Annotated in this window: 50 protein-coding genes (2 of these 50 cut by a window edge); 30 read left to right on the forward strand and 20 right to left on the reverse strand. The window is 44.3% G+C overall.

The genetic code is table 11. The annotated features are described in order from the left end of the window. Positions 1-254, forward strand: the 3' end of a protein-coding gene (gene prlC / locus AND4_RS10030; RefSeq protein ID WP_009842847.1) for an oligopeptidase A. Its footprint begins 1789 nt before the window's first position; the window shows 254 of its 2043 coding nt (coding positions 1790-2043); its start codon lies beyond the left edge, outside the window; it ends in the stop codon at positions 252-254. 83 nt (positions 255-337) lie between these two features. On the opposite strand, the gene asnC is transcribed toward prlC, so the two are convergent. Beyond that, entirely contained in the window at positions 338-802 is a 465-nt protein-coding gene (gene asnC, locus AND4_RS10035; protein WP_009842848.1) for a transcriptional regulator AsnC, read from the reverse strand. A 114-nt stretch (positions 803-916) separates the two neighbouring features. On the opposite strand from asnC, the gene AND4_RS10040 reads away from it, so the two are divergent. From AND4_RS10040 to AND4_RS10050, 3 genes are all read left to right on the forward strand, one after another. Then, positions 917-4081: an EAL domain-containing protein gene (locus AND4_RS10040; RefSeq protein WP_009842849.1), complete on the forward strand. Its 3165-nt coding sequence runs from the start codon at positions 917-919 to the stop codon at positions 4079-4081. A 64-nt stretch (positions 4082-4145) separates the two neighbouring features. After that, positions 4146-4925: a class I SAM-dependent methyltransferase gene (locus AND4_RS10045; protein WP_009842850.1), complete on the forward strand. Its 780-nt coding sequence runs from the start codon at positions 4146-4148 to the stop codon at positions 4923-4925. A 207-nt stretch (positions 4926-5132) separates the two neighbouring features. Next, positions 5133-5732: a hypothetical protein gene (locus AND4_RS10050; RefSeq protein WP_009842851.1), complete on the forward strand. Its 600-nt coding sequence runs from the start codon at positions 5133-5135 to the stop codon at positions 5730-5732. 67 nt (positions 5733-5799) lie between these two features. Here the strand turns inward: AND4_RS10050 and AND4_RS10055 are convergent, their stop codons facing one another. Then, the gene (locus tag AND4_RS10055) at positions 5800-6678 is read right to left on the reverse strand and encodes a carboxylate/amino acid/amine transporter (protein WP_009842852.1); all 879 of its coding nucleotides are present in this window, start codon (positions 6676-6678) and stop codon (positions 5800-5802) included. Between the two features lie 70 nt (positions 6679-6748). Beyond that, entirely contained in the window at positions 6749-7174 is a 426-nt protein-coding gene (gene uspA / locus AND4_RS10060; protein WP_009842853.1) for a universal stress protein UspA, read from the reverse strand. 219 nt (positions 7175-7393) lie between these two features. Between uspA and ftnA the strand changes: the two genes are divergently transcribed. The 3 genes from ftnA to AND4_RS10075 all read left to right on the forward strand — a co-directional run bounded on the left by ftnA (position 7394) and on the right by AND4_RS10075 (position 9677). Beyond that, positions 7394-7921: a non-heme ferritin gene (ftnA, locus tag AND4_RS10065; RefSeq protein WP_009842854.1), complete on the forward strand. Its 528-nt coding sequence runs from the start codon at positions 7394-7396 to the stop codon at positions 7919-7921. 84 nt (positions 7922-8005) lie between these two features. Next, positions 8006-8329 (forward strand): universal stress protein UspB, encoded by a 324-nt coding sequence (uspB, locus tag AND4_RS10070; RefSeq protein ID WP_009842855.1) that lies wholly within the window; start codon positions 8006-8008, stop codon positions 8327-8329. Positions 8330-8483: 154 nt separating this feature from the next. Further along, complete coding sequence (locus AND4_RS10075; protein ID WP_009842856.1) at positions 8484-9677, forward strand: NAD(P)/FAD-dependent oxidoreductase; 1194 nt, start codon at positions 8484-8486, stop codon at positions 9675-9677. Between the two features lie 216 nt (positions 9678-9893). On the opposite strand, the gene AND4_RS10080 is transcribed toward AND4_RS10075, so the two are convergent. The 7 genes from AND4_RS10080 to AND4_RS10110 all read right to left on the reverse strand — a co-directional run bounded on the left by AND4_RS10080 (position 9894) and on the right by AND4_RS10110 (position 16456). Next, positions 9894-10148, reverse strand: coding sequence for a hypothetical protein (locus AND4_RS10080; protein WP_009842857.1), 255 nt, complete (start codon positions 10146-10148; stop codon positions 9894-9896). 322 nt (positions 10149-10470) lie between these two features. After that, on the reverse strand, positions 10471-11355 hold the full coding sequence (locus AND4_RS10085; RefSeq protein WP_009842858.1) for a hypothetical protein: 885 nt from the start codon (positions 11353-11355) through the stop codon (positions 10471-10473). A 557-nt stretch (positions 11356-11912) separates the two neighbouring features. Continuing rightward, positions 11913-13097, reverse strand: a complete 1185-nt coding sequence (locus tag AND4_RS10090; protein ID WP_009842859.1) for a sugar efflux transporter — start codon at positions 13095-13097, stop codon at positions 11913-11915. Between the two features lie 20 nt (positions 13098-13117). Next, positions 13118-13711 (reverse strand): hypothetical protein, encoded by a 594-nt coding sequence (locus AND4_RS10095; protein ID WP_043991600.1) that lies wholly within the window; start codon positions 13709-13711, stop codon positions 13118-13120. Positions 13712-13753: 42 nt separating this feature from the next. Further along, positions 13754-13987 carry a phosphopantetheine-binding protein gene (locus AND4_RS10100; RefSeq protein ID WP_009842861.1) on the reverse strand — a complete coding sequence of 78 codons (234 nt, stop codon included), beginning with the start codon at positions 13985-13987 and terminating at the stop codon, positions 13754-13756. Beyond that, positions 13987-14943: a 3-oxoacyl-[acyl-carrier-protein] synthase III C-terminal domain-containing protein gene (locus tag AND4_RS10105; protein WP_009842862.1), complete on the reverse strand. Its 957-nt coding sequence runs from the start codon at positions 14941-14943 to the stop codon at positions 13987-13989. Before AND4_RS10105 ends, AND4_RS10100 begins: the two co-directional genes overlap by 1 nt. 1 nt (position 14944) lies before the next feature. Continuing rightward, complete coding sequence (locus AND4_RS10110; protein ID WP_009842863.1) at positions 14945-16456, reverse strand: amino acid adenylation domain-containing protein; 1512 nt, start codon at positions 16454-16456, stop codon at positions 14945-14947. Between the two features lie 249 nt (positions 16457-16705). Between AND4_RS10110 and AND4_RS10115 the strand changes: the two genes are divergently transcribed. From AND4_RS10115 to AND4_RS10145, 7 genes are read left to right on the forward strand one after another with little or no spacing between them, the layout of a single operon-like run. Then, positions 16706-17755 (forward strand): hypothetical protein, encoded by a 1050-nt coding sequence (locus AND4_RS10115; RefSeq protein WP_144017050.1) that lies wholly within the window; start codon positions 16706-16708, stop codon positions 17753-17755. An 8-nt stretch (positions 17756-17763) separates the two neighbouring features. Next, positions 17764-18006 carry a phosphopantetheine-binding protein gene (locus tag AND4_RS10120; RefSeq protein WP_009842865.1) on the forward strand — a complete coding sequence of 81 codons (243 nt, stop codon included), beginning with the start codon at positions 17764-17766 and terminating at the stop codon, positions 18004-18006. 15 nt (positions 18007-18021) lie between these two features. Beyond that, on the forward strand, positions 18022-19188 hold the full coding sequence (locus tag AND4_RS10125) for an acyl-CoA dehydrogenase family protein (protein WP_009842866.1): 1167 nt from the start codon (positions 18022-18024) through the stop codon (positions 19186-19188). Then, a complete protein-coding gene (locus AND4_RS10130; RefSeq protein ID WP_009842867.1) occupies positions 19181-21367 on the forward strand; it encodes a polyketide synthase in 2187 nt (728 codons plus the stop codon). The genes AND4_RS10125 and AND4_RS10130 overlap by 8 nt, the downstream gene beginning before the upstream one ends. Positions 21368-21378: 11 nt before the next feature. Beyond that, positions 21379-22929, forward strand: coding sequence for an amino acid adenylation domain-containing protein (locus AND4_RS10135; protein ID WP_009842868.1), 1551 nt, complete (start codon positions 21379-21381; stop codon positions 22927-22929). 15 nt (positions 22930-22944) lie between these two features. Next, positions 22945-24561, forward strand: coding sequence for a hypothetical protein (locus AND4_RS10140; protein WP_144017051.1), 1617 nt, complete (start codon positions 22945-22947; stop codon positions 24559-24561). Further along, the gene (locus AND4_RS10145) at positions 24558-25304 is read left to right on the forward strand and encodes an alpha/beta hydrolase (protein WP_009842870.1); all 747 of its coding nucleotides are present in this window, start codon (positions 24558-24560) and stop codon (positions 25302-25304) included. Before AND4_RS10140 ends, AND4_RS10145 begins: the two co-directional genes overlap by 4 nt. A 106-nt stretch (positions 25305-25410) precedes the next feature. Here AND4_RS10145 and AND4_RS10150 read toward each other — a convergent pair whose 3' ends face one another. Next, positions 25411-27858 (reverse strand): GGDEF and EAL domain-containing protein, encoded by a 2448-nt coding sequence (locus AND4_RS10150; protein ID WP_009842871.1) that lies wholly within the window; start codon positions 27856-27858, stop codon positions 25411-25413. A 196-nt stretch (positions 27859-28054) separates the two neighbouring features. Then, on the reverse strand, positions 28055-28963 hold the full coding sequence (locus tag AND4_RS10155) for a DMT family transporter (protein ID WP_043991603.1): 909 nt from the start codon (positions 28961-28963) through the stop codon (positions 28055-28057). Positions 28964-29131: 168 nt separating this feature from the next. Here AND4_RS10155 and rmuC point away from each other — a divergent pair, with 168 nt between their 5' ends. The 7 genes from rmuC to tatC all read left to right on the forward strand — a co-directional run bounded on the left by rmuC (position 29132) and on the right by tatC (position 35313). Continuing rightward, positions 29132-30664 carry a DNA recombination protein RmuC gene (gene rmuC / locus AND4_RS10160; protein WP_009842873.1) on the forward strand — a complete coding sequence of 511 codons (1533 nt, stop codon included), beginning with the start codon at positions 29132-29134 and terminating at the stop codon, positions 30662-30664. Between the two features lie 78 nt (positions 30665-30742). Next, positions 30743-31522: a bifunctional demethylmenaquinone methyltransferase/2-methoxy-6-polyprenyl-1,4-benzoquinol methylase UbiE gene (gene ubiE / locus AND4_RS10165; protein WP_009842874.1), complete on the forward strand. Its 780-nt coding sequence runs from the start codon at positions 30743-30745 to the stop codon at positions 31520-31522. Between the two features lie 11 nt (positions 31523-31533). Then, positions 31534-32169, forward strand: coding sequence for an SCP2 domain-containing protein (locus AND4_RS10170; RefSeq protein ID WP_009842875.1), 636 nt, complete (start codon positions 31534-31536; stop codon positions 32167-32169). After that, positions 32166-33800, forward strand: coding sequence for a ubiquinone biosynthesis regulatory protein kinase UbiB (gene ubiB / locus AND4_RS10175; protein WP_009842876.1), 1635 nt, complete (start codon positions 32166-32168; stop codon positions 33798-33800). The genes AND4_RS10170 and ubiB overlap by 4 nt, the downstream gene beginning before the upstream one ends. A 47-nt stretch (positions 33801-33847) precedes the next feature. Beyond that, entirely contained in the window at positions 33848-34096 is a 249-nt protein-coding gene (gene tatA, locus AND4_RS10180; RefSeq protein ID WP_009842877.1) for a Sec-independent protein translocase subunit TatA, read from the forward strand. Positions 34097-34099: 3 nt separating this feature from the next. Next, complete coding sequence (tatB, locus tag AND4_RS10185; RefSeq protein WP_009842878.1) at positions 34100-34498, forward strand: Sec-independent protein translocase protein TatB; 399 nt, start codon at positions 34100-34102, stop codon at positions 34496-34498. Between the two features lie 68 nt (positions 34499-34566). Continuing rightward, the gene (tatC, locus tag AND4_RS10190) at positions 34567-35313 is read left to right on the forward strand and encodes a twin-arginine translocase subunit TatC (RefSeq protein ID WP_009842879.1); all 747 of its coding nucleotides are present in this window, start codon (positions 34567-34569) and stop codon (positions 35311-35313) included. Between the two features lie 317 nt (positions 35314-35630). Here tatC and AND4_RS10195 read toward each other — a convergent pair whose 3' ends face one another. Then, positions 35631-36395 carry a TatD family hydrolase gene (locus AND4_RS10195; protein ID WP_009842880.1) on the reverse strand — a complete coding sequence of 255 codons (765 nt, stop codon included), beginning with the start codon at positions 36393-36395 and terminating at the stop codon, positions 35631-35633. Between the two features lie 186 nt (positions 36396-36581). Between AND4_RS10195 and hemB the strand changes: the two genes are divergently transcribed. From hemB to polA, 3 genes are all read left to right on the forward strand, one after another. Then, entirely contained in the window at positions 36582-37643 is a 1062-nt protein-coding gene (gene hemB / locus AND4_RS10200; RefSeq protein ID WP_009842882.1) for a porphobilinogen synthase, read from the forward strand. A 124-nt stretch (positions 37644-37767) separates the two neighbouring features. Then, positions 37768-38202, forward strand: a complete 435-nt coding sequence (locus tag AND4_RS10205) for a GNAT family N-acetyltransferase (protein ID WP_009842883.1) — start codon at positions 37768-37770, stop codon at positions 38200-38202. A 618-nt stretch (positions 38203-38820) separates the two neighbouring features. Next, a complete protein-coding gene (polA, locus tag AND4_RS10210) occupies positions 38821-41613 on the forward strand; it encodes a DNA polymerase I (protein ID WP_009842884.1) in 2793 nt (930 codons plus the stop codon). A 746-nt stretch (positions 41614-42359) separates the two neighbouring features. Here the strand turns inward: polA and yihA are convergent. Next, positions 42360-43019, reverse strand: coding sequence for a ribosome biogenesis GTP-binding protein YihA/YsxC (gene yihA / locus AND4_RS10215; protein WP_043991604.1), 660 nt, complete (start codon positions 43017-43019; stop codon positions 42360-42362). A gap of 159 nt (positions 43020-43178) precedes the next feature. Here yihA and AND4_RS10220 point away from each other — a divergent pair, with 159 nt between their 5' ends. The 5 genes from AND4_RS10220 (at position 43179) to hemN (ending at position 47821) form a co-directional block, all read left to right on the forward strand. Further along, entirely contained in the window at positions 43179-43796 is a 618-nt protein-coding gene (locus tag AND4_RS10220; RefSeq protein WP_009842887.1) for a c-type cytochrome, read from the forward strand. Between the two features lie 774 nt (positions 43797-44570). Beyond that, the gene (locus AND4_RS10225; protein WP_009842889.1) at positions 44571-45209 is read left to right on the forward strand and encodes a class I SAM-dependent methyltransferase; all 639 of its coding nucleotides are present in this window, start codon (positions 44571-44573) and stop codon (positions 45207-45209) included. Continuing rightward, positions 45209-45751 (forward strand): Der GTPase-activating protein YihI, encoded by a 543-nt coding sequence (yihI, locus tag AND4_RS10230; RefSeq protein WP_009842890.1) that lies wholly within the window; start codon positions 45209-45211, stop codon positions 45749-45751. The genes AND4_RS10225 and yihI overlap by 1 nt, the downstream gene beginning before the upstream one ends. Positions 45752-45758: 7 nt before the next feature. Further along, positions 45759-46247 carry a DUF2489 domain-containing protein gene (locus AND4_RS10235; protein WP_009842891.1) on the forward strand — a complete coding sequence of 163 codons (489 nt, stop codon included), beginning with the start codon at positions 45759-45761 and terminating at the stop codon, positions 46245-46247. A 182-nt stretch (positions 46248-46429) separates the two neighbouring features. Next, positions 46430-47821: an oxygen-independent coproporphyrinogen III oxidase gene (gene hemN / locus AND4_RS10240; RefSeq protein ID WP_009842892.1), complete on the forward strand. Its 1392-nt coding sequence runs from the start codon at positions 46430-46432 to the stop codon at positions 47819-47821. Between the two features lie 68 nt (positions 47822-47889). Here hemN and add read toward each other — a convergent pair whose 3' ends face one another. From add to glnA, 6 genes are all read right to left on the reverse strand, one after another. Then, positions 47890-48894, reverse strand: a complete 1005-nt coding sequence (gene add / locus AND4_RS10245) for an adenosine deaminase (protein WP_009842893.1) — start codon at positions 48892-48894, stop codon at positions 47890-47892. Positions 48895-49045: 151 nt separating this feature from the next. Then, entirely contained in the window at positions 49046-51592 is a 2547-nt protein-coding gene (locus tag AND4_RS10250; RefSeq protein ID WP_009842894.1) for an EAL domain-containing protein, read from the reverse strand. 102 nt (positions 51593-51694) lie between these two features. After that, on the reverse strand, positions 51695-53098 hold the full coding sequence (gene glnG, locus AND4_RS10255; RefSeq protein ID WP_009842895.1) for a nitrogen regulation protein NR(I): 1404 nt from the start codon (positions 53096-53098) through the stop codon (positions 51695-51697). Between the two features lie 59 nt (positions 53099-53157). Continuing rightward, a complete protein-coding gene (gene glnL / locus AND4_RS10260; protein ID WP_009842896.1) occupies positions 53158-54204 on the reverse strand; it encodes a nitrogen regulation protein NR(II) in 1047 nt (348 codons plus the stop codon). A 116-nt stretch (positions 54205-54320) separates the two neighbouring features. Then, the gene (locus tag AND4_RS10265) at positions 54321-54914 is read right to left on the reverse strand and encodes a DUF4124 domain-containing protein (RefSeq protein WP_009842897.1); all 594 of its coding nucleotides are present in this window, start codon (positions 54912-54914) and stop codon (positions 54321-54323) included. Positions 54915-55099: 185 nt separating this feature from the next. Further along, complete coding sequence (gene glnA, locus AND4_RS10270; RefSeq protein WP_009842898.1) at positions 55100-56509, reverse strand: glutamate--ammonia ligase; 1410 nt, start codon at positions 56507-56509, stop codon at positions 55100-55102. Positions 56510-57039: 530 nt separating this feature from the next. On the opposite strand from glnA, the gene typA reads away from it, so the two are divergent. Next, a protein-coding gene (typA, locus tag AND4_RS10275) for a translational GTPase TypA (protein ID WP_009842899.1) crosses the window boundary here: on the forward strand, positions 57040-57671 show its start. 1198 nt of this gene lie beyond the right edge of the window; the window shows 632 of its 1830 coding nt (coding positions 1-632); its start codon is at positions 57040-57042; its stop codon lies beyond the right edge, outside the window.

Here is a 57671-nt window from a genome sequence, read left to right on the forward strand (position 1 = left end):
ACAGTTTTGGTCACATCTTTGCTGGTGGTTACAGCGCAGGCTATTACAGTTACCTTTGGGCGGAAGTATTGTCTTCCGATGCATTCTCTCGTTTTGAAGAAGAGGGCATCTTTAACAAAGAAACCGGCCTAAGTTTCTTGAACAACATTCTAGAGATGGGTGGCAGTGAAGAACCAATGGCGCTATTTAAGCGCTTCCGTGGTCGTGAGCCAGAGATCGATGCGCTACTGCGCCATTCTGGTATCGCCGCATAATCTCGATTGATAATGAAAATGGGCAGCCAAGTGGCTGCCCATTTTTTATTCTGAGATTGGTTTTTATTCGTTGATTCATAGCGTTATGGGTTTACACTACGATTGATTGGATTTTGCAAAGAGATCAGTGTCTCGGTGGATTGCACTTCGTCGATCGCTTGAAGCTTATCAATCAAGACAAATTGCAGCTCTTCAATCGACTTGCACATTAATTTGACAAATATGTTATACGCGCCTGTGGTGTAGTAGGCTTCCACTACTTCATCCAGGGCATTGAGCTTTTCTAGTGCTGAATGATAGTCGCGAGCGGCATTGAGGTTGATGCCAATAAAACAACACACGTCATATCCTAGCTTTTTGGTGTTGACGATGACCTCTGTACCTTCGATGATGTCTGCGGCTTTCATTTTCTCGATACGAACGTGGATGGTTGCAGGGCTAACATGAAATTGTTTTGCCATTTCTGCGTAAGGTTTACGTGCGTCCGCCATCAAGGTTTTGAGAATAGCGCGATCGAGATCGTCGAGTTTTGGCAGGCTCGCATTCATACAATTATTTCCGTTGGGTATGAGGTTTGACTTTCATTTTATACTCACAGCGGACAGGATTCACAAGGTTTACGCAGGGATAATCGCGAGGTAGTTCTGAATCATGGAGTTGATGTGCCACTTTTTCTGTTTTTTATAGCGCTTATTTTCAGTACGTTTGCAACGGCGCAAGAGCAAAAAGTCCTTGTTGTTCACTCTTATCATCAAGGCTTTTTCTGGACTGATTCTATTCAGCGCGGGTTCGCTCAGCAACTTAAAGGGCGCCCGCTTGATATTCGTGTTTTGTATCTTGACTCTAAGCGCAGTCAGAGTCAGCAATTTTTCAGTCAACTTGAATCTCTTTATCGCACCAAACTGAGTGAAGAGCATTTCGATGCAATCGTCGTCAGCGATAACAATGCACTTGCGTTAATGAAGCGTTTGTCAGACGCTCTACAAGATACCCCTGTTATTTTCAGCGGTATCAACCATTATGACCCCTCTATGCTTGAGGGGCTCAGAGCCACTGGTGTGATTGAAGATGCAGACTTGTTCGCTAATCTTGCGCTTATCGAGCGATTACATCCTAAGCATAAGCAGGTTCTTGTTGTCAGTGACTATTCGGTGACGGGAACGGCACTTCGCGGCCAGATCGAAAGCTTTCTCAATCAAAACCCCACATATCGCGACAAAGTTCACCACTTTGTGCCAGATAGCCTTGAAACGCTGAAGCAAAAAGTGTCAGAAATGAGCATTGATGATGTGGTGCTGTTTTGGACTTACTATCGAGATATCCACGGCAACGTTGCGACCGATCAAGACTGGCGTGATATCAACCAAGCTTCCAATGCGCCTGTATTTATGGTGCACGACGTTGAACTTGGGCATGGTGCGGTCGGTGGTGTTATTCAAAGTGGCTACCGGCAAGGCGCCGAAGCAGCGAAGTTGCTGGAGAAAGTGTTGGAAGACCCGATGCAAGCCTTACCTGCGGTGGTGAGTACAGAGTCGGACATTAAACTTGATTACCAATCAGTTGTTCGCTGGGGCTTAGGGGCAGAGCAAGAAGCGTCATCGGTGTTCTACAATAAACCAGCAGAGTTTGCAGAGCGTTACGCACGGGAAATCAGTCTTTTTGGTAGCATTTTAGTCGTAATGGCTTGCACTATTTTGCTGCTCAGTTACTACCTGCAGCGCATTCGTCGCAGCGAAAGCATCGCCCGTGAGAGCCAGGCGATGTTAGAGTCGGTGTTTGATCAGAGTATGCAGTACATGGGGATTCTCGATCAGCATGGCTTGCTCAAATCAGGTAATGATCGTCTGCAATCTCTATTTAATCGTCAGAATATGAGTGTCGTCCGCCCACTTTGGCATCATAAACACTGGAGCGAGGAAGCACGGCAGTTACTCGCCAACTATTTCCACTCCAGCCATCGCCAAGTCGCTACCTTTGAGGCCGAAATCTGGAGTAAGGAACACGGCGCCATGGTATTGGAGGTGTCCCTTAAACCCTTTTCTCAACAAGTGGCGAACCAAGATCAGTATCTGTTTGAGGCGCGCGATATCACCAGCCGTAAAGCAATGGAAGATAAACTTTACCAACGTGAAGCGAGCCTACGTAATTACTACGAGCAGCAACCCGTGATGATGGTAACACTCGATAATAATAACCGTGTACAAGAGGTGAACCGCTTTGCGCAGCAGCTTTTGGGTTATCAGCCACTGGATATGTTGGGGCAGCATTTATCTTCATTCTATTGTGATGAAAAAGCACTCTATCCTCGCCAAGTCTTGTTGCAGCCGCAGCAAGTGATGCACGGTGTTTGGCGCCGTGAAATTGAATATCGCCATGCTGATGGACAGAGTGTGTGGGTGCGTGAAAATATTCGCCCTTTAAGAGATTCTGACCAACTGTTGATCGTTGGCGAAGACATTACCGAGACTAAGAAGCTCGCCAAGCAGCTTGAATATCAAGCGTGCTATGATTTACTGACCGACACCTACAACCGAAACTATTTCGAGTTAGAACTCCAAACGGCACTGCGAGAAGTGGAAAGCCATCGACGTGTGCACGCGATGCTGTACCTCGATCTTGACCAGCTCAAAGTGCTGAACGATACCGTTGGGCATGATGCGGGTGATGCGGCGATCCAATTTTGTGCCAGCATGTTAGAGGAGGTACTGCCAGACAATTCTGTGCTGGCACGCATGGGCGGTGATGAATTTGCGGTGTTGTTGAAAGACTGCGATGAGCACTGCGCACTTAATGTTGCCAAGCAGATCATTACTACCTTAGGTGAGCAAATTTTCCGCTGGGAAGATACACAGCTTTTCATGAGTTGCTCGGTGGGCATCCGTATTATTGACCACACGGCAGAAACGCCACAAATGGTGCATGCTCAAGCGGACTCAGCCTGCCATGCCGCGAAAGAGCAGGGGCGTAACCGTTTTAACTTATTCAGCTTGGATAACGAAGAGTTGCAGCACCGCCAATTAGAGATGCAAAGCGTCAATCTGGTGCATGAAGCGCTATCGAGTAAACGTCTTGAATTGTTTGCCCAGCGTATTTTGAATTTGAGTGGCGGTGGCTCGCCATTGTGTTTTGAGATTTTGGTGCGTATTCGTGATGCTCAAGGTCACTATTTGTCACCGGGTGTCTTTATGCCAGCCAGTGAGCGCTACAACATCGCTCACTGGATTGATAAACAAGTGATTACCCAGACCCTTGAGTGGTTTGAAGCACGTCCTGAAGTGGTGAGAAAGCTCGGTCGCTGCGCGATTAACTTGTCTGGTCAGTCGATGGGGAATCAAGAGTTTATTGATTTCCTTCTAGCGCGTTTGCAGTTGTCTGTGATTCCTTGTGAGAAGATCTGTTTAGAAATCACTGAAACGGCGGCGATGAGCAATATAGATCAAGCGCTCGATTTCTTTACTCGAGTCCGTGCTCTCGGTTGTTTGGTTGCATTGGATGATTTTGGTTCAGGTTTGTCTTCTTTCGGCTATTTGAAACGACTTCCAGTTGATATCGTAAAAATCGATGGTCTTTTCGTGCGAGATATCAACGTCAACGAGATGGATCGCGTGATGGTGCGTTCAATCAACGATTTAGCCAAGCAAATGGGCAAAATTACCGTGGCAGAATTTGTTGAGAATGACCAAGTTAGAGCCTGTTTGGTTGAGCTTGGTGTCGATTATGGGCAAGGTTATGGCATTGGGCATCCTAAGCCTCTCGCTGAGCTTGTCGACGAACTTCTACAATCTGAGACCACGTACCGGAAGTTGTCTAACTTCTCCTTAACCTAGCAATGAGTGGTGGGTTAGGTATACACTCAGCGCCAGTTAAGCCGATTTTTACTGGAGCCTCCTTTTGCAATTGCAATTGATTTGTGAAGACCTATCTCAACAGTCTCACCTTGATGAACTCGCTGCACGTTGGCAGCTCTCTCACACTGAAGACAGTGACTTTGCTTTAGTCCTAACGACAGAGCGACTTGAGCTGCGCAAAGTGGATGAACCCAAACTGGGTGCAATCTTTGTTGATTTGATTGGTGGTGCAGTTGGACATCGTCGCAAGTTTGGCGGGGGCAAGGGGCAGGCTATCGCGAAAGCGGCCGGTTTGAACAAAGGCGTAACTCCAACCGTACTGGATGGCACGGCAGGTTTGGGGCGTGATGCGTTTGTGTTGGCGTCGCTGGGCTGTCAGGTCCAAATGGTTGAGCGTCACCCAGTGGTCGCCGCACTGTTGGATGATGGCTTGGCCCGCGCAAAACACGATCCAGACATCGGAACTTGGGTATCAGAGCGTATGTCTTTGATTCATGCTTCTAGCCATGATGCGCTGGAGCATCTAGCGCAAGACAAAGATTTCGTCCAGCCCGATGTGGTTTACCTCGATCCTATGTACCCACACCCGGAAAACAAAAAGAAATCGGCATTAGTGAAGAAAGAGATGCGCGTCTTCCAATCTTTGGTTGGAGCGGATCTTGATGCTGATGGTTTATTGGCTCCTGCGATGACCTTGGCGAGTAAGCGTGTGGTGGTTAAGCGCCCTGATTATGCGAATTGGCTCGATGAGAAAAAGCCAAGCATGGCAATCGAAACCAAAAAAAACCGTTTTGATGTCTATGTGAAGGCGTCAATGGTGTGACCCGACTAAACGCCTGACGACACTACACTTCTTCCCACAGCGCTTGGTTTAGCGCTGTGTTTGTATCTGGCGTACGAGTCGCTTATTGATACTTTTCTCTTGATCATTCGGCACGCGGACTGTATATCTAACTAAGAATTATTATTATTCACTTTGTGTGATCTTGTAGAGTAAGACAGTCGAGAATTGGGAAGCTGGAGTAGTAGCATGGCGAAACGATTATGTAAGATGAGCCGCAAACAGATTGCTGAGAGTTTGGGCGATATTCACCGCTTAGTTGTCGAGCCTAAGTTTGTTTGTCGCTCTTGTGCCCGTTCTTCTGCCTCCAAAGACACCTTGTGTAAGCCTGCTGCGATTCCTCCTCAAAAATGCCAAGATAAGCCGCTCTCTGAGCAGCAAGCTTGTGGTTTATTGGCGGAAGCTTTACCAACTTCACCGCGCAATCGAGAGGCATCAATCATCATGGCTCCTGAACAAGGCGCAGAGAAAACTGCCATCGTGAAGCGTGTGGTGGAACGAGCGAAAGAGAAGAAGCTGGCCGCGAAAGTGGCGGCTGTGACCTCTGCTACCAAGTTTGAGGCACCTGTTATGTTTGATTTGTCAGACAAGAAAGCGTTGAAGAAGGCCAAAAAAGCGGTTAAGAAATACTACAAACAGCAAAAGAAATTACTCAAATTAGCCAAAAATCAGCAAAAATTACTAAAACAACAACGTAAGCTTGAAGCGCGTAATGCCAAAATTGAGATACTGCTACCAATGCCGCCTAATGCATCGACAAGTTCAAGCTCGCAAGCCAAAGTGCACTAATCTATTTTTATCTAATCAAAAAACGCTTTCCATTTGGAGAGCGTTTTTTTTCAGGAGCCTCATTTGGCTACTTGTTGGCGTATTTCTTTTCTACACGCTTCTTTACCCAAGTCTGGTTAATCCAAAGCGATAGCATGATGATCGCACCGCCAATAGCTAATCGCATCACATCGACGTCGCGGTTCCAAATCAATATATTCACAACCAAACCAGCAGGGATAAGAGCATTGTTCATGACGGCGAGAGCGCCAGCGTTGACCATGGTCGCGCCCTTGTTCCAAGCGAAGTAACCCAGGCCAGAGGCGATCAAACCAAGGTAAGTCAGAATGCCCCACTGCGTCGCTGTCGTTGGCAACTTGTCTAGGTTACCCATTAGAGCAAAAGCGACGGTTGCCACACACAATGCGCCCAAGTAGAAGTAACCAAACACGGTATGCTGCGGCAGGTCCATCGGTTCGGTTTCCATGATGTATTTATAGCCCACCTGACCGATGGCAAAACATAAGTTCGCCCCTTGTACCACCAAAAAGCCCATCAAGAAATGTTCATTGATGTCAGCAAACTTAATCCAGGCTGCACCTAATACCGCAATTGCCGCTGTGACGAAATACCAAGGCGAGAAACGACCTTTTAATAAGTCATAAATCAAGGTCACATAAATAGGGGTAAAGACGGTGAACAGTAGAACTTCTGGTACAGAGAGGAGTAAGAAAGACTGGTAATAGAAGCAATACATTAAACCGAGTTGGAAACCGCCAACGACCATCAATTTCGCGATCAGCAACTTGCTTACGCCACGAAACTTTAAAAAAGGAATAAAAACTAGGCTCGCCAGCGCCACGCGCATAAAAACAGAGAACCAAGAATCAACCTGACCAGCAAGATAAACGCCAATCAGGCTAAATGAGAATGCCCAAAGTAGGGTAACTGCGGATAGATAAGGCATGGATGAGAATCTTTATCAACAACAAAGGTGCCCGCAGTCTAACTAAGTTTTCCGGTCGAGCCAACGCAAATCAGTCTTTTAGCGGTACGACCAGCATATCGACGGGTGAGCAGTTAATCAGCTGACGTGTTGAAGAGAGAATTTTACTCCAGAAATCTTGGTGATGACCACAAACCACCAAATCAATGTTGTAGTTCTGAATGGTATCACATAGCTCGTTACTCAAATCACCGCTACCGACTAATGTATGTGTGATTGGGTACTCCGCGAAGTCTTCAAAATTTGCTAGTTGTGTACGAGACGCTTCCATCGCTTGGTGCTGTGCCTCTGCCATATTGATATCGATCAGCCCAGTATAAAGTTCGGCGTAATTCACATCGATATGGATGAAAGAGACTTTCGAATCCAGAGGTTTAGCCAGTGACACGGCCCTTTTAATCAATACTTTACTGTCGTCTGAGAGGTCGACGGCCACAAGTATGTGTCTATAACTCATGTTGCTATCTCCATGCTAAAGTCATAGTCTCAGATTAGCACTAAGTCAGAGAGAATTTTGCTGAAGTGATCTCATATCAATATCGTAGGTACAAAGTCTTAAATCAGTAAACATGGTACAATTAGGTTATACCCAAGTGACTTTGAACAGTCGCCCTCGCTAAATCCACCCATCTTGAGGTTATTTGGGTATAACGAATACACAGAAATAGGAGCTAACATGCTGTCTCAAACTATGGTTGAACAATTGAATGAGCAAATTAACCTAGAATTTTTCTCATCCAATCTATACTTACAGATGAGTGCTTGGTGTGAAGACAAAGGTTTCGAAGGTGCCGCTGAATTTTTACGCGCCCACGCCGTAGAAGAAATGGAGCACATGCAACGACTATTCACTTACGTGAGTGAAACAGGTTCAATGCCTATTTTAGGGGCAATTGAAGCACCAAAGCACAGTTTTGCGAGCCTGGGCGATGTTTTCCGTGAAACTTACGAACATGAGCAAATGATCACGGAAAAAATCAACAAACTGGCCCATGGTGCATTCACCAGTCAAGATTACTCAACGTTTAACTTTCTACAATGGTACGTGGCTGAACAACACGAAGAAGAAAAGTTGTTTAAAGGGATTTTAGATAAGATCGAGCTAGTCGGTGAGGACGGTAAAGCATTGTTCTTCATTGATAAAGATCTAGCACAAATGGCGAAAGAAGGTTCATCTTCAATCATGGATGCTCCGTCTGCATAGCGTATCTTGCGTTAAGTAGCGGGTAAGAGACGAAGCAAGTCGTCTTTTTCTTTTGAGCGTCATTGAAGATGTAGGGAGGAAAAGATGATCAGTGGAGACACAATCTTATTTGCGCTAATGGTAGTAACGGCAGTCAATATGGTCCGTTACTTCACCGCTCTTCGTTCTCTGATTTATATCATGCGTGAGGCACATCCTTTGCTTTATCAGCAAGTGGACGGCAATGGATTTTTTACCACCCATGGCAACGTCTCCAAACAGGTACGTTTGTACCATTACATTAAGAGCAAAGAGTATCATCATCATCACGATGAGATATTTACTGGCAAGTGTGAGAGGGTGCGCGAGTTATTCATTTTGTCGATCGCTCTTCTCGGTGTGACCCTACTTGCAGCCTTTATTCTATAACTTCGAAAATAATGTTTGGAATTTAAGCGCTTTTCCCGCCCGACATTTGTCGTTAGAATAGCGTCTGCAGAGAGCAAGGATGTGCAATACGCACATCCTTTTTTATTTTTGGATTTTGGATAAACCAATCTAGATAAGTTATTGAGCATTACCCATGAGTAAGAATTTTGATGTTGTTGTAATCGGCGCAGGTGCGGCAGGTTTGATGTGTGCTGCTGAAGCAGGTAAACGCGGCCGCCGTGTACTCGTGCTGGATCATGCGAAAAAACCAGGGCGTAAAATCCTTATCTCAGGTGGTGGGCGTTGCAATTTCACTAACTACGACGTCTCTGCAAGCAACTATTTATGCCAAAATCCGCATTTCGTGAAATCGGCATTGTCGCAGTACACCAACTGGGACTTTATCTCTATGGTCAGCAAGCATGGCATCGAGTTTGAAGAGCGCGATCATGGGCAGCTATTCTGTGTTGATGCGTTTACCGCCAAAGACATCGTTAAGATGCTGCTAGCAGAATGCGAAATGCCAAACATCCAACAGCGTTACCAATGTGACGTGCACTCGATCGAGAAGACTGACGATGGTTACCGCCTGCACGCTGGTACTGAAAACATCGAATGTGAATCTTTGGTGGTGGCAACGGGTGGCCTGTCGATGCCTAAATTGGGCGCAACGCCATTTGGCTACAAGGTTGCCGAGCAGTTTGAACTTCCGGTGATCACCACGACAGCTGGTTTGGTACCATTTACTCTGCATAAAGAAGACAAAGAAGATTTTGCTGAGCTATCGGGCATTGCGATCCCGGCAGAAATCACCGCGCAAGACGGCACTATTTTCAAAGAGGCATTACTGTTCACTCACCGTGGCTTATCGGGTCCATCAGTACTGCAGATTTCTTCGTTCTGGAAAGCGGGTCAGAAGGTGACGATAAACCTCGTGCCAAATGACGACATCGCAGCGCTGCTGGAGCGTAGCCGTGAGAAGCACCCAAATCAATCCCTAAAGAACACACTGGCCAAAGTGCTACCGAAGCGTTTGGTGGAAGTACTGATTGAACGTAAAGAGCTGGCAGATAAGCCACTTAAGCAGTTCAGCCAAAAAGAAATGGCAACCATCGTTGAGCGCCTAGAAAATTGGGCAGTTGCACCTAACGGGACTGAGGGTTATCGCACCGCAGAAGTTACCCTAGGTGGCGTAGATACCGATCACCTTTCTTCAAAAACGATGGAATGTAAAAACATCAAAGGCTTGTACTTCATTGGTGAAGTGATGGACGTCACTGGTTGGCTAGGTGGTTACAACTTCCAATGGTGTTGGTCGAGCGGTTTTGTGGCGGGTCAGTGGGTGTAATTGTGTCGAGCCACCTGAGTTTGTATATGGTTGCTTAAAAGTACTCGATCTCCGACGCTGTCATGTATGGTGCCAAGCCATAAATTCAGTCTAAGCAATTACCACGTTCAGTTTTATTATAGAAACGACATTGAGCTTTGTTGGGCACCATGACTGAAAATAAAGAGCAGAAATGACAGGGTTAATATCCAGAGATGGGTAAAGCGTTTTTTGACCCTAATTTGCCAGCTCTTTAACCTTGTCTTTATTTTGCTTATAGGCGGGCCTGTCTCCATCAAACGACACTAACCTCACTTCAAGCAAAGCGCCGAAATAATGTAAGGTTATAAGAGGCTCCTGCATCTCTGATTTTTGCTTACCTAAGCTCTCCAAAACTTCGGCCATAAAGTCTTTAACAGGTTGATCTGCTACAGCTAAATACTGCTCTAGGAGGTTGTTATTCATTTTTCTCGCTATTTCTATCACTTTCATCACTTATCGTCCTATAAAATAAAAAGACGAAATATAATGAAAATTATCAAAAATCAAATAGACACTAATAATTATCAATACTTGTATCGGCACTGTAATGAGTAAAGAAAGATTAGTTCTACGCTTTGAGTTTATCGATATATTGTTCGAAAACTCAGTATTTTTTTTGTTTATATACTAACAATATAGAATGTATATTCTTTGTTCCATTTGTTTGGTGATTTGAAATTTATATAACCAAGGATACCGCTGAAAAATTCGCAAGTCAAAATACTGCGTCTTTTAAGTTATATATTTCCACTTTACGTTCAAATGTCTCATTTTACATGTATATTTCTGATAGATTTATAAGTACCTGTACAATGCTATTCTTATGTTTTGGTGGCAGTTGACGAAGTGCTTCAACAATAAGTGAATCTCTAACGTGCTGAAATTTTCGAAGTTGATGAAATTGAGGAAATTGTTGCATCTCACTTGTGAATGAAACATGAGAGTCAAGTTGGAAGCCGAGCTTGATTCGAAAACCTATTGCTACCGAAAAGTCTCTAACTTTGTTAACGTCTTCAAACGTCAGATATTGATAGTCTGATAAGCCTAATACACGAGCCATCATTTCAATTGGAATATGATTCTCTAGCCGAAATCGTTTCACGGTAATGGCAGCAGAGCGATAATAATCGATAGCAAACTCATTAATATCCAAAGTGCTTGGCGGGAGTAACTCTTCATACGATGTTGGTAAATCAATCGTAGATAATAGCTGTGCATGATAGTCCTGAAATTGTTGACTTTTCTCCTCACTCATCAGGTTCATCACCATTTGCAGGTAAAGGTCAAATTGTTTGGTAGGTAGGCGACCAACACAATAGAGGGCTTTTATTGCATCCTGATCCATGCCTCGGTAATGCTCTCTCGCTTTCAATGCGAAGTAGAAGCTTGTCATTGGCACCATCATTATCCAAGACAAAGCAGCAACGACATGAATCGGGCGTATAGACTGGTAGCTCTGTTGCATATATCGTTTCAACGTTGCTCCTTTTAAACCACTTGTTCTTTGTTCCAAGTCTTTAAAAGTAAGGCCTTGAGCTCGACGAACAAAAGACAAAGATATGGCCATATCGGTATCAATCGAAGCAAGTTTTGAATCTAACATCTGGATACGTTCTTCAGGGACTTCTAGTATCTTTTTACTAATAACTTCTTTCATATGATCATCCACATTACTAATCGCTTTCAGACGGTTGTTTCCCGTTCTAACCTCGAAACTTGAATAAGCTTTCAATTTAGATGAAACAACAAAAATACTAAAAAGAAAATGAATATAGTGTCATTATTTCACTTCGTTGGCTCCAGTAGAGTGTATTTTCCATGGCAATGACATTCTTGTATACGTGTTATTTACCAAATGCTAAACAAACTCAATATGTTCACGTAAAAGAATACAGTGAACAACTTGTTTAATTGTTTATTGATTCATTTCGATAATTGCAAAGCAGTTTGGCTGGTTTTGATGACTTATTACTTAATAATAAGTGAGGAGATCGAATTACATCATCTACCAGGTTTAAACTCGCGGATGATAGGGTGAAAGGAGTTTGCTTCATTGGTGAAGTCGAAATAGAGACGCATCAGCAGGCCGATGAAACGCAAATGTATCAGAGTTTCATCGGCCTGCCTTGTTGAAGTGGTATTCGAACTGAGGCTGCTAAAGAGAATATGACAGCCATATCCGTTATCGCCACGAACAGATAACAACAGTTTTAATTAAGCTGCTCTGATTGAATCTTGAACCGACTTGTTTAACACATACAACATAAGAGGCAAAGCAAATAAGATAGAGGCCAATGAGGCGAATAAGGCCGTCTGGAAATCAAAGTATTGGGCAATGAAACCAGCGATAGATGTGCCGAACATCATCCCAATCCTCATCATATTGGTGTAATAGGCTGACGCGAAGCCGCCTTTCTTCGGGAAAGCATCCTGAATAATAGTGATGCCCAACCCCACAAATACCCCATAGAACAACCCATTAAAAACTTGAAGTAAGAGCAGCAGTTGAATGGAGGTAACAAAGGGCATGAATCCGTAATAGACCATGGCGCAAAGGAGGCCAAACACCATAATTTGGCCTTTGCCATACCTCTCAGACAGCTTTGCCGCATATAACATGACAGGAATTTCGAACAGCGCGGTGAGACCTAATAAAAAGCCGGGGAAATACAAAGGTATGTTCAGCTCTTGAGTTAGGTACAACGGCATTGCGGTCAGATAAACATGGTTTGCTAAATTTCCTAAAAAGATAACAAGGCCAAGAAGAAAGGCGATCATGGTTACAGGCGACTTCTGTCTATCCGATGTTAATGAAGCCTGAGTGGTTTGATTAAACGAAGGAAGATATTTTGCTGTTATGATGATAACTAAAATAGACAAGACAAAAGCGATGTAAAAGTTGGTCTGATAGCCCCAAGTATCAGCGACAACAAATGCGAGTGCAGGGCCGATAATCCATACGACGGACACCCCAGATCGCATTTGAGTGTTAAGGCTCGTTATGTTTTTGCCTGCTTGATCTGCGTATCGTTTAATCATCGATAGGATTAATGGGATACAAGCATTTCCGGGTCCCATAAGAATAATGCCTACCATGAGTGCTTGCCATGGCTCAGTGATAAAAGAAAAGCAGACTGCGGAAACAAGGATACATACCATAGAGGTTAAGAATAGCCATCGATCGTTCACCCCCCTATCTGATAACGAACCAAACCATTGACTAAACATCATGCCTGATAGTGCGAAACTGACGCTATAATACGCAATAAAAGAGGGACTTGCGCCAATGTCACCTACCAAAAAAACGCTCATTATAGGTAGAATAAATGCATAGGCAGTTGCCGTTAAGCTATTTACTACAAATAACTTTCCAGAAACACCGCTAAGTAAGCTTTTCATTTTTGATTCCTCATCAAAAATTATTTCGGGAGAATAGAGGTCAGCTTCTCAGATGATAGCTTTGCTTTACTCAATAAAAATACAGGCCAAGCGCCTGAGTAGGGACTGTTATAAAGGTAGAAATTGTCAATGTGTATAAAGTGGTTGGGGTACAGGGAGCGACGAATAATCTCAGCCCCGACTTTGAAAGAATAATCGGTCACATACTGCCCGTCATGATCGCGTTTTGTGCTGTGTATCTGTACCACGAGCGATTGTGTCGAGTCAGGACAATAAAAACTGACTTGCGATCCTTCACGGCATTGATGATAAATGGTCGGCCATTGCTCAATATTTTCTTTAACAAAGAAACAGATACCATCGGGAATAGTGAAGTTAAAAGAACCTTGAGAAAAATAGAGGTTTTTCCTGAGGATAGAGCCCTGTGGAAACTGGTAGTTAACCTGGATGGTATCGCCAAATAATTCTATGTTTATGATGGGTTCTGGTAAGTCCCAACATATTTTTTGCGTTTTGCTTTCATAGCTTAAAACTAAGTCGCTATCGCACTGTGTTAACTCTAATTTCCCAACGACGGGGTGAGTTATGGAGAAGTTTTTCGCATAGTATCTCATATATTAAATAACTGGTGAAAAAGCATTCACCAGTTCCTTGTATTAAGCGTTCTCTAAAAGTGCCTTTTTTTCATTGAGGAGTGACAAAGTATCATTGAAAGTTGATATGACATTAAATTCTTCCCATTCCAGGCGAATCTTCATTTCTTTATAAATTTGTTCAGATATATCAATAACTTTTATTGAGTCCAAGCCTAGTTCAAAAACGGTCATGTCACGATCAATATTGTCCAACTGAGACACATCCATCCATATTGCTAATAAACGTTCTTCCATTATTTTTCCTTTTTTACTGTAAACAGGGCGCTGCCCCAAAAATACAAGCCGGTACTGATGACGCCGACTTTTTGACCTTCATGATTGATGTCACTTTTATTCATATAATCGTTGAGATTTATTAAGGTGTCACAAGTGTACGCGTGGCCAAATCTTTGGATATTCTCTTTGAATATAAGAGATTCATTGATATTTATAGCGGTAGCAATTTGACGAAGAGCGCTATAGCTGAAGTTGTGGCATATGACTTGGTTAATATCATTAACAGTGACCTTGTTTTCCGTCAACATCTGCCCAAATACGGAAGATATGCCAGTTAAATATCGGTCATGAATACTCTTATCCAAGCTATTGTCGTTAGGGTTGATCATATCGGCATCGGTCAAGTGTGTTTTGATGTTTTGTCCGCTGACGGTCAGCGGTAACCCTAGATCACTCCGAGTTGACAATACACAAGATGCCGCTGCATCACTATTAATGGCTAAATTTTTGAACCTTGTTGATTCATCAAGAACTCTATCTGTGAACACCATCAGAATGGTTTGATGTCGCCCAGAATGAATATATTGAGTCGCAATATCCAATGCCGCGAAAAAGTTATTGCACTGGGATAGATAAACCCCCAGTGGGTACACTTTTTCTAGGCCCACATTGGTTAAGCAGCGGGCAATTTCTTTGTCAATGGCATCACCATGGCGGTCACCAAAAGTACTCGAAGAATATATGACCAAATCAATATCTTTGGGGGATAAATTGGATTTTTCTAAGCTTTGCTCAATCGATTTTTGGGCAATTTCTCCCAATGTTCGCTCGGTTTTATAGTAAGTGCCAAAGCCCATAGTACGAAGAAATAACTGACTCTTTCGATCTGAGCAGAGACTGATGTTGTCCTCCAAGTTTATGCAGGTTTCACCAAGCTCATAGCCGATACAGCCAAAATTAATAGTTTTCGTCATTTTAAATATACTCTTTCTTCATCAATACTTTATCTCGCTTGCCATTCTGAGTTAGTGGGAGTTTATCCATAAACACAAACCTTTTCGGAAGCATATAAATGGGCAATGAAGTCGATAGTTGCCGGCGTATCTCTCTGCTGTTCGTCTCTTTGGTGACAACAAAAGCAACAAGCTTTGTTTCTGTTCCTTCGGTATGAGCGATAACGCAGGCGTCTGTCGCTGCTGTATGCTGTAACAAAGCTTTCTCTATTTCAGGGAGTTCAATCCGATATCCATTGATTTTGACTTGGTCGTCGGTACGCCCATTAAAGACCAGCTCCCCGTCTTCTCTCTTAAGTACCAGATCGCCGGTTTTGTAGTATCTGTTAGAGCCACCTTCGGTAATAAATGTCTTACGATCTTTTTCATCATCAAGGTATCTCAAAGCGAGGTGAGGGCCACTGACAATGAGTTCTTGGTCAGATTTACCGTGCGGGATAGTGTCTATATTTGCGTAGGCAAGTGCTTTGCCGATCGGGACATGGGTCATATCGCAATCTAAGTACTTATCAGCCCAGCACCACGTTACCTGAATTGACGCTTCAACAGGGCCATATAGATTGATGGCTCGAGCAGGGCTATGGGAAAAGGTGGTGTGAAAGCTCCTGACTAAATCTAACTCGAGCGGTTCGCCACAAAACATCAGCACTTTCAATGATCTTAGAGCGTCGCTTAGATCATAAAATGGCAGGATTTGTTTCATCAGTGACGGAACAGACTGCCAAACGGTTATCTTGTGTTTATTAAGCCAAGGTATTATTGATAGGGGATCCCTGACGGTACTTTGTGGTGCAACAACAAGCGTTGCTCCAGACACAAGCCCTAGCAACAATTCGCCAAGTGACAAGTCAAAGCTATGGTTTGTGGTTAAGGCAACTCGGTCACCTTGAGTAACATTGAAACATTCTTGAATTCCATTAAACCAAGCTTGGTAGCCCAAATGACCGAGTTCAACTCCTTTGGGTTTACCCGTAGAGCCAGATGTAAAGAATACAACGGCGGGCGTGTGAGGGTGCAGTTTAGGGAGAGCTACTGAAGGTTGACTTCCTATATTTTCCGAGGAGTCAAACTGATAAGTCAACTGGGGAATATTAAGTGCGTCTGAAAGTTCCTTAGCACGAATACTGTTGCGGAAATCGTTTATTATCAGCCTAGGTGACGCGTCATTAAATATGCTTCGAACGCGTTCCATTGGAACTTTAGGTTCGATGGGGATATAGGCCCCACCTGCATATTGTATTGCTAATATTGCAATGACCATATCAGCACTCCCATCTGATAATACCATTGCTCTTTTTTCATCTGTATTATTAAAATACTCAAAAATAGAGTGGGCTAATTGTGTTACAGCGATCTTAAGCTCTCGATACGTCAAACTTATCTCATCGTCAACAACGGCAATAGCGTCTGGCGTAATATCACCATGTAATAATATAGCCTCTACAGGGATACACTCTTTATTGAGCGGTAGCATAATTATTTCTTTCCTTGGTCTAATAGTTTTTCTGTCAATAATGTTTGATTAATGACAACTTAAAATATTATCTACTTAAGATTTTTCCTTCTATTTATTGATAGAAAGATTAATTTTCCATTGGGTCTTGGTGTTGTTTCTATTAATAGTTGATTTGTTGTTTATGGTTAAAAAACATTATTGATATGTTATTTTTATGATGATATTAATAATATAAAATCAAGTCAAGGTGGATTTTTAGTGATTAAAATGAGTAAGTCTAAGTTTTTTTATCCATATGAGCAGTACCCTAAATTAGAAAGTCCTAATTGTTTTCTTGCTACTTTATCTTGCTTTATTAGCAAGCATTACATGGTCAATAACTTAGATCTAGCTCATTTAGAGCATGAGTTTTATTTATTTAATAATGATGATTTTGGTATTAGCGACATCCGATCAAACATGTCTATTCAACCTAATTGGGATATGTCCAGTACAGAGTCTGTACTTTCCCATCGTGTTGTAAAAAATATAAGTTCACGTTACGGATACAGTGTAAGTCGCTTAAAAATAGTTGATTTTCAGGATTTGGAAAGTGTTCTTTTATCAGAGGACTACCATGTGATGAGTGTAGTCGACCCATTTTTTATTGAAGAAAGCCCATATTTTAATAAATATCACTCTTTTAGTGTTTGCATCATCAATGGTAAAGACTTTAACAACTCAACGTATAGCTTTATAGAGAGGAAACACCAACAATCTAAAATTTCTTTTGACGATTTTGAAAATAACTTTAACTATTTCTTTGAGAATTTTGGTCATTTGGATGTGTATATCGTCAATAGAGAAGATACGGACTTTCATATTGATGATATCAATTTAAGTGATGACCTCTCTAGGATAGTTGAGAACTTAAACTCATCAAAACCTAACCATGGCTTAAATGCTATTAATAATTTTACTTCTCAGTATAAAAATTTACTGATAAACGATATTCCATTCTTAGTTCCATGGACAGAGAGGTGTTTTGGCGAGCGTCATGCCAATGCTCTTTTTTTCCGAGCCTTGCTCAACAAGCAGCACGCCCTCGCAAGTTATTTCATAGAGGAAGTTGAAGAAATTATTAAATGCTATGAAGAATTGGCTGATTTGTGGCGAACCTTTGAGATGTTTCATAGTTTTTCGGTTAGTCAGGGTTCAGTTCAAATTCTTTATCGGAATATTCCTATTTTGGAAGAAATATGCATCAAGGAATCATTGGTTGCCAAGAAAATGCATGACTTCCAACAGAAAATCAAACAACAAACAACATACAAATAGAGGCTTAAATGTACACGAACGAAGTAGCAATCATTGTGAAGAAGGCATTAGTTAATTTACCCGCTTCCGAGAAGTTGTCCTATGCAGATAATTTATATGATCTAGGAATGACATCACTTATGTCGGTTAACCTAATGGTTGAACTTGAGGAACATTTCAACTTTCATTTCCCTCACACAGCACTAAACATTGAGACATTTCAGTCTATCGAAACCATAAATGCTGCTATCAGCGTCATACTTTCCGAATAGCTAAGGTGTCTAACTATGGTTTATCACGCTTTAAACGCCTTAAAACAGGCCCAAGATCAAATTCTCCTTTTGGCTGAACAGGCTGAGCAAGATCGAATGTTTCCTAGAGACATCGTCGGCATTATGGAAAAAACCAATGCATGGCGCTCTATCTACCCAATAGAGGTTGGGGGAGAATGCGAGAGCCCAGATGAATTGGTCGAGATGTGGCAACAGTGCGCTTACATCGACGGTTCATTTGGTTGGTTAGCGATTGCTCATGTTTTAGCTGCCGCGCATTGCAGTGTTTATTTGCCCAATGAAGGCTTTGAGGAAGTCTTTTCGAACAAAGGCCAAACGTTGATCGCTGGTCAATATCAACCCAACGGTCGAGGCTATGTTGAGGAGGCTGGCTACCGCTTGACTGGACGATGGTCGTTTGGCAGTGGCATTCACCTAGCGGAGTGGGTCGTTGCTGGGTTCATACAAGTGGATAACGCAAGCGTCATAAAAACGGATACCGGTGAGCCTGAGGTGATGATTGCTGTTATACCCATCGAGGAAGTGGAAATCTTTGGTGATTGGCAGACGACAGGCCTAAAAGGGACAGGAAGCATCAACTACAGTGTTAACGACATCTTTGTTCCCCATGATCGTTGTTTCAAGTTTGACTCTGGTGAAGCAAAAAGAGGTAGCAGTCTTTATCGCATGGGAATATTGCCTCTTTCTGCGCTCTCACATGGTTGTTGGGCTTTAGGAATGACGAATCGAGTTCTGACTGAACTCAAACAGCTGGGAAAGAAAATTGTGCGGGCAAATGAAAAGTTACCTTTGGCATCTAAAGATGGCTTCAAAGAGGACTGGGCTCGCATTAAGGCACGAGCATTAGCGTCGGAAGCATTATTAGTGTCCGCCGCTCGTTTAGCGAAAGACCATCTACAAACGCATTCGACCCTAACTGAAGTCTTAGTCGAAAAGGTCAGGCTCGCAGCGACATTTGCCAATGAAATGTGTGCAGAGGCTGGGGAAATTGCTTACAAAAACCTCGGTGCTTCCGCTATTTCCGAGCGTAACAATATTGAAAGAGTGCTGCGTGATATCCAAACGGGTCGCCAGCATATGATGATAAGTCCTCAAAGTTACATCGATGTCACTACGCTAAATTTTGCACGTACCGACCAAGGTGAGACTAGAAATGGGTAAACTTGCAATAGTCGGATACTCATGTGAGCTGGCTGGTGCAGAAGATGTAAGTTCCCTATGGAACTTACTGACTGAAAGTGCCTCCGCTTTTACAGAGATACCGAAAGACAGGTGGCCTTTAGAGGGCTTTTTTAGTACATCCAGATATGAACAAAACAGAAGTGTCTCTAAATGGATGGCCCCCATCGATCTTGCTCGAGCGCAGAGTCGTTCAAAAGCACGCCTAACCTCCACTGAAAAAGCACAGCTCGATCCGCAGCAATGGTTGTTATTTGATCATGTTGAAAGGGCGATGGAATGTGCTGGTGTTGATGCCTCCTACTTAGCGCAATACATCGTCTCTGTCTCGGTGGGCGCTATGGTTGTGGATAATCTCTTTGACAAGCTTGACGGCACACAAGTTATCGGGCCGGAGACAACACTAGGTAACTTCCAAGCATTATTAGCCAACCGAATCAGTTCAGAATTTGGCTTTAGGGGCGAGAGCAAAACCATTAATACCGCTTGCAGTGCGTCATTCATGGCTTTGAGTGATGCTGAACGTTTGCTTGCTTTGAATAGGGCAGAATTCGCCATCGTTGCTGCTGCCAATCTCAACTTGCATCCGATGAAGTATCTTTCATTCTCCAAAGCGGGCATGTTGTCGAGAAAAGGGAAATGCACGCCATTTTCAATTGACGCTGATGGTTATGTTCCGGGGGATGGTGTGGCCGCATTACTGGTTACCACTATTGAGCGGGCCACTGACCTAGGGTTGCCTATTTTTGCCGTGATAGATAGCGTTATTGGTAACCATAACGGGAACCGCACTCCTTCAATTACGGCCCCTAGTGTCGATGCCCAAGTAGAGCTACTTAGAGACAGTCTTACAATGGCAGAAGTTGAGCCGGAGTCGATCTCTTATATTGAGGCGCACGGAACAGGCACTTCGCTGGGGGACCCCATTGAGGTAGATGCACTGTCTCGAGTATTCAGTCACAGTGATGTAGGCAGTATCAAAGGGGTGGTTGGGCATACCGAATCAGTCGCGGGTCTAGCAGGCATCATCAAGGTTATTTTGATGCTGCAGAATAAAGTGATACCGGCGAATTCTTGGATTGAAACCTTGAACCCTCTGGTCTTTGAAAGAAAGAGGAAGCTGAACTTTCCGACTGAAAATAAGCGTTGGCAACAAGTAAAGGGCGTTCGACGGGCTGCGGTAAGCTCATTTGGTTTTGGTGGCGCTAATGGCCATGTTATTTTGTCTGAAGCCAATGCAACAAGCAGCAAAAAAAATCCTCTCCCTTTAAGCGATGGATACTACATTGGCTTTAGTCCGAATTTGGTGCAAAAAAATATCGCACATGCTCGTAAGATTTGTGGCGGTTTTAGTGATGAGAGCGGTCGGCCTCGTTATGCGAAAAAAGTGCTGGGAAGTGCCGTAGAAGAGGTGCAATTCTCGTCTAATCTCAATACGGTCTTTGCTTATGACTATCTCAATCACTTATCCCTGTTTAAATCGTTAAATCGACCTTATGTGATCGTCGAAGATGACGAAGAGGTAACCGAAGATGTGATGAATCACCTCAATGTTGGGATGATGTACATCAGTGACAGCAACAAGGTTTGGAGGTTAAGTCAGCGTTTTTTCAATCGGATTGAAGGGGTGCAAAACGCAATAGAGTCACTGCCATCAGAATGGGTTGAAAATGCTCAGGCGCTAGAAAAGCAACAATTTACCTATAAAGTATTGATGACCAAATGGCGTAAAGCATGTGGTGCGGAACATACCCACTTAGCATACGTGTTTGCAGCATTAGAGCTGTATGAAAAATGGGGTTTATCCAGTGATCACATTTCATCACCATTAAAAACGATCTACCTCATCATTAAAGAGGGGATTGTGAAGCCTGAGCGCCTGCTCGATTTACTCAATGATATCCCGTCATTCATCAAGCTCATTGCTAACGGCTACCTAGAGTTGTTACTGGAATCAAAGACTATATCAAAGGTTTTATTCAGTGAAATCAGTTCGAAGGATGGAACTTACATTGATATAGAGCTTGATATTGGAAACAAGCCCCAACTATCCGAAGGTGGCGATCATGATCACCATATTATAAAGAGTTGGTTGGATGGGCATGACATTCATTGGGATAAGATACCTGAGAAATATTTGACTTCAATCACCTTTACTTAACGGATACTACAGTGATTAAAACGGTTCATAAATATTTGGAGGAGTCGGCGAGACTCTTCCCTAATAAAATTGCAGTTCAATATAATGACTTACATTATCAAGAAACCATTACTTACCAAGAATTAGATGGATTTACTAACAAGTATAGTCAATATATTCGCAGTCTAGGTGTATTTAAGCAACAAGCCGTCGCTATTTTTATGCCTAAAAAGATTGCTGCTATAAAGGCAATGTTCTCTATACTTAAGTCTGGTAATGTATATGTACCATTGGATGTTAATTCACCTAAATCGCGATTAAATGCGATAGTTGAGTCAGCAAAAATTAAAGTTATTATAGTAAATAATGATAGTTTTAAACTGGCAGTTAAACTATTTTCCGAAATAAAAAGTGTAAGAGTCATTAATATAGAAGAAGAGATTTCTATATCTGATATTGGAACGTGTCCACCTCGACAAGCGATATCAGTTGACTTAGCTTATATATTATTTACATCAGGTTCTACAGGCACTCCCAAAGGCGTTATGATCCCGCATAAAGCAATCAATGACTATATCGAATGGTGCGTCGAAACGTATCAATTGAGCAGTAGAGATAATATTGCTAATCATGCCCCTCTTTATTTTGATAACTCTACCTTTGATATCTACACGGCAATGAAGGTCGGCGCTACGTTACATCTAGTTCCCGATAGCATAAATCAGATGGTTCCGAGCCTGATTCCGTGGTTAGAAGAATCGGAAATTAGCGTTTTCTTTTGCGTCCCTTCGGTTCTTTCAATGTTGAAGCAAACACGCAGAGTACGTCCGGGTATCCTTCTCAACTTGAAGCAACTCCTTTGTGCTGGTGAAGTTCTCGCTCCGAGAGTACTGCGAACTTGGATGCAGTGTCTCCCTCATGTTCGGTTTGTAAATATGTATGGTCCCACTGAAATAACCGTAGACTGTACCTATCACATTTTTGATGAAATACCGGATGAGCAAACTAAGCACTTACCGATTGGAAAAGCGCGCGCCAACATGGATCTATTTGTTCTTACCGATGAAGGCGAGCTGACTCAATCCCCAGGTGAGAGAGGTGAGTTGGTGGTAAGAGGTGAATCTGTATCTTATGGTTATTTGGCGAATGATTTACAAACAAAATCTTCTTTTATCCAAAATCCTGAGCATGACTTATACCCCGATAAGCTTTATAAAACTGGCGATGTGGTTGAAATAGATAAGGATGATATTTTTTACTTCATCGGAAGGAAAGATAGTCAGGTAAAGTATTTAGGTCATCGTATTGAGTTAGGTGAAATTGAAGCAACGATAGCCAATCTTGAAGAGGTTTCTGAGGTGGTGGTTATTTTTAGCCCTCAAGATAATTCACTCGAGGATCTGCTTGGCTGCGTTATAAAGTTAAAAGAAGACGGTGACTTTGAATATATCAGTCATCGTATTAGAGAGTCTTTACCAAAATATATGCACCCTAACAAAATCATTCTGATTAGCGATGAATTACCGAGGACGCCAAATGGCAAGTTTGATCGCGCCAAAATCAGTAAATTTTTTGATAATTAATGCAGGGAAGATAATATGAACTCAATAATAACACCATCACAATATCTATTTGGAATGTGGAAAGACCTGTGTGGTGGAACGAGTGTTTGTAGCGCCGTTAAAATATCTCTATCAAGGTCATGCGATTCATCGACGTTTTTAACCGCTTACAAGCATTTCTATGATGCCGCTAAGAGTTTGCACTTTGATATTAACCTCGGAAACGATAGCTACGGTCAGATGAATTTTGTTGACAGCGTCTCAGATGGCTCTTACTTATCTTGTTACGAGTACTCACAGGCTGCGGTAAATGACGTGAACGACTTTGTTGAGTCCGAAGTGAATGCTCTACTGTGTATGTCTTTAGGGATATCTTCTCACAATAATCATTTTTTGCGCGTTGTTCAGATGAATGATCGTGATGTGTTGGTGTTTCTTGTCGTTGAACATCTATATGCAGACGGAATTAGCGTGGATAACTTGCTCAATTGCTATTTGCAGCAGTTGGACTGTGTCATTGGTTCTAAGTCGCCCCAAATCAGCACAAAGCCAGACCACAACCTGATGGACTATCAACAGTATCAGGAGACACTCAATCGTTTTGCGATTGATTACAGCAAGTCGATGATGACCAAAAGATACTTTTGGTCACCTGAAGAGAAGCATTTAGGCCATTTAGTGGGGCGGTATAAAATGATGTCTTCATTGATTCCAGCCCAAAATCTTCAGAAAATCACTACGGTTGTTGCTCGACATGAGGTGTCGCTTTTCTCGTACATGGCATCGTGCTTTGCTAAGGCATTTTTTAAGACCAATCAAGATGAATCGGAGTTATTGCTTCAGATCCCGACCCATGGCCGTAGTTATGCAGATAAAACGATTCCAAAATCGCAAGTCGGTTGCTTTGCTCAATCTTTCTTACTTCACTTTGAGCGCGAGAAGGTCGAGATTTCTGAATCATTTGAGGTAGAGAGGCGAGTTAACGAGCACACCACCAAGTGTACGCTTAATGAGGTCGATCAAGTCACAGCAAGACGTAATGCTAAATCTCTTGCTAGCAGTAATATCAAATCCAAAATCTCAGATGAAGAATTTGCAATGACGCTACGACGTGGCATGCCGACGAATATCTACTTCTCATTTTATGGTGCATCTGGCATCGACAATCATCAACCTAACTTGCAGGTATCAAGCTGTTACTTGGGAACCACGAATTTATCTGGGGGGCTTGATGTTATGTCTGTCTTGACACCAAATGGCCTCGTCATTTCGTTCAATTACGACTCAAGATTTTTTAGCCAGCATGTCATCACAGAATTCTGCAATATGTTCAGACATCAATTGCTCAGCGACCTTGATAATGTCGATCTGATTAAGCGCACAGGAAAAGTTAAGGTTGATCAGCGAAAAGAGAGTGAACAATTAATCGAAATTATCAATGCATTCTCTCTTGACCCTATCACAGTAGACGATGGGGATTGTCACTTGGAGATTGATCTTGGATTAGATTCACTTTCTAAAACCCAAATTCTGTCACGCACGATTGCTGCTCTTGAGCTCAATCAAGAAGATATTTGTAGAGAGCGTTTTTATACATCATCGACGCTTAACGAGTGGTTTGCCCTTTTTTTTCGTGAAGAGATAGGTGCATGATCGTTCGTCGTATTAGGGATGAGGATGGGCCTACTTACGTCTTGCTTCCAGGATACATGTTCGATACTTGGAGCTTGGACAAATTAGCGTCCAAGCTGTCTAATTCAAGTGTCATCATCGTCGAACATACAACGAACAATACTGCCGTTTGTCTATCCTTGTGGGCTGAGGAATTAAATCATCTGCTATCAACTCTGGGAGTAGAAAAATACTATTTGATAGGTTATTCAATGGGGGGATGGTTGGCTCAATACTATGCTCAAGCGTACCCAGATAATATAGAAGGGCTCATTTTATGTGGTACCTGCTGGGCCAATGATTTTTCAAAGTTTTCTGCCACGAATTGGATTGATTTCCTTGATTATCTGTATTCGTTAGAGCGACATACATTCGTCAAAGTATCACTGTGGAACTCATTATCATGTGTCAGTAAAAACGATCAAGCGTACTTGTCTGAAGTTCAGAGTTTAATCAACTCGAACTTTCCTAGATATCAAGATTGTTTGTATCAGATAAAGTTAATGACATTGCTGGTCAATCGAGGCTTAAAGTCGAGCTTTGTTGAGAAAACTCTGGTGCTTTATTCCCATCATGATCGAGTGATACCAGCCCCATTGTCACGTAACCTGGTGAAACATTACTCCGTAGTGGACACATACAGTCTTGATGGCGGCCATTTGTTTGTTCATGAGCATGCGGCCGAGTGTTCGAGAATTATTGAAAGGTGGGTTGGTGCTGTTTGAGTCGAGCAGTGGCCAAGCAACGGTTTTGGAGAACGCAAAAGACCGAGCCTGTGCTCGGTCTTTGTCATTAGAACAATGTCACTAGAACAGTGTTATTTAAACGATGTTATTTGAACAGATTCTCTGCACGCACTGGCGCACTAAAAAGAAAGCCTTGCCCATAGACGCAGTCATGTTCGCATAAATATTGCGCTTGTTCTTCGGTTTCAATGCCTTCCGCGATCACTTTGAGTGACAGGCTTTTACCCATAGCGATGATGGCATTAACAATCGCATTGCTGTCGGTGTCACCGGGTAGGTCGCTAACAAAAGATCGGTCGATTTTCAGTTTGTTGATGGGTAAGCCTTTTAAGTACGACAGTGATGAGTAACCTGTGCCAAAATCATCAAGAGAAATTTCAATACCGAGTTCACGTAGCGAGTTCAATGAGGCGATCGCTTGCTGTGGGTCTATCAAAAGGAAGCTTTCAGTGATCTCCAGCTCCAACCGGTATGTCGGGAATTTGGTCTCTTGGAGAATTCCCTCCAATTTGCTGATGAAGTTTGATTGTTGTAACTGGAGAGCCGAAACGTTGACCGCAAGCTTGCCAAATTCAATGCCATCATCCAGCCATGCGCGGCCTTGCAAACAGGCTTGTTCCAATACCCATTTGCCAATGTTTTTAATCAGGCCTGTTTTTTCTGCAATCGGGATAAAGTCAGCCGGAGATATCATACCAAGATCAGGGTGTTGCCAACGCAAAAGTGCTTCTACGCCGACAAGTTCGTTGGCACTTAAGTTGTATTGCGGCTGATAAACTAGGTGCAATTGATTCTTCTCAATTGCCTCGTGTAGGGCCGATTGTATCCGCACATGAGACACGGATTTGTCCGTTAAATCTGGCGAGTAAAACGCGTAGCCATTACGGCCATTTTTCTTCGCCAAGTACATGGCAGTGTCGGCGTTTTTGAGTAATGTTTCACTGTCTTGGCCATCTTGCGGGTAACGCGCCACACCTATGCTGGTGGAAATGCGTAAAGACTCGTTGTTGCTGACTTCAAAAGGATGGTTAAACAGAGAAAGAATGTCTTCAATGGTGTCGATAAGCTGCGACTCAGAGTCTATATTCGGCAATACAACAACGAACTCGTCACCACCGATACGCGCAACATGCGCACGTAAATGCAACACATCTTGCAGGCGTTCGCCGAGCTTAGTCAGCAGTTGGTCACCACAAAAATGGCCCATACTGTCGTTGATGTGCTTGAAATGATCGAGGTCGAGGAATAGGGTCGCAAAGATGTGCTGATTTTTGTGACCATTTTCAATGTGCTGCTCGAGAAGGTTGATCAAGTGGGTGCGATTAGGAAGATTGGTCAATGGATCGTAAAACGCCATGCGTTGTAGCTTTTCTTCGTGCGTTTTTCGTACTGAGATATCTTCAAATACACAGATGTAGTTAATCAGTTGGTCTTTATCGTCCATTACCGCGCTGATCGTAGCGAGTTGTGGGTAAATGCTGCCATCTTTTTTACGGTTGATGAACTCACCCTTCCATTGCCCTTTGCTTTCTAATTGACGCCAGAGTTGCTTGTAAAACTGACTGTCATGATGCCCCGAGCGCAGGATGTTGGGGTTTTTGCCGATCACCTCTTCTGCTGTATAACCGGTAATGTGAGTGAAGGCTCCGTTCACATCGAGAATATTGGCCTTACGATCAGTGATTACCATACCTTCGTGAGAGTTGTCGAAGATTTTTGACGCCAATGAAAGCTGAGCTTCCACCATTTTTCGGCGCGTCACATTACGCGTCATGCCCAGAATACCAACTAACTCACCAGTTCGATTACGGATTGGCGACTTGATGGTTTCCAACCAAGTTGGGTTTTTATTGTCATCAATTAAGGTGCATTCTTCGACCGTATTCTGGCTGCCTGTCGCGATCACCAATTGGTCAGTATCGATGAACTTTCTTGCACGGCGACTGCTGAACAACTCGAAGTCATTTTTGCCGACAATGTCACTACCGGCCATTTGCCACGATTCTTCAACGCTGCGGTTGGTCATTGCGTAGCGCCCATCGGTGCTTTTTATCCAAGTGTGGTCTTCTAAGCAATCGATGAATTCTTGCAGTGATGGCAGTAGCTCCGCCAGTTGGACATCGTGACGTTTCTGTTCTCGATAGTAAGTCTGCGAAACATCAAAGCTGATGCGTCCTGTTAATGCACTCAACCAACCGGAAATGACGGCATCTTGTGCCGTTGGATGGATCAACACGAGTGCAGCAAACAGTTCGCCGCTCGGTAGCCATATTGGGCAGTAACTCAAAGTTTGGTCTTGAAAGGGCGTTTGTTCAACAACCAGTCGAGGGTAGGTAAAGCGTTCAGTGGCGTAGTCGAGAATCACCAAGATATCACGACTATATTGCGACGAAGTGGTCACCTCACTTAAACGCCATTGGCGAGTGTAGCTGAACGTATAAAGCTGACCGTGTGCCTGAGTAACATCACAGCACTGCTGAAGAGCTTGTTTCCAGCCTGTCATTAAAGCAGGGGAGATAGCGAAGCGAAACATAATTAATAAAGCATCCTGACGCGCCCTTGGATTTTAATAGTGAACATTTGACGAGAAGTAGATATTGGGCTTTGACTGTATCGTATCCAAAGCCTAGATAAATCCAAGTAAGGAAGGTTCCATTAATCAGAAAAACTGTTATCTGGTTCTCTTTTTCATTAATTCTGTCTCACTTTTGCAATGGATTTGGGTGTCGTCACTGAGTGTTTTTTGCTGGTTTTTGTTTCTTGTTAAACGTCACTTGCTGAATGACTAAGCCGCTGATGATTAGAACTAAACCAATCAATGTGGATGGGTGAATGTCTTCGTCAATAATAGTGGCAAGAAGTATCAGCGAGATGAATGGTGAGGCGAAAATCAGATTGCTGATTCGTGCTGTGTTCTCTGTGAGTTTGAGTGCTGTGAGCCACAATACAAAGGTTATCCCCATCTCAAATAGACCGACATACGTCACGGCAGCCCAACCTTTCGCTGTGATTTTCGACCAGCTTGCACCTTCATAAATGCTTAAGCCAATCGCAAAGGGAATTGCGACCAGAAAGCCCAGTAGTACGCCTATGACTGGGTCGGCTTGGTGTTTGGTATTCAAAATCCAGTAACTTGCCCAAAGCAAAGTCGATAGCAGTGCTAACGCCACACCAAGCGGACTTTCGAATTCCATTCCTAACACGTCGCCTTTGGTCGCAATCACGATGACGCCAAGGTAACTGAAGCTACCTGCAATCCAATCTTTACGACGAATGCTCTGACCCAAGAAAACCGCCGCCATCATGGTGAGTGTGATCGCCCAGCTGTAGTTGATTGCCTGCGCTTGGGAAGCGGGTAATAAATCATAAGCTTTAAATAAGATAAGGTAGTAGGCCAATGGATTAATGAATCCAAGCAGTAAGTAGTACCAAGGGTTGGAGAAAAAAGTCGAGCTGATCTGATTGAGTTTCTCTTGCACGCCACACACAGTGATAAGTGCGATGGCTGAGACTACACTCGCAACAGTCAGCATCTGGATGGGGGTGAATTCCGCCAAGGTCAATTTAAATGCAGTTGCGACTGTTGACCAAAGTAATACCGCTGATAGCCCAAACCCTAGGGCGCGACGCTCGTTCATGATGCCTCTGTGTGATGATACACCGCTCATGGTATTGGTTAGAGCTGGTGTGAGAATGTTGCAAGTATCGCCTAGTGTATGCGAGGATTTTTTACCCAACAAACTGGACATCTATCCAGTATGTAAATACCATTATTAGAGATAAAAAACATAGGCTAACACGCTATTATGCAATGGATTCTTGAGCATCAATCTCTTATTTTGTCTTCTGTTTTGACTGCGACCGTCAGCGGTGTTGCAGTGGGTTGGTGGGTCAAACAACGCTTTGCCACACAGATTCAGTTGCTCGAACAACAGCGTTACTCTGAAAAACAGCTTTATCAACAACAACTTGAACAAGTGAAGCAAAATCTCGCCGAAGCGCAGCAAGAATTAGATGAACTCGATGACGAGCGCGACAAAGCGGCATTTGAGGTGCGCCAAACCCACGGTAAATTAATGGCCGCGATGGAAAAACTGCGTTACTTCGAAGCCGTGAAGCAAGAGCGCCAGCAGTATTTTGATGAGCTGGGAAAAATGCGTGAACACAAATCGCGTCTTGAAACTCAGCTTGGTGAGCAGCAGGCGCGTCATGAGCAAATCAATCAAGCCAATGCGGATAAACTGCAAATCCTTGAGCAAGCTGAAACGCGTTTAAAGCAGCAATTCGAGCATTTAGCGAATCAATTATTCGAAGAGAAAACGGCCAAAGTTGACGTGCAAAACCGTCAGAGCTTAGAAGGCTTGCTTTCTCCGCTGAAAGAGCAGTTGGAAGGGTTCAAAAAACAAGTTAACGACAGTTTTAGTCAAGAAGCAAAAGAGCGGCATACCCTTGTACATGAGTTGAAAAGCCTGCAACGCTTGAATGAACACATGACCCGAGAAGCGGTCAACTTGACCCAAGCCCTGAAAGGCGACAACAAACAACAAGGTAATTGGGGGGAAGTGGTTCTGGCTCGTGTACTGGCGGAATCTGGCTTGCGTGAAGGGCACGAATACCAAACCCAGGTGAGCCTGCAAAATGAGGCGGGAAAACGCTACCAACCGGATGTGATTGTTTACTTACCGCAAAACAAGCAAGTGGTGGTCGATTCGAAAATGGCGTTGGTGGCTTATGAGCGTTACTTCAATGCAGAGAACGACATTCAGCGTGAGCAGGCGCTGAGCGATCATCTTGCTGCGCTGCGTGCACATATCAAAGGGTTGAGTCTCAAGGATTACCATCAGTTAAAAGGCATTCAGAGCTTAGACTACGTACTGATGTTTATCCCGGTTGAACCTGCATTTCAAGTTGCGATCCAGGCAGATCCGAGCTTGGTTAAAGATGCGATGGAGCAAAATATCATTTTAGTCAGTCCGACTACTTTGCTGGTGGCACTTCGTACGATTGACAACTTGTGGCGTAACGAACGTCAAAATGAAAACGCCCAATTAATTGCTGAACGCGCGGCTAAGTTGTACGACAAACTGCGCTTATTTGTTGATGACATGGAAGGGCTTGGCGGCGCATTGGACAAAGCCAATCAAACGTACCAAGGCGCGATGAATAAACTGGCAACAGGGCGTGGTAATGTTATCCGCCAAGCAGAAAGCTTCAGGCAACTTGGGGTTGAGGTAAAACGGCCGATTTCTCCTGATCTTGCTCAGTTGGCACAGACGGAGTCATTTTCGGAAAATGCATCTTTAGTAGAAAGACATCCGGCTGAGGATAAAGTAAACTAATCCCCAGCAGTACAGTGGGCTCACCTATTTTTCAGCAACTGCCCCGTAGCGAGAAAGTGCTGCCCAAGAGGAATCAGAATGACGGACACAAGTGTGCAATCAAATACAGCGTTAGATAACGACACTACCCACTTTGGCTTTACCACAGTGGCAAAAGATGAAAAAGTGACCAAGGTTGCCGAAGTTTTTCACTCAGTGGCAGCGAAATACGACATCATGAATGACTTGATGTCAGGCGGTGTTCACCGTCTTTGGAAGCGATTCACTATTGATTGCAGTGGCGCTCGTCCAGGTCAACGAGTTCTTGACCTAGGTGGTGGTACTGGCGACCTGACAGCAAAATTCTCACGCATTGTGGGTGAACAGGGTCATGTGATCCTAGCGGATATCAACAATTCAATGCTGAATGTCGGTCGTGATAAGCTGCGTGACAACGGTATTGTCGGTAACGTGCATTACGTTCAAGCGAATGCAGAAGAGCTGCCATTTCCTGATAATTACTTTGATATCATTACCATCAGCTTCTGTTTGCGTAATGTCACCGATAAAGACAAAGCATTGCGTTCTATGTTCCGTGTATTGAAGCCTGGTGGTCGTCTGTTGGTGCTTGAGTTCTCAAAACCAGTTCTTGAGCCACTATCTAAAGTGTACGATGCGTATTCGTTCCACCTATTACCAAAAATGGGGGAGCTAGTGGCAAACGACGCAGACAGCTATCGTTACCTAGCAGAATCTATCCGTATGCACCCAGACCAGAAAACACTGGAAGGTATGATGCAAGATGCGGGGTTTGAAAACACCAAATACTTTAATCTAACGGGTGGCATTGTAGCGCTGCACCGCGGCTACAAATTCTAAGGATAAGCGGCATGCCATTTGAACCACTTATCACTGCCGTTATAGAAACGACGCTAAATACGCTAGTAAAAGACGAGCCTGAATTGGTTCGTCGTTTGTCGCGTCTTAAAGGTCAGGTGATTCAAATTCATCTGAAAGAAATCAATAAGACACTGACATTTATCTTCAGCCAGCAAATTGATGTTTTAGGTAACTACGAAGGTCAGCCAGATTGTTATTTATCATTGAATCTGAGCGTGTTGCCTGAGCTGCGTGATCAAGCCAACATCACTCGCCTTATTAAGCAAGGTAAGCTTGAGCTTGAAGGTGATATCCAATTAGCACAGAAATTCTCTCAATTGATGGTGGATTGTAAACCAGATGTCGAAGAGTGGTTGTCTCGTGTGACGGGCGATGTCGTAGCACATACTGTTGTGCAAGGCAGCAAAAATGTCGGTGGCTTCTTCGTTTCTCAAGCCGAAAAACACCAACGCCATCTTGCTCAAGTGGTCACAGAAGAATGGAAATTGGCGCCAGCACCGTTGGAAATCACTCATTTTTGTGACCAAGTGGATGACGTTCGCAGTCAAGCTTCACGTGTTGAAGCGCGCTTAAACGCATTATTCAACAAATTCAATTCGGATAAGCCTACGCTGGAGAACTCATGACACCAGCAGAAATAAAACGCTTATACCACATCATTAAAGTTCAGCTTGAATACGGTTTGGATGAGTTGTTGCCCGATCATCAACTGACCAAAGCACCACTTTTAATGCGCAAAAGCCTAATTTGGATTAAGAACAAGCACCCAGAGAAACCGCTGGGTGAGCGTTTGCGTCTGGCTCTACAAGAGCTGGGGCCAGTTTGGATTAAGTTTGGTCAGATGATGTCGACTCGCCGTGATCTTTTCCCTCCGCATATCGCTGATCCTCTTGCGCTTTTACAAGACCAAGTTGCACCATTTGATGGTCAGTTAGCGAAGGAGCAAATGGAACTCGCTCTGGGCGGACCGTTAGAAAACTGGTTTACTGACTTTGATATCAAACCGTTAGCGTCTGCGTCGATTGCTCAAGTGCATACGGCGCGTCTAAAAGACACTGGTCAAGAGGTGGTTCTCAAGGTTATCAGACCAGATATTCGCCCAGTTATTGACTCAGATCTAAAACTGATGCATCGATTGGCGCGTATAGTCGCTAGTTCGATGGCTGAAGCTCGTCGTCTAAAACCCGTAGAAGTGGTTCGTGAGTACGAGAAAACCTTACTTGATGAACTCGATTTGCGACGCGAGGCTGCGAATGCCATTCAGCTGCGTCGCAACTTTGAAGGCAGTGAAGAGCTTTACGTACCAGAAGTTTTTCCCGATTTTAGCAATGAAACTGTCATGGTTTCTGAGCGAATATATGGCATCCAAGTCTCTGATATTGAAGGCTTGGAAGCGAACGGTACCAACATGAAATTGCTCGCGGAACGCGGCGTGAGTGTATTCTTCACCCAGGTGTTCCGAGATAGCTTTTTTCATGCCGACATGCATCCGGGTAACGTGTTTGTCAAACCGGAGCACCCAGAGAATCCAATGTGGATTGGGTTGGATTGCGGGATTGTTGGTACGCTAAATAGTGAAGACAAACGTTATTTGGCGGAAAACTTCCTTGCTTTCTTCAATCGTGATTACCGCCGCGTAGCGGAATTGCATGTTGACTCAGGGTGGGTGCCTGCCGATACCAATGTCGATGAATTTGAATTTGCGATTCGCATTGTGTGTGAGCCAATCTTTGCTAAACCACTTTGTGAAATCTCTTTCGGTCACGTATTGTTAAACCTGTTCAATACCGCACGTCGATTTAACATGGAGGTACAACCGCAGCTTGTATTACTGCAAAAAACGCTGTTGTACGTTGAGGGGCTTGGTCGCCAGTTGTACCCGCAACTTGATTTGTGGGAGACCGCGAAGCCGTTTCTTGAAGAGTGGATGATGAATCAAGTCGGCCCGCAAGCTTTGGTCAATGCGATCAAAGACCGCGCACCGTTTTGGGCAGAGAAGTTACCGGAACTGCCGGAGCTGCTTTACGATAGCCTGAGACAAGGCAAAGCCATGAACCAACGCATGGATCAGCTTTATCAAGGTTACCGTCACAGTAAGCGCCAGCAGGCGACAGGAAAGTTTTTGTTTGGTGTGGGTGCTACGTTAGTCGTATGCTCGGCAATACTAGTGGATAACACATATGAACAGTTATCAATTGCCAGCGGTATGATGGGGTTCACATTTTGGGTGCTTAGTTGGCGGGCTTATCGTCAATAGGCATTAAACTCTTGAAGTTATTCTATTTAAAGACTTGAGGTAAAGAAATGGGTGGTATCAGTGTTTGGCAGCTTCTAATTGTTGCCGTTATTGTTGTATTGTTGTTCGGCACTAAGAAATTACGCGGTATTGGTGGTGACTTGGGTGGTGCTGTAAAAGGGTTCAAAAAAGCAATGAGCGAAGATGAGCCAGCAAAAAAAGAAGACAAAGACGCAGACTTCGAACCAAAAAGTTTAGAAGAGCAGCAAAAGAAAGAAGCGGCTTCCGAATCCAAAAAAGACAAAGAGCAGGCGTAAAACGTGTTTGATATCGGTTTTTGGGAACTGGTATTAATATCTGTTGTTGGTCTGGTTGTTCTTGGCCCAGAGCGTTTGCCGCACGCTATCCGTAGTGTCTCTCGTTTTATTGGAGCGGCGAAAAGTATGGCGAACAGCGTCAAAGACGAGTTGTCACACGAGCTGAAAGTTCAAGAACTGCAAGAAAACTTACGCAAAGCTGAGCAAATGGGGATGGATGAGTTGTCTCCTGAGCTAAAGTCTTCAGTGGATGAACTGAAGAAAGCGGCGCAATCTGTAAACCGCCCTTACGCGGAACCAAGCAATTCAGAAGCAGAGCCTAAACAAGAGGTTCATGCAACTGAAAGCGTTGAGAAAGCGGAAGAGATTAAGGTTACAGTGACAGATAAGAAAGCCGAATAGTCTCATTTGGAGGAGCGATGAGTGATTAGTTGCTCCTTTTTGATCCGTTTTCAAAAAAGAGGTTTGCCATGTCTACCGTCGAGCAGACACAACCTTTAATTAGTCATTTATTAGAACTTCGCAACCGATTACTCAAAGCCATTGCTGCGATATTGGTCGTGTTTGTTGGACTAATTTACTTCTCTAACCACATCTACGAGTTTGTCTCAGCGCCTTTGGTAGAACGTCTGCCAGAAGGTGCGACTATGATTGCAACGGATGTGGCATCACCGTTTTTCACGCCTTTGAAATTAACCTTAATTGCTTCGGTGTTTGTTGCGGTGCCGTTTATCTTGTATCAAGTATGGGCTTTTATTGCTCCGGGTTTGTACAAGCATGAACGTCGATTGGTCATGCCATTGCTATTTTCAAGCTCACTCTTGTTCTACTGCGGTGTGGCGTTTGCCTATTTTGTCGTATTTCCGTTGGTGTTTGGCTTCTTTACCGCTATCTCTCTTGGTGGGGTTGAGTTCGCAACTGACATTTCGAGTTACCTCGACTTTGTCATGGCGCTGTTTATGGCGTTTGGTATCGCGTTTGAGGTGCCTGTTGCGATTATCTTACTCTGTTGGACTGGGGCCACTACGACACAAGACTTAAAAGAGAAGCGTCCATATATCGTTGTGTGTGCGTTTATCTTCGGCATGCTTTTGACGCCACCGGATATGATCTCGCAAACCTTACTTGCCATCCCTATGTGTTTGCTGTTTGAGGTTGGTTTGTTCTTTGCGCGTTTCTATACCAGTAGAGATGAAGAAGAGCAGGCGGAAGAGTAAAACGACGCCATAACTCAGCATAAAAAAGTGGCTCATGGAGCCGCTTTTTTGTTTTTGTCGTCTATCGAAGTTTAATTCGGTGGCCGCATTTAGAGCAGATGTATACCTCTTTAATTCCGATCAATCTCTGAAACCAACGACGGTGTTGACGCTGTAAATAAATACCATGTTTACACATTGTAAGCCCATTCTTTATTGTTTTATCAGCCAGTGCACATTCTATGTGATAATATGCATCTATATCAATAGTTAGGCGATATAGTTTCTCTGTTAAATATGGGCTTGGTTCCAGTTAGAGGTAGGGGAGTGTTTCGGTACTATTTCAAATCGAATAAGTGCTCTGCATTGTTAGTTGTCAAGGTATCAATCGTACCAATGTTTTCTCCACGTAGTTCTGCGACACGCGCGGCCACTAAAGATGTGTAAGCAGGCTCGTTACGTTTGCCACGATGCGGCACAGGCGCAAGGTAAGGACAGTCAGTCTCTAGAATGACCCAATTCATGTCCAGATGAGGGATAACTTTATCCATACCGCCATTTTTAAATGTAGAAACGCCACCCAAGCCTAAATGAAATCCTAATTCGTTGATCGCTCGCGCTTCTTCTAGACAGCCGCCAAAGCAGTGGAATACACCGCGTAAGCGACCGTCTTGTTCTTGGCGAAGTAAAGTGAGTGTTTCGTCTATCGAATCACGTGTGTGGATGACGACAGGTAAATCCATCTCTTTTGCCCAGTTTAACTGAGTCACAAATGCCATTTCTTGTTCTGCTCGGAAAGTTTTATCCCAATACAGGTCGATACCGATTTCACCCACTGCAATGAAGTTATGCTTATCAAACCAACCACGAATGATGGCCAGTGTTTGTTCGACATTGCCGTCGACATAACAAGGGTGCAGGCCCATCATTGAACGGCAAATTTCAGGGTAAGCGGCTTCGGTTTTTAACATAGGTTCAATAGAATCAAGATCGATGTTTGGTAGCAGAATTCGATCTATGCCTTGTTCTCGGGCGCGCTTCACTACTTGGTCGCGGTCTTCATCAAATTCGCTAGCGTAAATATGAGCGTGAGTATCGATCATGATTGGTCTCTATGGTTTATCGGTGTACGTCATTAGTAGGAAGTATACTCGAGTGTGAGTGCGGGGTCATTTTCGGTTTTTTTCATGCCGTTTTTCCATATTGCTGCCCGCAAGGTCCATCAAGAGTGATATGATTTTGCCATCAGATGATTTGATCATCCTAACCTTCCAGACAAGGAGAAAGTGGTGTCTGTATCCATTCAAGGTCCATTCCCAGCACGCCGTATGCGTCGTATGCGTAAGCACGATTTTAGTCGTCGTCTGATGGCTGAAAATCAAGTATCAGTCAACGATCTGATTTATCCAATGTTCATTTTGATGGGCAAAGATCGTCGCGAAAGTGTTGAATCGATGCCAGGTGTAGAGCGTTTGTCGATTGATTTAATGCTAGAAGAAGCCCAATACCTAGCAAACCTGGGTGTTCCAGCAATCGCGCTTTTCCCTGTTGTAAACCAAGATGCCAAAAGTTTATGTGCTGCTGAAGCTTACAATCCTGAAGGTTTGGTTCAGCGCGCAGTACGTGAATTGAAAGAGCATGTGCCTCAAATCGGTGTTATCACAGACGTAGCACTTGACCCATTCACCACTCACGGTCAAGACGGCATCATTGATGAAGACGGCTATGTGATGAATGATGAAACCATTGAAGTACTTGTAAAACAAGCGCTGTCTCATGCTGAAGCGGGGGCAGATGTGGTTGCTCCATCAGATATGATGGATGGTCGTATTGGTGAAATCCGTGAAGCTTTAGAACAAGCGGGTCACATCCATACTCAAATCATGGCATATTCTGCGAAATACGCATCAAACTACTACGGTCCATTCCGTGATGCGGTTGGTTCATCGTCGAACCTAAAAGGTGGCAACAAGAAAAACTACCAAATGGATCCTGCGAATAGCGATGAAGCCCTGCATGAAGTGGCACTAGACATCAATGAAGGTGCGGATATGGTAATGGTTAAGCCCGGTATGCCTTACCTTGATGTCGTTCGCCGTGTGAAGACTGAGCTTCAAGTTCCAACGTTTGCTTATCAAGTGTCTGGTGAGTACGCGATGCACAAGGCTGCCATCATGAATGGTTGGCTGAAGGAGCGTGAGACTGTGATGGAATCTCTGCTTTGCTTCAAACGCGCAGGGGCCGATGGCGTTCTGACTTACTTTGCGAAAGATGTGGCGGAATGGTTAGCAGAAGAAAACGCACAAACTGCAGAGCACTTATTGAAAGCGCAGCAAGCGACAGACGAATAATTATCGCTTAATGAAAAAGCCAGGTCGACAATGGTTGTTGGTCTGAATATACCCAAGTACCCTCAAGATGGAAGATAAACGGCTTGAAGTAACTTGGGTATATTTGTTTCTGGAGAGTAGGACAATGACAATGCTGATTCGTGAGGGAACGCTGGAAGAAGCGATCCAGGTGGCGGTTCGTGTTACCGAGTTTGCTCGTGGTGAGACGGTTGAATCTATGGCGCAGCGCCTAAGAGGGAGAAAAAGTCTCATTTTAGTGGCCGAGAAAACGGGAGCGATCCTTGGCTTTAAAATCGGTTACGAACTCGATGATCATACTTTCTACAGTTGGTTCGGTGGTGTGGCTCCAGAAGCTCGTAACGAAGGTGTCGCGCAGATGTTGTTAGAAGCACAAGAAGGTTGGGTGGCTGAACAAGGTTACAAAACCTTAAAAGTGAAATCACGCAATCAATTTTCTGCCATGCTTCGTCTACTGTTGAGAAATGAATATATCATTGAAAAATTAGAAGAAAAACAAAACTTGCGAGATTCTCGAGTGCACTTTATCAAAGCGTTATAAAAATAAATGAGATTTTTTCTCATTTAGTTGTTGACTGTTAAATGATAATCATTATTATTAACCCTGTCTTAGGGAATGAGGGAAGTTCACAAAGACGTGGAGTTACTTATCGACCGCAGTTGATTAACTGAGATTTGACAAGGTGATGAAACATTTTCCCTGAACTTGCACGAATTCTTTTTGACACGACATTGCTCACATTGCTTCCAGTGTAATTTATAGCTTCTTGGTTAAGCTGCCATACAAATGGAAATAGCTTAACCACTTCTGCTAGGCGACCCAATTGGGTCGCTTTTTTCTTTTCTGAAATTTCTAATTGACGCCCCCATTGATAACTTTTCCACAGAGGGTGATCATTTCAGGATCGTTGATCTTTTTGTGTTGTTATGTTTATTTTATTTAAAAACAATCACTTATGATGTTTTGCGGCTATTTTTATTTCCCTTGGATAACCCGTGGGTAATTTCTATAAACAGAGTTATCCACAAGTAATTGAAAATGTGATGAATAATATCGGAAAAATTACCCGACCTCGATCGAGCGAACAAGATAGATTCGGATCAGCAGTCATGGCATGCTAAGCAGATCTATTAAGTACTGACTTGGATGCAGACAATTATGGCAAGTATTCCTGAAAATCCGCTGATTCTAATCGACGGCTCTTCTTACCTATATCGCGCTTTTCACGCTTACCCAGGCACGATGAGTAACGGTGAAATTCCAACTAACGCTGTTTACGGTGTGGTGAACATGTTGCGAAGCATGATGCGTCAGTTCGCTTCTGATCGAATTGCTGTGGTTTTCGATGCTAAGGGTAAAACCTTCCGTGACGATATGTACCCGGAATACAAAGCGAACCGACCACCAATGCCAGACGATCTTCGTTGCCAGATTGAACCACTGCACAACGTCATTCGTGCGATGGGGTTGCCATTGATCTGCATTCCAGGCGTAGAAGCCGATGACGTTATCGGTACTTTGGCTTATCAAGCTTCGCAGCAAGGTATGCCTGTTTTGATCAGTACTGGCGATAAAGATATGGCACAGTTGGTGGATGACAATGTTACCTTGATCAATACCATGACAAACGTCGTTATGGATCGTGAAGGCGTGATTGAGAAGTTTGGTATTCCACCAGAATTGATCATCGACTACCTAGCGCTGATGGGTGATAAAGTCGATAACATTCCCGGCGTTCCTGGTGTGGGTGACAAAACAGCCACCGCATTGCTACAAGGTATTGGTGGTCTGACTAAGCTGTATGAAAACCTCGACGATATTGCAGCGCTTGGATTCCGCGGTTCGAAAACCATGGCGAAGAAGCTAGCTGACAACAAAGACAATGCTGTACTCTCTTACGAGCTTGCGACCATCAAGTTGGATGTTGAACTGAAAGAGACACCAGAATCCTTGCTAAAAACAGAACCAAGCATCGATGAGCTGATCAAACTTTACGGTCAGTTGACCTTCAAGTCTTGGTTGAACGAATTATTGGAAGGCGGCACAGGTGTGGTTGAAGCCGATGAATCGACAGGCGTAGTCCGTGGTGGTTCTGCTTCATCTGAATTGGATATGGACACCTCTGCGGTGAAGATTGATCGTAGCCAATACCAAACCATTCTAGATGAAGCTTCATTTTATACTTGGTTAGATAAACTTAAAGCCTCTGATTTATTTGCGTTTGATACTGAAACTGACAGCCTAGATTACATGGTGACGAACCTAGTTGGTGTGTCATTTGCAACCGATGAGGGTGTTGCTGCTTATGTCCCGCTTGCTCACGATTATCTAGATGCGCCCCAGCAACTGGATCGTGATTGGGTACTAGAACAGTTGAAGCCGATTCTTGAAGACGACGCTCAAGCGAAAGTCGGTCAGAATCTAAAATACGATGCATCTGTGCTGGCTCGCTACGGTATCGAGATGAAAGGCATCAAGCACGACACCATGTTGGCATCTTACGTTTACAACAGCGTAGGCGGCAAACACGATATGGACAGCTTGGCACTGCGTTTCCTACAACATAGTTGTATTTCGTTCGAGCAAATCGCAGGTAAGGGTAAGAACCAACTGACCTTTAACCAAATTGATCTGAATGAGGCTGCCCCATATGCCGCGGAAGATGCCGACGTAACACTTCGCTTGCATAACCGTTTGGCTGCCAACATCGAACAAGATAAAAAGCTAAAAGCGGTCTACGAAGAAATTGAAATGCCATTGGTACCAGTTCTGTCTCGAATTGAGCGCACCGGTGTACTGATTGATGACATGAAGCTAAGTGCGCAGTCGGTGGAAATTGCAGCACGTTTGGAAGAGCTTGAGCAGAAAGCTTATGAGATTGCAGAACAAGAGTTCAATATGAACTCACCGAAGCAGTTGCAAGCGCTTTTGTTTGAGAAAATGGGTCTGCCAGTCATCAAGAAGACGCCGTCAGGTACCCCTTCTACTAATGAAGAAGTGCTGCAAGAGCTCGCTCTTGATTACCCACTACCAAAGTTGATTTTGGAATACCGCGGTCTGGCGAAGCTAAAATCAACTTACACTGACAAATTGCCGAAGATGATCAATCCATCAACAGGTCGTGTGCACACTTCTTACCACCAAGCGGTGACGGCAACGGGTCGTCTCTCATCCACCGATCCTAATTTGCAGAACATTCCAATTCGGAATGAAGAAGGTCGTCGTATTCGCCAGGCATTTGTTGCACCGACGGGTTACAAGATACTGGCTGTCGATTACTCTCAGATTGAATTGCGCATTATGGCGCACCTATCAGGTGACCAAGCGCTGCTAGACGCGTTCCGAGATGGCAAAGATATCCATACTGCCACCGCAGCAGAAATCATGGGCGTTTCGATTGAGGATGTTTCAAGCGAACAACGCCGCCGTGCAAAAGCGGTTAACTTCGGGCTTATTTACGGCATGAGTGCTTTTGGTCTGGCGAAACAACTTGGTATTCCTCGCGGTGAAGCCCAAGCTTACATGGACAAGTATTTTGAACGCTATCCAGGTGTAATGCAGTACATGGAAGACACGCGCAGTGCCGCCGCAGAGCAAGGTTATGTCGAGACTATCTTTGGTCGTCGTCTGCATCTTCCTGAAATTCAATCTCGTAACGGTATGCGCCGTAAAGCGGCAGAGCGCGCTGCGATCAACGCACCGATGCAAGGTACTGCTGCTGACATCATCAAAAAAGCAATGTTACTGGTTGGTCGATGGATTGAAGAACATGGTGATGGTCGAGTGAAGCTGCTGATGCAAGTGCACGATGAACTGGTATTTGAAGTTGAAGAGTCGTCTTTATCCGAAATTGAAAGTAAAGTACAAAAATTGATGGAATCTGCAGCTGAGCTGAAAGTGCCTTTAGTGGCAGATGCGGGTCACGGTGATAACTGGGATCAAGCTCACTAGTAATTTTTACGTCAATTTTTCCTGTTTGTTATGAGCCAGCGCACAAATGCTGGCTTTTTTTTACTATAAAAAAAGTAAATTAGAACTAAGGTTTAATGTTGTTTAATAAAATTTACATGAAAAAAAACTACAAAAGTTCTTTGAAAATCTGACCAATTGTTGTACATTATTTCTCGTAGGGTACAGAGGTAAGATGTTCTATCTTTCAGACCTTTTGTTTCACGTTATTGGATTAGGCTGATTCAGCCGCCCCAGTCAGTTTTTGACTGGGGCGTTTTTTATTGGACGAAAGAAAATCCAATTTTTATCAGTAATTTAAGTATCATCTTCCAAATCTTCCCTTTTGGCTTCTCTCCTTTACTGTAAATCCTAGATATTTCTTTAAAAATTGATTGCATCATCCATACTGTAAATTTTCACCAGTCATACTATTGTTTTTTCTTGCGGGAAACTAAGTGATGCACCTTTGATGTTTTATATAAAATAACCTTATGAATATTGGGCTATTTTATATTTTGATTTGGAGTGTTAGGCGGTCGAAGAGTAATAAAACGGCTTTCAAAAATTGAATCTCTGTTTCGTAATGCTTCGCCACACAAGAATAATGACCGATCTTTCTCACTCGTTATCCCTGCCAGTAAGGTGGGGATTTTTATCGCCTAAAATTTATGTTTTTAGGCAGTAGATAAACAAAAGCCCCACCGAAAGGCAGGGCTAAGTTGCAAAGTGTTAACAAGTTTTGTTAATTATTCATCGCCGCTCTGTTGAGTTTCTTGTTCGCTTGCTTCAATCAAGTGTGCTAATGCTGGCGCAAACCAGATATCCAGTTTTGCGCGTAACTGATCGACACCGAGGCCTTTCAGCGAGGAGAACACGTCAACTGATACGTCGCCACCAAATGTTTCTGCTTGCTTGCGGACTTTCAATAGCGTTTGTTTACGAGCGCCGCTTTTAAGCTTGTCTGCTTTCGTCAGAAGAACTTGGACAGGGATGCGGCTGTCGATTGCCCAAAAAATCATTTGCTGATCGAGGTCCTTCATTGGGTGACGGATATCCATTAGAACCACCAAGCCTTTTAGGCACTCGCGTTTCTGTAGGTATTCACCCAATGATTTTTGCCATTTGTTTTTCATCTCAATCGGTACTTGTGCGAAGCCATATCCTGGCAAATCGACAATGTGACAACCTTCTTGTACTTTGAAAAGGTTGATCAACTGAGTACGACCAGGGGTTTTTGATGTCTTTGCTAAGCTTTTTTGATTAGTAAGACGGTTAAGTGCACTCGATTTACCAGCGTTTGAGCGTCCTGCAAACGCAATCTCGACACCTTCGTCCTCAGGTAAGTGACGAATATCGGGTGCGCTGGTGATGAAATGCGTGTTTTGGTAATGAATTTTTACGCTCACTGTTAACTCCATCTCGACTTTGTGTAGTCGATTGATTACTTTTTTGTGAAATTGTGTAAAATAACCGTGCTCGGCATATGGTCGCCTATTGTACCATGAGTGTACGCGGTGTGTTCACATTCCGTGGTACGGGAAGCTTGATAATTATAATGGAATGTCATGAAGAAATTAGCGCTAATTTTGAGTCTTTTAGCCAGCTGCTCAGTATGGGCCCAAGGTAATATTGAAGCTGGTAAAGCAAAATCACAAACTTGTGTCGCCTGTCACGGAGCAGACGGTAACAGTGCCATCGCAATGTACCCGAAACTTGCAGGCCAACACGCTAAGTACCTTGAGAAGCAGTTAAAAGAGCTAAAACTAGGGATGACTAGTGGTGGTAAGCAAGGTCGTTATGACCCTGTGATGAGTGGTATGGCAATGCCATTGAGTGATGAAGATATTGCTGATCTATCTGCTTATTATGCCTCTTTACCAATTTCAGAGAGTTCAACACCGGAAGATGTTGTCAATAAAGGTAAAGTCCTTTATACCGCTGGTAATGCCGAGCGCGGTCTTACTGCTTGTATTGCTTGTCACGGCCCTCGCGGTAATGGTACTGAGCTTTCCGGCTTCCCTAAAATCTCTGGCCAACACTCAGACTACATTAAATCGCAGCTAGAGAAGTTCCGTGATGGTAACCGTGGCAATGACATGAATGCTATGATGCGTGACATCGCGAAGAAAATGACAGATGAAGATATCGAAGTTCTGTCTAAGTACGTTGGCGGCCTGCACTAGCCCCGACAAAGCACGAGCACTTTTACACAAAAATGCCCTAGCGCCCTCGCTGGGGCATTTTTGTTTATAGAATGTATTCGCTGGCGAGTCGTCTGGTGTTAGTGATCCCAGTCACACATGGTCGCTTGGCAGGATGAGATAGTTGGCTTCGGGCTTTGTGAGATATTTGCCATGCTTGATTAATACGATGGTGCTCTAGTCTTTTCAAGTTATTGATATAATTGGTCATTTGTTTTAGGTGTAAAATTTTTATCAATAATCACTTTCAACGGCTTGTTGGTCTCAATTCAATCCGTAAAGTAGATGCTGTTCACAGGGAGTGAGTAAGCAGGATTTGAACCATGGATATCAGGTATCCAAGGACGCGAATAAAGGACATTTGATAGCCGTAAAGGGACTCAATAGGCATGAAGCCTGTTAAATATGGATGGTTTTCTCATCTAACGGTTAAGACAGTGAAATGGACCAAGCTCAGGAAGTAGCTCAGCTGACAGGAAGTCAAAGGACAGTCAAAACTCATCAGGAAGATGAAGAACAACATTTGTGGCATGGAAAGCTCGAAAAACAAAAGGATAGTTGATGCACCAAATGAGTGCAACACAGTTTCGTCACTCATCGTGGCATTTAGAAAGCGACAGTCTTACTGTCGCTTTTTTTATATCTATTTTCTCTAATCAAATTTTTTTAATAAGAACTGCTGAAAAATTACCCAATAGCACTCCAATCTGAGCCCACTTTCTGGTATGTTTCGCATCCCTGTATGAGGAAGTCAGCATGCATACCTGTCCGTTATGCCAAAATCAGTGTACTCACCACTTTTTTGAAGATAAGCAACGTGAGTATCTTCAGTGTGTCCAGTGCCGTTTAGTGTTCGTAAATCCAGACCAGCGCTTGGATGCTGAAACTGAAAAAGCGCACTATGATCTGCATGAGAACAATGCTGAAGATATGGGGTATCGCCGCTTTTTGTCGCGAATTGCTGATCCAATCGCAGAGCGAATTTCACCACAATCGAACGGAATCGACTTTGGTTGTGGTCCGGGCCCTACGCTTTCCTTGATGTTGGAGGAAGTGGGGCACAACATGGCGTTGTACGATCTATACTACCACCCAGATACAAAGGTGTTGGAAAAACAGTACGACTTCATGACAGCAACAGAGGTGATAGAACACCTCTACCACCCTGATATGGTGTGGAAGCAATGGTTGAATTTAGTTAAGCCAGGTGGCTGGATAGGCCTGATGACGAAAATGGTCATCGACGTGGAAGCCTTTCGGACATGGCATTATAAGAACGATCCTACCCATGTGGTGTTCTTTAGCCGTGACACGTTCCAGTTCCTAGCAGAGCGGGATAAGCTCGAACTCGAATTTATTGGTAATGATGTAATTTTACTGAGGAAGACCCAGTAATGAGCCGTAATAAAAAATCAAGAAAGCCTGGTGCCTCTGGTGCACCGGAAGTGGTTGTAACTCGTAACCGTACAGAGTCAGATATCGAAGGTCGCCTACGTAAGCGGGTGAAAAAGCGCAAGGGCCTGAAGACGGGTAGCCGTAACTCTGATGTTGAAGAACAGAAGAAGCAAGCAGCAGCGCAGAAACGTGATCCTCGCTTAGGCAGCAAGAAGAAAATTCCTCTAATTGTTGAACCGGCGAAGAAGCAAACTAAGCAAGAGCGTCGTCTATCAGCAGAGCAAGAGCTGGAGATGCTTGAAAATGATGCACAACTGAACGTGTTGCTCGATCGTATCGAAGCGGGTGAGAATCTCGGCACTGGCTTGCAAAAGTTCGTGGATGAGAAACTCGATCGTATTGAGAAACTGATGGACCAGCTAGGTTTATTAGAACCGGAAGAAGACGAAGACTTTACTGCGCCAACTTCCAAAGGTGCTCGTGACGATGACGATCTGCTTGCAGACTTCGACGATATCAACCTCGACGATTATAAAGGATAGGCAATCCATGAACGTAACCTTATTAGCGATTGCGGGTGCAGTGATCATTATCGCGCTGGCTTCTTATGCAGGTTACCTTCTGCTTCAATTAAAAAAGCAAAAGGAATTGCAACTGAAGCATAAAAAAATGGCGATCGATAAGCGCAACGCCAACATTTTTGAGAGCGTGCATACCTTGTGTCAGGCGGGTATCCAAGGTCAGTGTGATTTATCGGAAATCAGTATCCGTGTTTACAACATCATGGACTACGTTCAAGGTGAAGCCCGTATTGATTTCGACACCACGTACCCTGCGATTTCTGAGCTCCACCATATTGTGAAAGATATGGCGCGCGGTGAAGATCGTCAGAAACTTGCAAAGAAAGAACGTATGCAGCAGAACCTGACACGTCATAAAGCAGAGCAGCGCTTAACGGACGCGATTGTTGAAGAGCTTAAAGTGTTGCAAAAAAACGTTCAGCCACTCAATAACCAAATTAATATTCAGATGATTTAATTGGCGCTCCTATTGGTTTACTTATAAACCTTGGGGTATCGTGAACACACTAGCACTTCGTTAGTCTTATAATTAATAGGTCACGAGTGGCTTCTGTTGTCGCCATTGTCGTATGGCACAATAGTGCCTCTGAATATTGGGGGACAGTTTTCGTCTCCCTCGCATCTACGGAAAGTACCACCATGTCGAATCAACATACAGAATCGAAACAGCAAATTGTCTGGGATCAAGCGGTATTGGATAAGTACAACTACTCCGGCCCGCGCTACACGTCGTACCCGACAGCACTGGAGTTTCATGAAGCGTTTACCATCGCAGACTACGATATGGCATGTTCTCATTACCCAGATCGTCCGCTCTCTCTGTACGTTCATATTCCGTTCTGCCACAAGCTTTGCTACTACTGTGGCTGTAATAAAGTGATTACTCGCCATGCGCACAAGGCAGATGAATACCTAGATGTACTTGAACATGAAATCCGTCAACGTGCATCGTTGTTGGGTAAGCGTACTGTAACTCAACTGCACTTTGGTGGTGGTACGCCAACCTTTCTATCAGAGAAGCAAATTACCCGTGTGATGGATTTGTTGCGCCAAGAGTTTACTTTTAGCTCAGATGCGGAAATCAGTATTGAAGTTGACCCACGCGAAATTGAACTCACTGTGCTGGATCACCTGCGCGGGGAAGGTTTCAATCGCCTAAGTATTGGTGTGCAGGATTTCAATAAAGAAGTTCAGCAACTAGTGAACCGTGAGCAAGACGAAGCGTTCATTTTTGCTATGGTTGCTCGTGCCAAAGAGCTTGGCTTCCGTTCTACTAACCTTGATTTAATTTACGGCTTGCCGAAACAAACCAAGGGATCGTTTGCCAAAACACTTGAGCAAGTGTTAGAAATGCAGCCGGGTCGTTTGTCTGTGTTTAACTACGCCCACATGCCACAGCTATTCGCAGCTCAACGCAAGATTAAAGACGAAGATTTGCCAAAAGCGGAAGAGAAGATGGCGATTTTGCAAGACACGATTGCAACGTTAACGGGCTCCGGCTATCAATTTATCGGTATGGACCACTTTGCTATGCCAGATGATGAGCTTGCTGTGGCTCAGCGCGAAGGTATTTTGCACCGTAACTTCCAAGGCTACACCACACAAGGTGAATGTGACCTAGTAGGTTTTGGTGTTTCTGCGATTTCAATGATTGGTGACGCTTATGCGCAAAACCAAAAAGAGCTGAAGAAGTACTATGCACAAGTGAATGAATCTCGCCATGCATTGTGGAAAGGCGTATCACTGGACGCAGATGATTTGCTGCGTCGTGAAGTGATCAAACAACTGATTTGTAACTTCAAACTGGATAAGAAAGCCATTGAGTCGGGCTTTAGCGTTGAGTTTGAACAGTACTTCAAAGAAGATTTAGAGCTGCTACAAACTTTCATCGATGATGAGTTGGTGGAGATGGATGACAACGAAATTCGTGTGACATTGCGTGGTCGTCTGCTCATTCGTAACATCTGTATGTGTTTTGATAAGTACTTAAGAGCGAAAGCGCGTCAGCAGCAATTCTCTCGTGTTATCTAATCTCTAAGCAGAATTCGAATACAAAAAATGCCAGCAAATGCCGGCATTTTTTGTATATTTCGTGGCAATTATACGCGATCTTTGACTTTTTCTTTCAGCTCGGCTTTTTCTGTATCTGATAGAAAAGCGATGTCTAGCCCGTTGATTTGCGCTTGGCGAATTTGTGCCTGGGTCAGGCCCGCTGCTGGTGCCGCCACTTCGTATTCGTATGGCAGCTCAATACCTTCCACTGCCGGGTCATCCGTGTTTAGGCATGCCAACACACCGTGATTTAAGAATTGTTTCAGTGGGTGGTTTACCAATGATTCAACCGTGCTGGTTTGGAAGTTTGACGTCAGGCACGACTCAATACCAATGCGATTTTCTACGAGGTAATCCATCAGTTTAGGATCGTGGATTGCTTTCACGCCATGGCCGATACGTGTTGCGCCAAGCTCTTGAATTGCTTGCCACATGCTTTCTGCGCCAGCAGCTTCACCTGCGTGAACGGTGACATTTAGGCCAGCGTCACGCACTTGTTTAAAGTGGGTGATAAAGCGCTCGCCCGGTTGACCAAGTTCATCACCTGCAAGGTCAACGGCAACCATATGATCTTTTTGACTTAGAATCGCATCCAGCTCTTGCTGGCACGCGTCGGTACCGAAAGTACGGCTCATGATACCAATTAGGTTTGCCTTGATACCAAAATCACGCATACCCGCTTGCACACCATCAACCACAGCTTCTACTACACCCGCTACCGGGAGTTTGTGCTTCATTGCCATATAATAAGGCGAGAAGCGAAGTTCTGCGTAATCGATTTGTGCGTTTAGCGCATCCTCTACGTTTTCGTAAGCAACGCGGCGACATGCATCTAGATCACCCAACACTGCCACGCCCCAATCAAGCTTTGCAAGAAAAGCGACAAGCGATGGCTCAGCTTCGACAATTTGAACGTGTGGCGTTAGCGACTCGATGTCGTAAGCAGGCAGATCAATACCAAATTGTTGACCAAGTTCAAGAATAGTCTTAGTACGAATGTTGCCGTCAAGGTGACGGTGCAAGTCGGTTAGGGGAAGATTCTTAGTTATCATTATGTCGATCCGGGTTGTATGTTGTGGACAGGATCTTAGCCCAAAAATTATCAATGACAATACATGGGGAAGACTTGGCGTTAAGTATAAATAACCGTATGGCAGATTATCAGTATAGTATGACGATTAAATCAACGACTTTAGCTGTTTTTTACCGCATGTTAACCAAACTTGTTGGCCATTCTTCCATCGGCATCGGACGACTGTAGTAAAAGCCTTGAACTTGATCACAGCCAAGTGAATGGAGTAGTTGCGCTTGGGCCGCAGTTTCGACACCTTCTGCGACTACCTTGGCTTTCATGCCTTTCGTGATATTAATGATAGCCGCGACGACTGAGCTATCGAGGTTTTCTTTGGTTAGACGATTAACAAAGGTGCGATCTATCTTTAAACAGGTAAATGGCAAAGCGTGTAAGTAGGCGAGAGACGAGTACCCTGTGCCGAAGTCGTCAATCCCGATACCCAGCCCCATTTCTCTGAGTTTAAGTAAGTTGTCTAGCGTTGTTGGTGCACTATCAATAATCCGAGACTCAGTGATCTCTAACGTGACATTGCTTGCCGCGAGGCCTGTTTTATGCAGTACTTTAGCAACTGATTCGACGAAGTTCGTGCTAGATAACTGATGAACCGACACATTTACGTGTAACTGAAAATCTTGTGGCCATTGTTTACTGTCGATGGCCTTACGTGTGTCGCTGCAAGCTTGAAACAGAATTTGTTGGCCGATGGCTTTGATCATGCCATTTTCTTCGGCGATGGGGATGAAGTCTAATGGGGAAATCATTCCGGATTTGCTGTGCCAGCGTGCTAGGGCCTCTGCTCCACAGATATTGCCACTCTCGAGGTCAATAATCGGTTGGTAGAAAGGGACAAACTCATGCTTGTCGATACCCGTTTGAATCTTCGTCAGCATTTGAGTTCTGAACTTAGATGCGCTTGCCATCTCTGGGCTGTAATGACATACGCTGGTACGTGAGTCTTGTTTAGCAGAGCTGAGCGCTATACTGGCGTTACGTAACCAGATTGACATGTTTTGTCCTGTCTGTTTGCGCACAACGCCGATAGAAATCTTGATCACTACGGTTTCTCCATCCAGCATAAACGGAGCGGCGAGCAACTGTTGTAGGCGTTGCTCTGTCAATCGGACGTCTTCATCGCTGTGGGTGTCTGGCATGAACACCGCAAACTCATCACCACCAATCCTCGCCAAAGTTGCTTCATCTTGCAGTTGCTGTTTTAGGCGCTCAGCAACGTGGATAAGTAGCTGATCACCATTGTGATAGCCGATGCTGTCGTTGATATCTCTAAATTTGTTGATGCCGATAAGGTATAAGCTACTTTGTTCTGAGCAAGCCAGTGTTTTACTGATTTCAATTAAACCTTGGCGACTGTACAAGCGAGTTAAGGGGTCAAATTCGAGTTGATCGCGTAGTGCTTTAAACGACGCTTTTAGATTGCTTGTCATCTCATTAAACGCTTGTACCAACACCGTCGTTTCGTAAACGTAGCCGGGGCGAGGCATTGAGCTATCCCAATCCCCCTTAGCTAAGTTCTGCGCCGCGGTTGCGGTTGCATTGATAGGGCGGGTGATGCGATTGAATATCAGTAGACTAATGATAGTGCCTAATAAGCTCACCAAGGCTCCGACCATCCAGCTTTTTTGTTGGCTTTTGGGCAGTGCTCCAAGAAGATCGGCTTCTGAAATTGAAGTACCGATAAACCACGTTAAGCCATTTTTATCGTGGTATGGAGTGACGCGGCTGAAAGTGCGTTGGCCATTGAGGTCGAACTCGAAGGTGTGCGGCTCGTCGTGGTGACTCAGCTCGTATTCCATTAGGCGAGAGGCGCTCATTTGGATGATGGGATCCGTACTCTCTGATGCCAGTAAACGTTGTCCCCTAGCTGAAAACTTGGTTCCCCAAGAAATCACACTGCCTTGTCCAGAATGTGCCACCAAGCGGTGATCCTGATCCATGATGTAAACTGATGCACCGTTGGCCCGTTTGAGCTCTTGTAAGAATAAATTAAAGGTATTGATACGAATGTCGATGACTAGGACACCTGCAAACTCACCCAGCTCGTAAATGGGAGCCATAGCCGACAGGGTAATGTCTTTACGTTCATCGGCATTGGCGTAAATTGGCGACCAATGGGCTTTGTGGTCTTGGGCGACGGGCTGATACCAAGGTCGGGTACGCGGATCGTAAGGGGTAACCACAGTTCGAATGTCATCACAGACGTTTTCGCTGCCGTAAATCACTAAATTACTATCGGTACGATGGTCTTGAACCATCAGCGTGTAGCTGTCGTTTGCTTCACGCCTGAAACCGGTGAAGTCACCGGATTCAGAGCCAAACGCAATCACATCCAATTGTGGTATTGAGTGGTATAAGTCTTTAAATGCACTCAGCAAATAAGCTTGAATATCTTTGGTGTCGTTTGGATGGGCGAGGGCGTGATAACTGATGTTGTGTCCCAGCGCATTCACTGTAGTGAAAGGCTTACGCAGATAGTCATTTAAGTGGTCGTGAACACTCTCCGTGAGCACTGAAAGCAGTTTGTCACTGATGTCGGTGGCAGCTTCCTCATAGCTCTGTTTTTGGACATAGACAATGACACCGATAGCCAGCAAAAAAATCATCACAAAAGGGATCAGAACGGCGGTACGCAGTGTAATTTGAGTTGTTGCTTTTGACATTGTCTAGCCACATAAGGTTGTCGTACCATATTGATACTTAGGTTACCAAGAGAGACAAATGCACGCTTGATAACCCTTTGCCAAACGCTTATCTGCTCGAGATCAGTACAGTTCTTTTAACTTGCGGGTCAGGGTGTTTCGTCCCCATCCTAGTACTTTAGCGGCATCTTGTTTGTGACCTTTAGTATGTTCTAATGCGACTTCTAATAAAATGCGCTCAAACTCTGGCAATGCGTAGGAAAGTAACTCTGTATCTCCGGCTTCTAGCGCACGGTGTGCCCAGTCTGCTAATTGTTCTTGCCAGTTGCCGCTGCTGGTCTCTTTGGCGACGTTCTTCTCTTCCAGCAGCTCAGTTGGTAAATCACTTGGTAATACTTCGCTACCGCTTGCCATGACGGTCAACCAGCGACAGATATTTTCTAACTGGCGAACGTTACCCGGCCAATCGAGGCGGTTCAAAATCTCCACCGAAGATGGGTGCAGAGTTTTGGCTTCAACATCGAGCTCATCTGCGGCACGAACTAAAAAGTGCTGCGTCAGCTTTTCGATGTCTTGCTTTCGTTCTCTCAGGGCTGGGATATGAACACGAATGACATTCAGTCGGTGGAACAGGTCTTCACGGAAATCGCCTTTGTTAACTCGCTCTTCCAGGTTTTGGTGAGTTGCCGCAACAATTCGAACGTCGACACGAATCGGAGAGTGGCCGCCAACGCGATAGAACTGACCGTCGGCCAAAACGCGTAGCAAACGAGTTTGAATATCCAGCGGCATATCGCCAATTTCATCTAAAAACAGTGTGCCGCCATTAGCCTGCTCGAAACGACCTTGACGGACGCTGTTGGCACCAGTGAACGCGCCTTTCTCATGACCAAACAGTTCTGATTCAATTAAATCTTTCGGGATCGCGGCCATATTGAGGGCAATAAAAGGCTTGTTGGCTCGCGGACTGTGGCGGTGTAAGGCATGAGCAACCAACTCTTTACCGGTACCAGATTCACCATTGATCAGAACGGAAATCGAAGAGCGTGATAAACGACCAATAGCACGAAACACTTCCTGCATCGCAGGGGCTTCACCAATGATCTCGGGTGTATCGGTTGGGGTGTCATCGGGTAGAAGTTGTTCATGTTTGTTTTCTTGACAATGAGCAATGGCACGTTCTACTAACGTTAGGGCCTCATCGATATCAAACGGCTTGGGCAAATATTCAAAAGCGCCTTTTTGGTAAGCATTCACCGCGGCATCTAAATCGGAATGTGCCGTCATGATAATCACGGGGAGGTCGGGGTAGTCGTGTTGAACTTGTTTTAATAGCTCTAGACCATCGATACCCGGCATGCGGATGTCTGAGACTAAAACGTCCGGTACCTCACGTTCTAGCGCCATTAACACGCCCTCACCATCGGCATAGGTTTCACATTTGATATTGGCAGAAGAGAGGGTCTTCTCCATTACCCAGCGAATCGAGCTGTCGTCATCAACGACCCAAACATATCCTTTACTCATGCTATAAATCCTTGCAGAAAAAGCCTAAAACTGACCAAGAGATAAGACACTTCATTAAGTCAGATTGGCAAATAAATCGTAAAAGTGGTGTGACCCGGCCAGCTATCGACATCAATTTTGCCGTTGTGTTGGTCGATCAAGTTTTGTGAAATAGACAGTCCAAGCCCTGTACCGCCCTCACGGCCACTGACCATGGGGTAGAAAAGGGTATCTCTTAGCTCAGGTGGGATACCTGGGCCGTTATCGGTGATCTCAATGCGGGCCGCGAGTCTGCAGCGCTGCCCATGAATGTTGGCTTGGTGGACAGTTCTGGTACGTATGGTAATTTGGCCATGTGCTTGCTGAGACAGAATGTGTGCCGCATTGCTCACAATGTTAAGCATCGCCTGTTCAATTTGGTCTGCGTCCATCAAAATTTCGGGCAAGCTCGGGTCATAATCGCGCTCAATCACTACCGAATGCTGAGATTCCAGCTCAACCAATTGACGTACTTTTTCCAATACTTGGTGGAGGTTCTCTTGAGTCTTTTTACCGGGTTTCTGAGGCCCTAGTAAGCGATCAACGAGCACTCTCAAGCGGTCGGCCTGTTCAATAATGATGTGAGTGTATTCAGTCAAAGAAGGATCAGGCAGCATTTTCTCTAGCAGTTGCGCTGCGCCGCGTAAACCGCCAAGTGGGTTTTTGATTTCATGCGCTAAACCGCGCACTAATAGCTTCGCAGCCTGTTGCTGAGCATGTTGATTAAGCTCTTGAGTCAGCCGACGTTGTTGGTCTATTTTACGCATCTCAACCAACAACATTAGCTGCTTCTGCCATGTGATCGGGCTGACAGTCACTTCTAACATCAAAGGGCGTCCATCCACCACAAAAGTCACATCACTATCCGTAATGCTTTGTCCGCTCTGTAACGGTTGGGTGAGTAGCGCAAGGTCCAATGATGCATGTTGGATCAGCTGCGACAAAGGTTGTTCGATGATGCGCTGAGCACTTTGTGAGAATAATAACTCAGCCGCAGGGTTGGCGTAGCGCACGGCCAATCCATCATCAAGGATCAGGGTTGCTGTCACCATGTTGTTAAGAATGGCATTAGAGAGACTGGTATCCACATTACGTCCTTGTTTACGTTATGATTGCGTATTGCACTATCTTGGTGCAATAGAAGGTAAGTATGGCGAATAAAACGAAGAATAAGAAGTGAAAAGCGCTACCAGAGTGCGTTTTTTTACTCAATATTTTGTTTTGCTCTTTGAACGCCTGACTTGATACTCGCTCTGTGTAAATGCACCGCTATAGAATTAGTAGATGCAATAAGCTTGCCGCTTCTTTTCGCTTGCACCGAGAGGGTGTGAGTACCACGATCGATGTTCTTTAATTGCCACGTTAAGCGATTTTGTGGTGGTCCATATGGCTGGCCATTAATTAAGAGCTGCAGTTGCACACCGATGCCCAGTTTGCGGTTAGCATCGAGTTGGATGTTGATAGCGCCAAGGTTACTGCGAATGGTTTCATCATGCTGTGGATTCAGTATCGTCAGTGAAAGAGGCCCTGGTTTTTTTGCTTCCGGTTTGTCGTTGATTTGAAGTTTTGATTCAGCACTTGCTTGCGGGGCCGAAGGCTGCGCACTTGCCACTCTTGGTGTTGGAACGCTGGTTTTAAGATTCGGCAGAGAGATGGTTTTGGCGTCATGGCTCGGGGTGTCGCTAAAGTGCACAACGCCGTCTTTGTCGATCCAAGTGTAAGCTACTTGTGCTGAGGGAGCTGTGGCGATCAGAAAACCATTACAGGCACATAGCGATAATAAAAGCTGGACTTTCATTGCTCACCTTCTGTTGATACATGATGGCACGTTCGAAATGCGCTTACCGAGCAAAAGGGTTTAAGCGTATTTTTGTTCCCCTTTGATGTTAAACGCCCATGTAGGGTCAGCGAATACAAAAAAGGCCCACCTGCGAGGCGAGCCTAGTATTTGGCATCTGAATATAATTTTACACAGCTATGGCCTTAAACTGAGTAGTAAAGCTCAAACTCAAGAGGGTGAGTGGTCATGTTTACTTTCTCTACATCTTGAGACTTAAGACCGATATAAGAATCGATGAAGTCATCAGAGAATACACCACCTGCGGTGAGGAACTCACGGTCAATATCCAGTTCTTCAAGCGCGTCTTTTAATGAATATGCCACCGTTGGGATTTCTGCTGCTTCTTCTGCAGGAAGATCGTAAAGGTCTTTATCCATCGCTTCGCCTGGGTGGATTTTGTTCTTAATACCGTCAAGACCCGCCATTAGCATTGCTGCGAACGCTAGGTATGGGTTCGCTGCTGGGTCACCAAAACGAACTTCGATACGACGTGCTTTAGGGCTTGGTACCACAGGGATACGGATTGAAGCAGAGCGGTTACGAGCTGAGTAAGCGAGCATTACCGGCGCTTCGAAGCCTGGAACAAGACGCTTGTACGAGTTCGTTGATGGGTTCGCAAATGCGTTGATTGCGCGAGCGTGCTTGATGATACCGCCGATGTAGTAAAGCGCTGTTTCAGAAAGGCCGCCGTACTTGTCGCCAGCGAATAAGTTTACCCCATCTTTTGCTAAAGATTGGTGAACATGCATACCGCTGCCGTTGTCACCAACCAATGGTTTTGGCATAAATGTCGCCGTCTTACCGAAAGCGTGAGCAACGTTGTGTACCACGTACTTGTAGATTTGTATTTCGTCAGCTTTAGTTGTTAGCGTGTTGAAGCGAGTTGCGATTTCGTTTTGACCCGCAGTTGCCACTTCGTGGTGGTGCGCTTCAACAACTAGGCCCATCTCTTCCATTACTAGACACATAGCAGAACGGATGTCTTGAGAGGAATCTACTGGAGCTACTGGGAAATATCCCCCTTTAACGCCAGGACGGTGGCCCTTGTTACCTTCTTCGTAATCAGAACCTGTGTTCCACGCCGCTTCTACGTCGTCGATCTTGAAGAAAGAACCTGACATGTTGGTCGCGAACTTAACGTCATCGAATAGGAAAAATTCTGGCTCAGGGCCAATAAGTACCGTGTCTGCAATCCCAGTAGAACGCATAAAGTCTTCAGCTCGTTTTGCGATAGAGCGAGGATCGCGGTCGTAACCTTGCATCGTTGCAGGCTCAAGAATGTCACAACGGATATTCAGCGTTGCATCTTCCGTAAAGGGGTCAAGCACTGCAGAAGATGCATCGGGCATCATAACCATGTCTGATTCGTTAATGCCTTTCCAGCCAGCTACGGATGAACCATCGAACATTTTACCTTCTTCGAAGAAGTCTGCATCGATTTGGTGAGCAGGAATAGAGATGTGCTGCTCTTTACCTTTTGTATCTGTGAAGCGTAGGTCAACAAACTTAACTTCGTTTTCTTGGATAAGTGATAAAACGTTTTCTACTGACATCTTGGATAACCTCCAGTGTTAATAAAGCGGTAAAAACTCGATTTGTGAGAAATTGATTTACTCAGTATTGATTAATTTGATTAACATTTTATTAATCGATACTGACTAGGTCTTAGCTAAAACTGTGCCAAAAAAATTATTCCATTAATTTCAATTGATTATGTTTTTTTGTGCTAGCTTGGTGCAAGTGGTTGCACCAAAATGATCTTCGACTGCACCTTAATAGTGCACCTTTTTATTGTTGCACTATAATGTGACAATCACGTTGCTTATCCCGCTCAGTCTTTACGCGAGTGTGAGTTTTCGATAAGCAATGATTAGCATAAATTTGCTTTTAATCCACTCTCCGAGTGAAATAAACTGGGCGCGAAGTGTAAATTTGGTATAAAAGCTAAGGACTGGATCACATATTTCTGGGTTTTTTGCTAGAATCTGGTACATTATGGCCGTTTTTTTAATCAGTAAATGTCGTCAGAGAGCACCTGTTCTCGGCATGGGGGCATTTCATATATCTAAGTGAATCAATATCCATGGCTACTCCACAGATTGATAAATTAAGAAATATCGCGATCATCGCGCACGTTGACCACGGTAAAACAACGTTGGTTGACAAGCTGCTACAACAATCAGGCACGCTAGAGTCTCGCGGTGAAGCTGAAGAGCGAGTCATGGACTCGAACGACATCGAGAAAGAGCGTGGCATCACCATTCTTGCTAAAAATACAGCAATTAACTGGAATGACTACCGCATCAACATCGTAGATACTCCGGGACACGCGGACTTCGGTGGTGAAGTAGAACGTATCATGTCGATGGTAGATTCAGTATTACTTATCGTTGACGCAGTTGACGGCCCAATGCCGCAAACGCGTTTCGTAACTCAAAAAGCATTCGCTCACGGTCTTAAGCCAATCGTTGTAATCAACAAGATTGACCGTCCTGGTGCTCGTCCTGATTGGGTTATGGACCAAGTATTCGACCTATTCGACAACCTAGGTGCCACTGACGAACAGCTAGACTTTAAAGTAGTTTACGCTTCAGCACTTAACGGTTGGGCTGCACTAGAGGAAGGCGAAACTGGCGAGAACATGGAACCACTGTTCCAAACTATCGTTGAAGAAGTAACGGCACCTCAAGTTGACCTAGATGGTCCACTGCAGAT

Source organism: Vibrio sp. AND4, assembly GCF_000171815.1.
GTDB lineage: Bacteria > Pseudomonadota > Gammaproteobacteria > Enterobacterales > Vibrionaceae > Vibrio.

Excerpts from the sequence above, each read along its gene's own strand:
- asnC (WP_009842848.1), bottom strand. The coding sequence starts at position 802 with ATGAATGCGAGCCTGCCAAAACTCGACGATCTCGATCGCGCTATTCTC.
- AND4_RS10050 (WP_009842851.1), top strand. The coding sequence starts at position 5,133 with ATGGCGAAACGATTATGTAAGATGAGCCGCAAACAGATTGCTGAGAGT.
- AND4_RS10055 (WP_009842852.1), bottom strand. The coding sequence starts at position 6,678 with ATGCCTTATCTATCCGCAGTTACCCTACTTTGGGCATTCTCATTTAGC.
- uspA (WP_009842853.1), bottom strand. The coding sequence starts at position 7,174 with ATGAGTTATAGACACATACTTGTGGCCGTCGACCTCTCAGACGACAGT.
- ftnA (WP_009842854.1), top strand. The coding sequence starts at position 7,394 with ATGCTGTCTCAAACTATGGTTGAACAATTGAATGAGCAAATTAACCTA.
- uspB (WP_009842855.1), top strand. The coding sequence starts at position 8,006 with ATGATCAGTGGAGACACAATCTTATTTGCGCTAATGGTAGTAACGGCA.
- AND4_RS10075 (WP_009842856.1), top strand. The coding sequence starts at position 8,484 with ATGAGTAAGAATTTTGATGTTGTTGTAATCGGCGCAGGTGCGGCAGGT.
- AND4_RS10080 (WP_009842857.1), bottom strand. The coding sequence starts at position 10,148 with ATGAAAGTGATAGAAATAGCGAGAAAAATGAATAACAACCTCCTAGAG.
- AND4_RS10085 (WP_009842858.1), bottom strand. The coding sequence starts at position 11,355 with ATGAAAGAAGTTATTAGTAAAAAGATACTAGAAGTCCCTGAAGAACGT.
- AND4_RS10090 (WP_009842859.1), bottom strand. The coding sequence starts at position 13,097 with ATGAAAAGCTTACTTAGCGGTGTTTCTGGAAAGTTATTTGTAGTAAAT.
- AND4_RS10095 (WP_043991600.1), bottom strand. The coding sequence starts at position 13,711 with ATGAGATACTATGCGAAAAACTTCTCCATAACTCACCCCGTCGTTGGG.
- AND4_RS10100 (WP_009842861.1), bottom strand. The coding sequence starts at position 13,987 with ATGGAAGAACGTTTATTAGCAATATGGATGGATGTGTCTCAGTTGGAC.
- AND4_RS10105 (WP_009842862.1), bottom strand. The coding sequence starts at position 14,943 with ATGACGAAAACTATTAATTTTGGCTGTATCGGCTATGAGCTTGGTGAA.
- AND4_RS10110 (WP_009842863.1), bottom strand. The coding sequence starts at position 16,456 with ATGCTACCGCTCAATAAAGAGTGTATCCCTGTAGAGGCTATATTATTA.
- AND4_RS10115 (WP_144017050.1), top strand. The coding sequence starts at position 16,706 with ATGAGTAAGTCTAAGTTTTTTTATCCATATGAGCAGTACCCTAAATTA.
- AND4_RS10120 (WP_009842865.1), top strand. The coding sequence starts at position 17,764 with ATGTACACGAACGAAGTAGCAATCATTGTGAAGAAGGCATTAGTTAAT.
- AND4_RS10125 (WP_009842866.1), top strand. The coding sequence starts at position 18,022 with ATGGTTTATCACGCTTTAAACGCCTTAAAACAGGCCCAAGATCAAATT.
- AND4_RS10130 (WP_009842867.1), top strand. The coding sequence starts at position 19,181 with ATGGGTAAACTTGCAATAGTCGGATACTCATGTGAGCTGGCTGGTGCA.
- AND4_RS10140 (WP_144017051.1), top strand. The coding sequence starts at position 22,945 with ATGAACTCAATAATAACACCATCACAATATCTATTTGGAATGTGGAAA.
- AND4_RS10145 (WP_009842870.1), top strand. The coding sequence starts at position 24,558 with ATGATCGTTCGTCGTATTAGGGATGAGGATGGGCCTACTTACGTCTTG.
- AND4_RS10150 (WP_009842871.1), bottom strand. The coding sequence starts at position 27,858 with ATGTTTCGCTTCGCTATCTCCCCTGCTTTAATGACAGGCTGGAAACAA.
- AND4_RS10155 (WP_043991603.1), bottom strand. The coding sequence starts at position 28,963 with ATGAACGAGCGTCGCGCCCTAGGGTTTGGGCTATCAGCGGTATTACTT.
- rmuC (WP_009842873.1), top strand. The coding sequence starts at position 29,132 with ATGCAATGGATTCTTGAGCATCAATCTCTTATTTTGTCTTCTGTTTTG.
- ubiE (WP_009842874.1), top strand. The coding sequence starts at position 30,743 with ATGACGGACACAAGTGTGCAATCAAATACAGCGTTAGATAACGACACT.
- AND4_RS10170 (WP_009842875.1), top strand. The coding sequence starts at position 31,534 with ATGCCATTTGAACCACTTATCACTGCCGTTATAGAAACGACGCTAAAT.
- ubiB (WP_009842876.1), top strand. The coding sequence starts at position 32,166 with ATGACACCAGCAGAAATAAAACGCTTATACCACATCATTAAAGTTCAG.
- tatA (WP_009842877.1), top strand. The coding sequence starts at position 33,848 with ATGGGTGGTATCAGTGTTTGGCAGCTTCTAATTGTTGCCGTTATTGTT.
- tatC (WP_009842879.1), top strand. The coding sequence starts at position 34,567 with ATGTCTACCGTCGAGCAGACACAACCTTTAATTAGTCATTTATTAGAA.
- AND4_RS10195 (WP_009842880.1), bottom strand. The coding sequence starts at position 36,395 with ATGATCGATACTCACGCTCATATTTACGCTAGCGAATTTGATGAAGAC.
- AND4_RS10205 (WP_009842883.1), top strand. The coding sequence starts at position 37,768 with ATGACAATGCTGATTCGTGAGGGAACGCTGGAAGAAGCGATCCAGGTG.
- polA (WP_009842884.1), top strand. The coding sequence starts at position 38,821 with ATGGCAAGTATTCCTGAAAATCCGCTGATTCTAATCGACGGCTCTTCT.
- AND4_RS10220 (WP_009842887.1), top strand. The coding sequence starts at position 43,179 with ATGAAGAAATTAGCGCTAATTTTGAGTCTTTTAGCCAGCTGCTCAGTA.
- AND4_RS10225 (WP_009842889.1), top strand. The coding sequence starts at position 44,571 with ATGCATACCTGTCCGTTATGCCAAAATCAGTGTACTCACCACTTTTTT.
- yihI (WP_009842890.1), top strand. The coding sequence starts at position 45,209 with ATGAGCCGTAATAAAAAATCAAGAAAGCCTGGTGCCTCTGGTGCACCG.
- AND4_RS10235 (WP_009842891.1), top strand. The coding sequence starts at position 45,759 with ATGAACGTAACCTTATTAGCGATTGCGGGTGCAGTGATCATTATCGCG.
- hemN (WP_009842892.1), top strand. The coding sequence starts at position 46,430 with ATGTCGAATCAACATACAGAATCGAAACAGCAAATTGTCTGGGATCAA.
- add (WP_009842893.1), bottom strand. The coding sequence starts at position 48,894 with ATGATAACTAAGAATCTTCCCCTAACCGACTTGCACCGTCACCTTGAC.
- AND4_RS10250 (WP_009842894.1), bottom strand. The coding sequence starts at position 51,592 with ATGTCAAAAGCAACAACTCAAATTACACTGCGTACCGCCGTTCTGATC.
- glnG (WP_009842895.1), bottom strand. The coding sequence starts at position 53,098 with ATGAGTAAAGGATATGTTTGGGTCGTTGATGACGACAGCTCGATTCGC.
- AND4_RS10265 (WP_009842897.1), bottom strand. The coding sequence starts at position 54,914 with ATGAAAGTCCAGCTTTTATTATCGCTATGTGCCTGTAATGGTTTTCTG.
- glnA (WP_009842898.1), bottom strand. The coding sequence starts at position 56,509 with ATGTCAGTAGAAAACGTTTTATCACTTATCCAAGAAAACGAAGTTAAG.